This window comes from Mesorhizobium maamorense, from assembly GCF_044998965.1.
Taxonomy (GTDB): Bacteria; Pseudomonadota; Alphaproteobacteria; order Rhizobiales; family Rhizobiaceae; genus Mesorhizobium.
In genome coordinates this window covers 3,170,565-3,226,213 of record NZ_CP173356.1, presented here as the reverse complement: position 1 = coordinate 3,226,213, position 55,649 = coordinate 3,170,565, and the positions used below count along the sequence as shown (strand labels likewise).

Below are 55,649 nucleotides of genomic sequence, written 5' to 3'. Positions count from 1 at the left end.
ACGCCATGCTGAGTTCTATCGGCTTTGCCAACAGCAAGCGGATCGCGGCAGCCGAGAGGGCGAATGACAAAGCCGCGGACCGCGCCGCCAAGGCCGGACACAAGCGCGTGCCGAAGGGTGAAGGTGCGGAACGCCTCGCAGCGCGCGAGGCCGGCGTGCTGATCGCGGACGGGCAAGCCTACCGCCTCGAGGTACCGGTGCCGCACCGAAGCCCGATCGGCCGCCAGCCGCATGGCGTGGCAATGCGCTTCGTCGACTGCCTGTTCGGCCGCTGCCGCGCTCCGCTCGACCTGGCGCTGGAGCAAAATCCGGAAAACGACGCGCCCGGCGGCCGGCCGGGCGTCCACATGCTGTGCTGCGGCATGCGCACAAGGGCGATGAAAAGCTACTGCACCTATCACCAGGCGCGCTTCCGCCGGCGTGTCTGCGAGGCGGGGTGAGCTTCCTCCCGTTCTGGAGAGAAGCTAACGGCAGGCGGGCGGCGCCGGGTGCAGGATTGGGAACGGCATGAATTCGGGAGGGAGATTGGGTCAGATGCAAGGTATCGAAACGGTGGCGCCGCCCTTCATTGCCCTGCCGGGCATTTCTCCCCGTAAAACGGGGAGAAAGAGACTAGCTGCAACGCTGGCTTTTCTTCTGCAATGGTGGCGATCTGGCGGGAACGGCGGCCACGCAACCCCTTTATTTTGGCAGATCGTGGCCCTGCTTTGGCATCCGCACGCTTATTGCATCAGGCATCGCTGGCCGGCCGTCGTCGCCGGCCAATATACGGGTAACCCGGGCGAAGCCGGTGAACGCTTTCATCGCGTCGGCGTGCGAAATCTGCGCCGCAATGGCCGCGCTGCACGCGTTGAGCGCACTGCGGTAGACATGACCACGCCGTTCAACCGGCCAGCGCTGCAGGAAGTCGGCTGCCTCAGCGACGCCGTCGATCACCTCGACATGCCCGTCCAGGCATACTTTGAGCGGAGATCCTGTTTTCATGGTACCCACGGCGGTTACCTTGGCGTTGCGTGCGGCCCGAAAGCCAGCCACCGTCAACGTGCAAGGCAGCGGCGCGGTTGCATCACGTTTTCAGCCGCCTCACGGGCCCGCGGCGGCGTCGAGCCATTCATGGGCGCGGCTACGCGGCTTCGCCACCAGCAGCCCCTGCTGTCCGGCCGCCTTGGTGAAAGCCTCGAAGGCGACGCGCTGGCGGCAGCTGCCATCGATGGCGAGCCTGACCAGCCTTGTCGCATCCTGATAGGCGGTGGCCGTCTTGTCAGGCCATTGCCGGCGAAGCGCGGTCGCCGCCTGGGCGATAGAGCCCACCAGCATGGTCTTGTTGTCGCAGAAGCGCAAGGTCACCGGCATGAAGGCGGTCATGGGCATACCTCCTGTTGGTTTGGTGCGGCACAACGCCCAGCCTCGCCGCTGGTTCCGGCGCACGCAGCCAATTTCGCCAAGGATCGCTGCCCCGCCAGCCAGCACCTCAATCCACTCCCCACAAGGAAGCAGCCATGAGCAAGAAAGCCGCCAGATCAGCTAAACCGCAGACGCCGAAGCTGCCGAAGGGCGAGGCCGAGCAGGTGCGCATCCGCCGCGAGGTCGGCCATGATTTCGCGTTGCGGGACGATGAGTTCGGCCGCAAGCGGCTCGCAACCGGCACGTCGGAGGCGCGGCGCGTCTATGAGGTGTCCAATGACGGCCATACCTCCACCGGTGGTATCGTGCGGGTGCGCAGCATCGATCCGCTGCTGGGTATCACCTCGCTGTCGCACCAGCAGCGCGAGGCCGGTCTGCGCTATCGCGAGGATTTCCGCGCCAGCCAGCAGGCTGATATCAAGCCGATGCGCTGGAGCGAACGCGTCGACGGCGACAGGATAAGCGGCGGCATCACTGACAGCGTGCTCAATGCCGGACGGTCGCACGCCGCCGCGACCCGCGCGCTCGGCCATTGGGAGGTGGTCGACGTGGTCCGGAAGATCGTGTGCCTGGAGCAGTCGGTCAGAGGCGTGGCGGGAGAGATGAGCGAGGGCAGGGACGTGGCGGCAAAGCTGTTGAGAATCGGGCTCGATCTGCTGGCGATGCACTACGGGATGATGGTGCGAAAATAGTAGCCGGATGACAGCGTAGCGCGCACGGCAGTGGCGCCATTCCTGGGCATGGGCTGTGCACGACAATCCGGCCGGCGCGATGCCGGCCGGATTGGTTGTCAGGTCAACGCCTGCAGACGCGGACTCTCTCGATGACCCGATGGTGATGACGCCAATGTTTGATCACCTCGGTGTGGCAGCGACGATGACCGTAATAACGCGGACGGTAGCTCTCGTCATACATGCTGTAGCGGCGATAGTAGCCGTCATCGTCGGAATAATCGCGATAGTGGTGACGATATCTGGGAACATAATAATCGTCGTCATAGCCGTTGCCGATGCCAAGCGTGATGCTGGCGGCATTTGCCGGGGCGATCACGGCCACCGCCGAAGCGACGGCAATCACGGATGCGAGCAAGAGTTTCTTCATGGCAACCTCCTCTTTAAGGCTCATCTAATAAACGCTGCCCTCGCGGCCCTGTTCCCATAAAGCCGGTAAACCAATGTTTCGTGCCCGCGCGCGCTGTGAGGGGGCGGCGCCTTGGCAGCGCGCCTTTGAAGAAGGGACGCTACCCCTTCTAAAACAGCGCCTTTTCCAGCGGCTTCTCCAGCGTCTCGGCGAAAGCGGTCGCCAGATGGTGGCGGTCGCGGAAGGCGATCTTGCCGCCGATGAAGACATGGCAGGTGGTCTGGTTGCAGAACTGGTTGGTCATATCGACATAGCGGGCGTTCGGAATGCTGCGCACGACGTCGCGCTCCACCGCGGCCATGGCGTCGTTGGCGGCATAGGCGCGCGTCTGATCGCAGAGCGAGGGCGTGTCGCCGCGCCACAGCGCACGCGCCACGCAGGTGTCGACCTGCTCGTCGTTGAAGGGCACGTCGCGGATGAAGGCGACTTTCAGCCCGGCCTTGCTGAACGTCTCCAGCGTCGAACGCAGGCCCGCTTTCCACTCCGCGTCCTGACTGTCGGGCTCATCCTTGCCGGCGGCCATCTTGCGCGAACTGGTCAGGGCTATTTCCGAGATCACCACCAGGGCCGGCCTCAGCGCCAGGATCTCCTTGATCGACTGCTCGCGCCACTGGTCGCATTCGGCGTAGTCGCGCTTCAGCTTGCTCGACCATGTCGACAGCCGGGACGCCCGGCACGAGGATTTGAGCCAGGTAATCACCCGGTAATCGCGCTTTTCGGCCGCCTCGATCAGCGGCGTCGACCAGTGGTCGGCATGTGAATCGCCAAACAGCGCGATCGTGCCTTTCGCATCCTTGGCGCCAAACACGCAGGGCTTCGGGGTGACGGTCTCGTAGTCGAGCACGCAGCCGCCCCTGGCACGCGCGGTGGATGGACGCGCCGCACTTTGGGCGATGACGCGCTGCTCCGGATCGAGTTCGTGAACGGCAAACTTGGCATTGGCGTAGGCCGCGACCACGCCGGCGCCGGTCAGCAGCGCCGCGGGCACGAGCGCGCGGGCGGCGCTTGCCATCAGCCAGCCGTTGCGGCGCACGGGGTTTTCGATGACGTGATAGGTGAAGATGGAGAGCATCAGCGTCAGTGCCAGGCAGGCAAACCTGTCCAGCACGGAAAGCTCCGCGGTGACCATTCCCGCATAGACGATGACCGGCCAGTGCCAGAGATAGAGCGAATAGGAGAGCCTGCCGATCCATTGCATGGGCTGCAGCGACAGGACAGCCGTGGGGCCGCCGGCCAGCTTGCCACCCGTTTGGCGCTCGCCTGCCCCGCCGACCAGCAGCAGCACCGTGCCGACGACCGGCAGCAGCGCCAGCAGGCCGGGGAAGGGCAGCGCCTCGTCCAGCAGCAGATAGGCGGGCACGATCAGCGCCAGGCCGAGCCAGCCTTGCGCGGCGCGCAGCCGCGGGTGGTGCTGGAGGAAATTTGCCGGCACCGTCGTGGCAAGCCCGCCGGCGGCGAACTCCCAGGCCCTCAGCGGCGAGAAATAGAAAGCCCAGGGCGGCGAAACGCTGGTCAGCCAGGCGCAGGCCACGAACGACACCAGGCCGGTGACGCCGATGACCACGATCGCCGCGCGCCGTCCCGGCCGCAGCCATGCGGCGAGAACAAGCAGCGCCGGCCATGCGAGGTAGAACTGCTCCTCCACCGACAGCGACCAGAAATGGATGAACGGGTTGTTGGCGGCATCGGAGGCGAAATAGTCGAACGACCAGCGGATCAGCCACAGATTGATCATATAGGCCGAGGCAAACATCGCGCCCTTCGAATAGAGCGCCTGTTCCTCCGGCGACAGGATGAAGGCGCCGGCGAGCAGCGTGGCGAGGATGACGAACAGCGAGGCCGGCAGCAACCGCCGGGCGCGGCGGGCATAGAAGCGCCACAGGTTCAGCCGGCCGCTCTCGCCGATCTCCTGCAAAAGGTGTCTTGTGATGAGATAGCCGGAGATGACGAAGAAGATGTCGACCCCGGCAAAGCCGCCGGGCAGGGCTGTGAGGCCGAAATGATAGGCGACGACACCTGCTACCGCCAGTGCGCGCATTCCCTCGATATCGGGTCGGAACGATGCTGCCACGACAAATCCTTCGTGCAAGCCCAACCCGCGGCCATTGTCGGCCGGGGTGGATCGTATCGCAATGCAACAAATCTTTCGCAACGCAACATGGCAGGAAAAAGGAAAAACGGCACAAACGGCCTGACGGCGAGGCGGGCATGGATAGCGCCTGCACCGGAAGCATTACAACTTGTGTTTCCGTAAATGGCATCCGCCCTATTTACGACTAACATGTTAGCGTGATAGCACTACCTGCGAACTGCTCTTTTGGAGGCTCGCTGGTGACATCGCGTTTTGGTCTTTCGGTTGCTCTGGCCACGCCTTTCGATGCGTCGGGGCAAATCCTCATTCCACCCATGGTGACGTGGGCCCGAAGCTGCCTGGCGCAGGGCTGCACCAGTGTGACGCTTTTCGGCACCACCGGGGAGGGCGCTTCGGTCGGCACCGAGGAGCGGCGGGCTGTCACCGAGGCGATGCTGGCGGCCGGCATCGCGCCGGATCAGCTTGTCGCAGGCGTGCTGGTCGATGCGGCCGAGGATGCAGCCGAGCAGGCTCGGCATGCCTTGCAGCGCGGCGCCCGCAACATCCTCCTTGCCCCTCCCAGCTATTTCAAGAATATCGGCGACGATGGGCTTTTCGGCTGGTTTTCCGCTGTCTTTGCCGCTCTCGGTCCGCTGGCCCGCGGCGTGCTGCTCTACAACATTCCCTCGGTCACCACGGTGCAGCTTTCGCTGGGGCTGATCGGCCGGCTGCGCCAGGCGTTTCCGGACGTGGTCGCCGGCGTCAAGGATTCCGGCGGCGACTGGACCTATAGCGAGGCGCTGCTCGGCGCCCATGGCGATCTGGTGATCCTGATCGGTGACGAGCGGCATCTGGCGCGGGCGGTCAGGATCGGTGGCCAGGGCGCGATTTCGGGCATGGCCAATTTCGCCGCAGGCGAGGTCCTCGCCATGGCGCAGACGGGGCATGACGATGCGCGGGTCGAGCGTTTCGTGCTCGAGCTGCTCAAGCACCCGGTCATTCCTGCGGTCAAGGTGATGGTGGCGCGCAAAACCGGCGACGAGCGCTGGCTGGCGGTGCGGCCGCCGCTCGAGCCGATCGCGGCGCCGGGGCGCCAGCAGCTTGGCGCTGCCTACGACACTCTTTTCGCGGCCGCGGCGGCCTGACGGGGAAGGGAAGCGCTGAAATGGCCAATGGCGGCGACCAGACAAATCTGCGGGAGCAGGCCTATGCCAGCTTCACGCGGCATTTGCTGGCACGCGACCTCAAGCCGGGCCAGTTCGTGTCGCAGCGCGAACTCGTCGCCTTCACCGGCCTGCCGCTCGGCGCCATCCGCGAGATCGTGCCGCGCCTGGAAGCCGAGGGGCTGCTGACGACGATCCCGCAGCGCGGCATGCAGATTGCGCATATCGACATCAGCCTGATCCGCGAGGCCTTCCAGTTCCGCCTGTTCATGGAGCGCGAGGCGGTGGCGCTGTTCACCGTCAGCGCCTCCGACGACGAACTCGCGCGCTTGCGCCGCGAGCATGAGGACATGCTTGCGCAGGCGCTGGCGCAGATCCCGACGCCGGAGATGGAGGCCAGGGCTCAGACCATCGACTGGGCCATGCACGATACTTTCATCGATGCGCTCGGCAACGAGATCATTGCCAAGGCCTATCTGGTCAATTCGGTGAAGATCCGCCTGATCCACCAGGAACGGTTCCGCATCGACGGGCGCGTGGTGCCGGTGATGCGCGAGCATCTGAGCGTGATCGAAGCCCTCGAAAGCCGCAATCCACAAAAGGCGGTCGAGGCGATCAGCCAGCATATCGACAATGCGCGCCGGCTGGCGCTCCATATCTGAGGAAGCAGGCCGCGCCGTGCCTGTCGCGGCGCAATCGACAACGACAGCAACCGGGAGGAAGAAATGCCGTCCAATCCATTCAACCCAACCAGAAGGCAGCTCCTTGCGGGCGCCGCCATGCTCGCCGGCGCCGGCTTTGCCGGTATCCGCCCGAGCCTTGCCGCCGGCGTCGACTGGAAGCGCTTCGCGGGCACGACGCTCGATGTCAATCTGGTGAAAAGCCCGCGCAGCGACACGCTGATCAAATATCTCGCCGAGTTCGAAGATCTGACGGGCATCAAGGTCAATGCCGAGGCGACGCCCGAGCAGCAGCAGCGCCAGAAGACGGTGATCGAGCTCAGCTCCGGCAAACCCAGCTTCGACGTCGTGCATCTGAGCTACCATGTGCAGAAGCGGCAGTTCGAGAAGGGCGGCTGGCTTGCCGACATATCGGGCTACCTTGCCGACCCGACGCTGACCGATCCGAGCCTGGTCGAAAAGGACTTTGCCGATGCCGGCATGCTGTTCGCCAAGGATGGCCAGGGCGTGCTGCGCTCGCTGCCGTTCTCGGTCGACTACTGGATAATCTACTGGAACAAGGAGCTGTTCGAGGCCAAGGGCCTCAAATACCCCGAAAGCTTCGATCAGCTCGTTACAGCCGCGGAGGCGCTGACCGACCCGTCGACCAACACCTACGGTTTCGTCGCGCGCGGCCTCAAGAATGCCAACACGCCGGTCTGGACCTCGCTGATGCTCGGCTACGACATGACGCCGCTCGACGACAAGGGCAAGCTGCGCACCACCGCGCCCGAGGCGGTAGAGGCCGCCGCCCTCTACCAGCGGCTGATGACCAAATCCGCGCCGCCCGGCGTCACCGGCTTCAACTGGGCCGAAGCGCAATCCGCCTTCCTGCAAGGCAAGATAGGCATGTGGTTCGACGGCGTCGGTTTCGCGCCGCCGATGGAAAATCCGGAGAAGTCGAGGGTGGTCGGCAAGGTCGGCTACGGCGTCATGCCCAAGGGCCCCAAGGCGCATGCCTCGGGTACGTTCGGCGACGGGCTCGGCGTGACAACGGCCAGCGAGAAGAAGGAAGCCGCCTACCTCTTCTGCCAATGGGCGGTGTCGGCCGGCATGGGCGCGCGGCTGCTGCAGGCGGGTGCCGGTGTGCCGTTCCGCAAATCGGTGCTGGAAGACCCAAAGGTGCGCGAAGGCGTGACCATGCCGGCGAGCTGGCTCGACGCCGTGGTCGGCTCCGGCAATGTCAGCCGGCTGGCGCTGCCGGTCATCATCCCGGTCACCGAGTTCCGCGATATCTATGGCGTGGCGCTCAGCAACCTGCTCGCCGGGGCCGACCCGGCGGAGGAACTGAAGAAGGCGACGGAACAGTTCCAGCCGGTCCTCGACAGGAGCGAGCAAGGCTGATGTCCGCAACTGCCCCAGAGCGCGCCGAGGCGACGACGAGTCGCGCCGGGGCGACGACGGATCGCGCCGGGGCGACGACCGATCGTACCGGGGTGACGAAACAGGCAAGCGAAGGGGGCCGGCCCGTCAAGCTGGCTCCCAGCTACTGGCCCTTCGTCGTCCCCGCGCTGGTCGTCGTCGGCGCCGTCATCGTCTTTCCCTGGGCCTTCACGCTGTGGATGAGCGTCAACCGCTGGACGCTTGGCCAGTCGCGAAGCTTCGCGGGAATGGAGAACTATCTGCGACTGGTCGGCGATGGGCGGTTCTGGGAATCGCTCGCGCACACTTTGTCCTACACTTTCCTCTCGGTGGCCGCGCCGATGCTGCTCGGCACGGTCGCGGCGCTGATCTTCGATGCCCGGTTCCCGCTGCGCGGCGTGCTGCGCGGCATTTTCGTGATGCCGATGATGGCCACGCCCGTCGCCGTGGCGCTGGTCTGGACGATGATGTTCCATCCGCAACTCGGCGTGCTCAACTACCTTCTGTCGCTGGTCGGCATTCCGGCGCAGGAATGGATATTCAATGCCAGGACGGTCATCCCCTCGCTGGTTGCGGTCGAGACCTGGCAGTGGACGCCGCTGGTGATGCTGATCGTGCTGGGCGGGCTGGCCTCGGTGCCGCGCGAACCCTTCGAGAGCGCCGAGATCGACGGCGCCAATGCCTGGCAGCAGTTCCGTTACCTGACCTTGCCGATGATCGCGCCGTTCCTGATGATCGCGGTGATCATCCGCACGATCGACGCACTGAAGAGCTTCGACATCATCTATGCGATGACGCAGGGTGGGCCGGGCACGGCCTCCGAGACCATCAACATCTATCTCTACAACATCGCCTTCTCTTATTACGACGTCGGCTACGGCTCGGCCATGGCGGTGGTGTTCTTCGTTCTTATCGTAGCGCTGTCCTTCGTCCTGCTGATGCTGCGCCAGCGCAGCCGCTGGACCGACGCGGAGGGCAAATAGATGCGTTCGCGACTGCTCAACCGGATAGGCCTGTTCTTCGCCGCCCTGGTTTTCGTCTCGCCGGCGATCCTGTTCTTCCTCTGGATGATCTCGCTGTCCCTGAAATTCGAGATCGACAACGGCGCCTCGCCGCCGGTCTTCATCCCCGAGCACGTGGCCTGGTCGAACTATGCCAAGGTGTTCGAGGAGAACAATTTCCTGCTCTACTTCTGGAACTCGGTGCTGGTGACCGGCACGGCGACGCTCTTGGCGCTGCTGATCGGCGTGCCTGCCGGCTACGGCATAGCGCGGCTCAAGGCCGAACGGTCGGCGGTCGTCATCATGATCGCGCGCATGACGCCGGGGCTGTCCTATCTCATCCCGCTGTTCCTGCTGTTCCAGTGGGCCGGCATATTGGGCACGCTGTGGCCGCAGATCATCATCCATCTCGTGGTCACGGTGCCGATCGTGGTCTGGGTGATGATCGGCTATTTCGAAACCACGCCGATGGAGCTGGAGGAGGCCGCCAGCATGGACGGCGCCTCCTCATGGCAGGTGTTCCGGCTGGTCGCGCTGCCCATCGCCAGGCCAGGCATCGTGGTGGCCTTCATCCTGTCCATCATCTTCTCCTGGAACAATTTCGTCTTTGGCGTGGTGCTGGCCAGCCGCGAGACGCGGACCTTGCCGGTCGCGGTCTACAACATGCTCTCCTACGAGCAGGTGAGCTGGGGGCCGCTGGCCGCCGCCGCACTGGTGGTGACGCTGCCGGTGCTGGTGCTGACCATGTTCGCGCAAAGGCAGATCGTCGCCGGGCTGACCGCCGGCGCGGTCAAGGGCGGCTGACGCCGACGACACTCTTTCCAGGTGAGGACATGAAATGGGCGGCGAGGAGATAGACTGCCTTTTCCGCGAGCGGCTGGCGCTCAAGCAGGGCCAGCCGGTGCGCATCGAGGTCGACCGCGCCTGCGCGCATCTGTTCGACGCCGAAACCGGCCGGCGCGTCGGCGAATGACAACAGCCCCGCGAGACGGGGCTGTCTTCAGGGTGCGGGCTACAAAAGCCTGCTCTTGGCCGGTCTATTTGCTGCCGCCATTCGCCTTGACGCTGCTGCAGAACTCCGGATGGCTGTTGGCGGCGTTGGCGTCCTTGGCCTCATCGTCGCAGGCCGTCATCATCATCTTCTGGTCTTCCGGAGTGAGCGCTTTCCACGCTTTCGTGAACTCGTCGCTGCTGCGCATCTTCTTCATGCTGGAGTCGGTGTAGAAGGGCTGCATCTTGGCCGGGTCGTCGAGTGCCGACGTGCCCTTGTTCGCGGCGGCGAGGGCCGAGCCCGCGAGCATCGAAAGCGTCATCGCGCCGACGCAGATCATCTTGATGTTCATGATAGGATCCTTCCCTGTTGCTCTTCGACCGTCGAAGCAACGATCTTCAAAGAAACGGAACGTTTGGAGGAAAGTTCCGGTTCGCCATGCCAGCTGAGGCCCGGTCTGAACAAATATATTGTTCAACGGCGGCGAAACTTTCCGCTTTTTTCTTCGTTTGGCTGCATCGTTAGATTTGCAGCCGGGGCGCGTCGCGCGGGATAGCGCCTTCCTCTTCACTCTAGCGCGGCTGGACCAGAGTCCGCGCCGCCTCCGCTCCCGCCGTCAGCATGCGATCGGACAATTCGGTTCCCCCCACCGCGCGGGACAGTTGAAGGGCGCCGATGAGCGCCGCGAAAACGCCCAATGCAACGCCCTCCGGATCAGGGATTCCAGGCGGCAACTGCGCCGATAGCTGGCGCACCAGAGTCATTAATCGTTCGGTGTAGAGCGCGCGGGTCTCGGATGGCTGACGCGCGATTTCGGGCAACAGCGCCGCCGAAGCACAGCCGGTCTCCGGATGATCCCGGTGCTCGGGCGACAGATACATGGCGAGGGCCAACTCCAGCCCTCCCGAGGCCAACGCCTCCTGCAATTGCTGCGACTGAGCCTCCAGTGCCGCGACCATGCTTTCGCGGACGAGTTCGGCCTTGGATTGAAAGTGTGGATAGAAGGCGCCGTTCGTCATGCCGGCGTCGCTCATGATGCTTGCCAGTCCGGACGCGGCGATGCCGTCACTGCGAAACCGTTCGGCGGCGACCTCCATGATCCGGCTGCGTGATGCGTCCTTCCGGCCTTTTTCGTAGCGCATGGCGCTCCTTCCGCTTCCCTATTGCATTACACTCGTAATGTGATATTATGATTATAATTCAATCATCGCCGAGAGGCAAGACCTCTCGAGTTCGGAGTTACCAGATGAACCGGAATTCAGGAAAGACAGCGATCGTGACCGGCGCCTCCTCGGGCATCGGCCGCGCCAGCGCGGAGGCTTTGGCGCGGGCGGGTTTCACCGTCTTCGGCACCAGCCGTAAAATATCGGGTCAAGGCTCGGACGGGATATCGATGCTGGTTTGTGACGTGACCGATGACGCGTCGGTCGCAACTCTGGTTTCAGATGTCCTCGCCAGGACCGGCCGGATAGACCTGCTGGTCAACAATGCCGGCATCGGGCTGCTGGGAGGCGCGGAGGAATCCTCGGTTTCCCAGTCCAAGGCCCTGTTCGATGTCAATCTGTTCGGCGTCATGCGGATGATCAACGCGGTACTGCCGTCGATGCGGCGGCGCGGCGAGGGGCGCATCGTCAATATCGGCTCGATCCTGGGATTGGTCCCCGCGCCGTACTCGGCTCACTATTCCGCCGTCAAGCACGCGCTCGAAGGCTATTCGGAATCGCTCGACCACGAGGTTCGCGCTTTCAACATCCGGGTTTCGGTCATCGAACCTGCCTTCGTGCGCACCGTGTTCGACCAGAACGGGCTCGAGCCCGATTCAGTCATGAAGGAATACGATCAGGCCCGCGCCGGTATCGACGCATTGCTTCGCGACGTGATGCCGAAAGCAGACCCTCCGGAAGCGGTGGCGAATGTGGTACTCAGGGCCGCCACCGACAAGCGTCAGCGCCGACGCTACACCGCCGGCAAGACAGCCCGGCTGGTCAGCACGCTGCGGCGGTTCGCGCCCGCCGCGACGTTCGACAAGACCTTGCGCAAGCAGTTCCGCCTGCCTGCCTGAACGGAGCGTGCCAAGTCGGTGCCCGCACAAGCAGTTTCGCTGCCCCGAAAGCCCGGCCTGTCCGATATCGGGATTCATTTCAAGAAAGCGAATATGATGAAAGCCTTTGTCGTCGACAAATATCAGAAGAAGGGCGCCCTGCGGCTTGCAGAGATGCCTGAGCCGGAACCGCGCGACAACGACGTCTTGATCGAGGTCCACGCCGCTGGCGTAAACCTTCTCGATTCCAAGCTCCGGGACGGCGAGTTCAAACTCATATTGCCTTACCGCCCGCCCTTCATCCTTGGCCACGACGTGGCCGGCATCGTCGTTAGCGTCGGGTCGAAAGTACGCAAATTCAAGATCGGCGACGAAGTCTATGCGCGGGCGCGCGACGGCCGGATCGGGACTTTCGCCGAGTTCATCGCCGTCGAAGAAGCCGACGTGGCCCTGAAGCCCGACAGTCTCAGCATGGAGGAGGCGGCCTCCATTCCGCTGGTCGGCCTGACGGCCTGGCAAGTGCTCGTCGACAGGGCAGGGCTGAAGAAAGGGCAGAGGGTGTTCATCCAGGCCGGCTCGGGCGGTGTGGGGACATTCGCCATCCAACTGGCAAAACATCTCGGCGCCACCGTGGCGACGACGGCCAGTGCCGCGAGCGCCGATCTGGTGAGACGTCTCGGAGCCGATGTCGTCATTGACTACAAGAAGGAGGACTTCGAGAAGGTCCTGCACGGCTACGACGTCGTCCTGAACAGCCAGGACGCCAAGACGCTCGAGAAATCCCTGCATGTGCTGAAGCCGGGTGGAAAGCTCATCTCCATCTCCGGTCCACCGGATCCCGAATTCGCCAGGGACAAAGGCCTCAACATTGTCCTGAAACTGGTCCTGCGCCTGCTGAGCCGCGGCATACGCGGCAGGGCCAGACGCGCCGGGGTCGGATATTCGTTCCTGTTCATGTGGGCGCAGGGCGATCAGCTGAACAGGATCACGTCACTTATCCAATCCGGCGTCATACACCCTGTCATGGATCAGGTATTCCCATTCGAAAAGACCAACGAGGCGCTGGCCTATGTCGAGACGGGGCGCGCCAAGGGCAAGGTGGTCGTGAAGGTGAGATAGAAGGCGCCGGCGCCGCTCGGCCTGTTATCAGTCTTGCGCCTTTTAGCCAGGGCGGTCTCAGCCGCTCTCGATCTCCTGGAGATAGAACGCCTTGCTGGGCTGCAAATGGTCGACGCAGAGCTGCGCCAGCACCCAATTGTCCCGGCGCTTCAGCGCCTCGATCATCATCGCGTGGTGCTGGCGCGAGATGTCGAGCTTTTCCCTGTCGGCCAGCGAGTTAGCCCGCACCGGCAGGCTGAGGCGCATGTAATGCTCGATCGAGGCCACCAGATAGGCATTGCCGCAGGCCGAGAACATGGTGAGATGGAAACGATCATTGGCCTCGTGGATGCCGCGCAGGTAGCCGCTCTCGACATGGTCGTTATAGATGCGGAGGATCTGCGTCAGCTCTTCGATCAGCGCATCGCTCGCCGGCAGGCGGATCATCAGCGCCGCCTGGCGCTGCAGCATCTCGCGCACCTCGTAGATCTGCCGTACCTCGTCGGGCGACAGCCGCCGCACCATGGCGCCCTTGTTGCGCTCGCGCGTGACGACGCCTAGCCTTTCGAGCTGATAGAGCGCCTGTCGAATGGCATGGCGCGACACCGGGAAGCGGGCGAGCAGCACGTCCTCGACCAGGCGCGCGCCGGGCGCCAGCCTGCCGAAGATGATGTCTTCCTCCAGCGCGTGGACGATATCGGCTTCCTTGCCGCCATAATCGATCGTGTTGAGCATCGCGCTCCGTCGCGTTTTCGACAGCCTCATGGCGAGGGCCGCTCTTGCCGCCTTGCCATGGCGAAAAAAAGAGAACCGGACCGCTTGGCCGGCCGGACCGATTGGCCTTGAGCCCGCCAGCTGCGCCATTACCGCCGACGGTCCCTGCCGCTTGCCGAGCCCCAGATGGGCCGGGCGAGGGTCGTCGCTGGCCATGCTTTTGTCAAGCGACGCGAGGGACGTCGCCGCCCTGTCAGTTCCTGTCCACCGGCTTTGAGCGCATGCGCGAGACCGTTTCGCGCTCGGCGCGCTTGGAGCGCAGCGGCGGCAGGCCGCGGTCGATCAGGTCCATGTCCTCCAGCACCATGTCGCCCATGCGCTTGAAGGCGATGTCGAGCGCGCCGGCGCGGTGGGCCGAGCGCAGGAAGCCAGGCAAGGCGCGCACCGGGTGGTCCCGCGCCAGCGGCTCCTCGGGGAAGACGTCGCTGGCGGCGAGGATGTGGCCGCCCTTCACCGCCGCCATCAAAGCGGGGAAGTCCACCACGCCGGCGCGACTGAGCAGGATGAAGGCCGCGCCTTTGCGCATCCTGGCAAAGGCGTCGGCGCCGAGGAAGCCCTGGTTCTCGCTGGTCACCGAGGCGACGACGAAGACGAAGTCGCTGGCGGATAGCACCTCGTCCATCGAGGCCGGCTCGACGCCATTGTCGATCAGGATCGACGGCGGCAGCCAGGGATCGAAGACTTTTGTCCTGGTGCGGAAACCCGACAGCAGCCGGTTCAGCGCGCGGCCGAGATCGCCGAAGCCGATGATGCCGACATCGGCGCCTGACAACAGCCGCGCCGTCCGGTTGCCGTCGCCGCCCCACAATTCCTCGCCCTTGCGGAAGGCAAGGTCGGCATCGACGATGCCGCGGGCGAGGTTGAGCGCCATGCCAAGGCCGAGCTCGGCCACCGGCTCGGCGAAGACCAGGCCCGTTGTGACGACATGGATGCCGCGCGCGAACAGCGTTTCATAGGGCATGTTGTCGATGAGGTTACTCTCGACATTGAAGACGCAGCGCAGCGCCTTCATCTTCTCCAGCGTCTCGGCCGCGATCGGCGGCTGGCCGACGATGTAGCGGGCCTCGGCCAGCACATCGGCCGGCAGTTTCGCCACGCCGTCCGGCGTCGTCTCGACGATGCGATATTTCGCCTTGAAGCGCGCCAGCTGCGGCGGCGTGAAGATGAGGTCGAGCGTGCGCGGTTCGGGCGCGCTGATGACCAGCGGCAGGGCGCTGTCGGACATGGCGAATTCCTCCCGGCGCGATCGTTTTGGCGCCCTTCTGGATGCAATCTATCCCGGATTAAACGACTTACAACATGCATACGGAGGAGGAAAATTTCGCGACAAGAAAGGCGGGATTGCGGCTGGGGCGAGGGGCCGTTCTTGCACAAGGGCCCAAAAAAGGGAAAGGGAATGCGCTTCTGGCGCCGCAACCAACCACCGCTCCATACGTTGATCCATGCCGGACCGATTCCGGCTTACTCCAGAGCCTCACCCCGCCGGCCATGACTGGCGGGGGCTTTTTGCCAGAGGGCCGTATCGACCTTATGCGCAGGCCGTCGTCAGCGCCCGCCGCTCGTTTGCTTCCAGCGCGGCGCGATCGCGGAACCGTCGATGAATTCAAGGCCGCCCGCCTCGTTGAGCGTGTGCAGCTTGCGCCCGCTCCATAACGCGCCAGGCGTCAAGATGGTCTCGACAACCTGGCTCATGCCGTCCAAGTCCAGGTGAACAATGCGTGCGATGCCGAGCGCCGCGCCATAGCTCCTGCGGCAGTCCTGCACGGGGCGCAGCAATTGGCCCTCCCGTTCTACCATGCGGCCCGCCGGTCGCGCCGAGGCGATGTCGATCAGGACGGGGTTTTTGGGGTGCGGCGTCCACGGTCCGCGAAAGTCCCGCGCCGACCACAGATGCAGCGCGTCGGAAAAGGCGCCGCCGCCGTCCCTGACGGTGGCGAACAGCCACCATCGTCCGCCATGCTCGACCAGGGTGGCGTCGCTGGCGACGATGTCTGACAGCAGCGTCGCTTCCTTGACCCAGCCGCCAGGGAAGGCGGTGGCGCGGTAGAGGTCGACCGTGCGGTTGGCGCAGCTCTCCGGCACCATCCAGACTTCGCCGTCGCGCTCGAAGACGAACGGATAGGACAGGTGATAGGGCAGGTCGAGCACCGGTTCCAGGCGGCCGATCGGCCCCGACGGGCCGAACGGCACGGCGGAGATGATGGCCCGGCCCAAACGGTGGATATAGTCCTCGACGAACAGGGTCACCTTGCCCTGATGCAGGATCGGGAACGGGTCGGCGTAGAAGCGGCTGCCGTCGTCGGGAAGCACCTGCCAGCCGGTTGCCGGATGCGCCCGCAGGTCGAGCAGGTCCTGCCCCTGCGTTTGCCGCCAGCCGACCTTCCAGTGCGGGGCGTTGTAGCAGAGATGGTAGATCTTCTGGACGACGCGCCGCGCCAGCGCCTTGCCGGCCCTGACGCCAAGCTTGGCGGAGGACGGCAGGGCGGGCGCGGCATTGCCGTGCGCCGGCTCCGGCAGGACGGAGAGGGCGTGCCGCGCGGCGCCGGTCATCGCCGCCAGGATCAGGCTCGCGGTGCGCGCCAGCATATCCTGGAACGAGGCAAGCGCGATGCCGCCATATTCGGTGCCCAAGCGGCCTTCGGCGAGGTACGCACCGTTTTCCTCTATACGGGCGATCGGCGTTCGCCCATCGAGGATCAGCGCCAGCAGGGCTGCTTCGCCCGCCGCGCCGTCATAGGTCACGCGCCAGACGCGCGTTTCTTCGCGCTGCACGTCGCCGCAGAGGTCGATCACCAGATCGGGCGCTGTCGGCGGCCGCGCTTGATAGGGCGCCAGCGCCGAAAGCGGCAGGCGTTTCGCCAGCCCGTTCGCGGACAGGCCATGGATGGCCGTTTCCAGCTGAAACAGCGCCGCGGCGCTGGGTGGTACGCCGCCCTCGGCCGGCCTGAGATCGACAGAGACCTCGACATGCGCCAGCGCCGCCAGGCGCTCCAGCAGCGTCAGGTGAAAGGCACGCGGGCATTCGCTGTCCAGGCGCAGGCTCACCTGCATGTCGCATCCTCATCGTTGTGATGTTCGGTATTGGGCCGGTGTTTGGACGCGGGAAACGGCCGGACGGATGAAGTGTTGCCCCATTCCATGTCATTCCCCCGTTGCCCGCGCCGTATCAACACTCGCGCCTCTTCTAGGCAAACTCCGTGCCAAAATTCACAAGAGCTCTCAATATAATTAACAGTGTTTTAACAGTTGGAAGCATAGCTAAGACAAAGCCGCAATTTGATCTTTGCAGGCGCATGGAGTGTTGTCGGAGCGACCCTTGCAATCATCCCTGCTCTCGTTGCCGCAACAATACGCTCCGGAGGCGATGCAATACGCGCCCGAAGCGGTGCCGTTGGCGCCATCCTACCCGGCCTCGACCGTCGAGCTGGGCGACGTGAAGCGCATATTGGTGCGCCGCCGTTCCCTCATCTTTGCCATCACCGCGCTGCTGACCCTCGGCGCCCTGCTCTATGGGCTTTTGACGCCGGCGCTCTACAGCTCGGCGGCGGAAATCATCATCGATCCGCAAGACCTGCAGGTGGTCAGCAACGACGTCAATCCGAGCCAGGTGCCGCCCGACGGCGGCATAACCCGTGTGGAAAGCCAGGTCAGCGTCGTCCAGTCGACGGGGGTGCTGCTCAGGGCCATCAAGGCGACCAACCTGACTGAGGATCCTGAATTCAACGGGCAGGGCATGCTGGGACGCTTACTCGGCGGATTGCTGGGTTCGGGGTCGGGCGAAGCCGACAAGACGGCCAAGACACTCGATGCGTTGCGCGCACGCCTGGCGGTGCGGCGAGCGGACAAAGTGCTGGTCATCGAGGTGATCATCACCACCAAGAACGCCGAGAAGTCGGCGATGCTGGCCAATGCGATCGCGCAGGCCTATCTGGCGGATCAGGCGAGCTCACGCGCGCGGATGGCCAAGGACGCTTCGGACGCCATCGCCGCGCGGCTGGATGAGCAACGCAAGCGCGTCCAGCAGGCCGAGAATGCCGTCGAGGCCTACAGGTCCGCCAACAACATGGTGATGGCGGCGGGCAATCTGGTCAGCGACCAGGAACTGACCGAGCTGAATACGCAGCTTTCGGCGGCGCAAAGCCGCACTGCGGCGCTGAAGGCGCAGGTCGACCAGTTGCGCAGGTCGGGCGGGGCGCCGGACGCGACCTCGGAAGCGATGCGCTCCTCGGTGATTTCGAGCCTCAGGGCGCAGGAGGCGACGCTTGTCGACAAGGTATCGCAGTTCGGCACGGAACTTGGGCCACGCCATCCCTCGATGATCGCGGCGCAGCAGCAGCTGCGCGACACGCGTGCGTTGATCGGGCGAGAGCTCGGCCGCATCGGAGCGGCTGCCGAGACCGACTACGAGCGAGCGCTGGCCAACCAGCAGGCGCTGGAGGCCAAGGTCGCCGGCATGAAGACCAAGTCGCTCGATACGGACCAGGCTTCGGTCAAGCTGCGCGAGTTGCAGCGCGATCTCGAGGCCGTTCGCTCCGTCTATGCCAACTATCTGCAGCGTGTGCAGGAGACGCGCGAGCAGATCAACGTCGACAGCACCAATGCGCGGATCATCTCCAGCGCCATGCCGGCCCTGAAGAAGAGCTGGCCGCCGCTGTCGCTGCTTGTCCTGGGCGCGCTCTTCGGCGGCCTGGGGCTCGGCACCGGCCTGGCGCTGATCGCGGAATATTCCTCGCCCACGGTGCTTTCCAGCGCGCAGATGCAATCGGCCATCGACGCGCCGGTGCTTGGCGTGGTGCCGGCAAAATCGGGCAACACCCGTCGCTGGTGGCCTTTCGGCGGCACGGCCGCCGCGGCGAGCCAGAAGACGGACGCGGTTGTGGGGCTGGCGCTGAGGCGCATGTTCTCGTCGGGCCGGCGCCCGCCGGACTGGCCGCTGGTGCCGTCCATACTGGTGACGTCGCCGCCCGAGGACGCCGCGCATCGCGGCAGGGTGGCGCGCTTGCTGGCCAATGCCGCGGCCGCCCGGGGCGGCCGTATCCTGTTCATCGATACCAATGCCGGCGGCGGCCAGAAAGATCAGCAGCCGGGCGTACTCGACGTGCTGCGCGGCGAATACGGCATCGAGGCGTTGAGCCAGTATACGCCCGGCAGCAATGTCGCGCTTTTGGGCAGGGGCCGGTCAAAGGCCGTCTTCCAGGAAGCGCAGGGCGTCTATTTTGCCCAGCAGATGTTGGCCCAGGCGGGCCGCAACTTCGAACTCGTCGTCATCGATGGCGGCGCGCTGGCCGACAACCTCAATGCCTCGCCGCTGGTAGCGATGGCCGACGAAATCCTGCTCGTCGCCACGCTGAACTCGACGCCGATGCGCGATGTCACGGCGGCCTCGCAGGCCATTTCCGTCATGGGGCGGTTGCCGACCGGCGCCTTGCTGGTCGACGAGGCGGCCTGACATGGCCGCCGTCCGGCCCGCCAGCTCGGCAGCCGGCTGGGCCGCGCCGGGTCAAGCCGCCGCCGCATCCCGCGCCGGCAATTCCATCGACTGGGTGACCCGCTTCGGCCTGGTCGTCACGGTGGCGGTGCTGTTCGCCGTTTCCGGCGGCATGCTATGGCTGGTGGGCTACAATTACGACGGCCTGCTCGGCAGTCCGGCCACCAAGATCCATCCGTCGACCTATCTCCTGGTGCTGGTGTTTGCCTGGCGTTCATGCACGTTCGGCAATCCGGTCGGCTATATGGCTGCCGTTACCGACCGGCGGCCGGCCAGCGCGCTGATGGCGGTCATCTCGGTCGTGCTCCTGGTGGTGGTCGTCGTCAGGCATCGCCCGGGCATGGCGGGCATGGTCGATACGTTCGTGACGGCGGCGCTGCTGGTGCTGATGCTGGCCGAGGACGACGACCGGACCTTCGCGCGGCTGCAGACGGTCGTTCATGCGGTGATGTCGGCGAATGCGGTGCTGGCGCTGTTCGAGTTCGCGACCAAGACGCTGGTGTTTCCCTACCGGCTCGACGGCGAGGTGTTCACGGACCTGCGCTCGACCGCGCTTCAGGGCCATCCGCTGGCCAATGCCACGATCACCGCGGTGTATGTGCTGGCGCTGCTCTCCGGCTCACGGTCGCTGTCGATGCCGCTGCGGCTTTCGCTGATCGGCCTGCAAACCGCGGCGCTGGTCGCCTTCGGCGGACGTTCGGCGATGGTGATCACGCTCGCGCTCGGCGGCATCTATCTGCTTTTCAGCGGCGTTGCCTATCTGCGGCATGGACGCGTCAGCCTGCTGGGCGCGGCCCTTGCGGTCCTGCTCGCCACGCTGCTGCCGGTGGCGGTCGCCCTTCTCTTTTCCTACGGCTTCTTCGACGCGCTGCTGGAACGCTTCGTGTCCGACAGCGGCAGCGCCAATGCCCGCGTCGAAATGTTCGACCTCTTCAAGAATCTGGGGCTGGGCGACCTGATCGTGGGGCCTGATATCGATCTGATCGAAAGCATGCGCCGCATCAACGGCCTGGAACAAGGCATCGAGAACCCGATCATACGCATGGTGCTCTATCAGGGCGCCTTCTTTACCCTGCTGATGCTGTTCGGCTTCGTGCTGTTCATGCACGAGGTGGCACGCCGCTGCCATCCCGGCATCTGGCTGCCCATGCTGGGCTGGCTGATCCTGCTCAACACCTCCGAGACCCTCGCCTCCAAGACGACGCTGTTGACCAAATTCGTGGTGCTGGCGCTGGTGCTGTACCGGCCAGCGCGGGCGGTGGCGCGGCAAAAGACGCAAGCAGCGCGCGTAACTGGAGACGACCCGCGAAGAGGGCTGCCTCTCCACCGCTAGCGGCAGGTTCCCCCGCGTTTCGCCAAGACGCCGGCATGTGACATGGGGCTCAGCCAGGACGCCGGGAAAGCGCTTCTTAAGGCTTTCTACGCCCGAAAGCGGGTGCGGTCGTCACCTGCCAATATAGGCGGCCAGTTCGTCGGGCGTCCCGTTCGGGAAGGCCTGTTTTAGAAAGTCCATGAACGCCGACACTCGCGCGCTGAGTAGCCGTCGAGAGGGGTAGAGCGTCCATAGAGCGATCTCGGGGCCGTCGATCTCCCCCCAACTTACCAGTGTCCCGTCAGCCAGGTCGTGGCTCACCAACGAAATGGGAAGATGTGCCGCACCGACGCCGGCCCGCACCGCGTCCCGGACCATGATGAGCGTCGACAAGGCGAGGACCGGCTCGATCCTGATCGTTGACCGGCCACCTTGTGTCTTCACGTGCAATGTCTGCTGATCTCCTGCCCCGCGCGCAACGCCAGGAGCGGCGAGTCCACCGGTCGGGCGAGGAAGGTCGGGGCGAGCCACCACGACCAGGCGATCGCGCAGAAACGCCCGTCCGACCAGGCTTTCGTCGGGATCCGGATTGACCCGGATCACCAGGTCGTAGCCTTCCTCGATCATGTCCACGGCCCGGTCCTCGGTCGTGACCTCCAGCCTCACCTCCGGATATTTGAGGGCAAACCCCGCAGCGATCCTTCCCATTGCGGTCTGAGAAAAATGCAAAGGCGCGCTGATCCGTAGTCTCCCTTTGGGTCTCTGACCGCCCGAGGCAATCGCCGAAGCGGTCTCGTCGAGTTCGGCGAGCAACGCTCCCGTCCGCTCGAAGAGCGCCCGTCCTTCTTCGGTGAGCTTGAGGTTACGCGCACCCCGTTCAAACAGGCGCAGATCAAGACTGCTTTCCAGTTCTCCAACGCGCCGGGACAGGGTTGCCTTGGGCCGGCCGGTCGCCCTTGCCGCTTTGCCGAAACCGCCATGACGGGCAACGAGATTGAAATCGGCGAGGGCAAGGAGGTCCATGTGTGTTCCACCAGTGAGACGACGTGTCTAAAATTTCCGCCTGTTGGGCTGTTAGTGAGCCACACATATTGGAGCTGTCAAGCAATCCAACAGGAGAAATTTCATGACCATTCTCGTTACCGGCGCCACGGGCAACATTGGCCGCCAAGTCGTCGAACATCTCGTCAAGCGCGACGCAGATGTGCGTGCTCTCGTCCGCGATCCGTCGAAAGCCAACTTCCCGGCAGGCGTCTCCGTCGTGCAAGGCGACTTTCTCGATGTCGATTCGCTGCGGAAAGCCATGTCCGGAGTCTCTACTCTGTTCCTTTTGAACGCCGTGGTACCGGACGAATTCACCCAAGCTTTGGTCGCGCTCAACGTCGCCCGATCTGCCGGCATCGAGCGGATCGTCTATCTGTCGGTGGTCCACGCTGACGTCTATGTGAACGTACCCCATTTCGCGGGCAAGTTCGGCGTCGAGCGCATGATCGAGGAGATGGACTTCAAGGCTACGATCTTGCGCCCGGCCTACTTCATCCAGAACGATCTGATGATCGAAGACGTCATCACCGGCCACGGCACCTACCCAATGCCGATCGGCGCCAAGGGGCTCGCCATGATCGACGTGCGTGATATCGCCGAGATCGCCGCCCTCGAGTTGCTGCGCCGCGAACAGTCTTCCGAGCCGCTTGCGCTCGACCGAATCAACCTCGTCGGCCCGGAGACACTGACCGGGACGGATATCGCCGCAATCTGGTCAGAGGTGCTTGGCCGCCCGATCAACTACGGCGGCGACAATACCGAAGGCTTCGAGCAAAATCTCAAGCAACTCTTGCCCGCCTGGATGGCCTACGACATGCGCCTGATGGGCGAGCGGTTCTTGACCGACGGGATGCTGCCTGAGGCCGGCGACGTCGAGCGCCTGACTGCCTTGCTCGGACGCCCACTGCGCCCATATCGCGACTTCGCCTCGGCAATCGCTGCCTCCGCTTGACGGAAGCAAGGACAAGCAACGGGGATACGCAGACTAGCCCGGCATCTCCAGCCCAAGCGCCTCGATCATCGCCGGGTCCAGAGCGCGCGTGGTGTCGTCCATCATGCCCATGCCGTCGAAGAGGGCCCAAAAGGCCCAGGCAAAGCCGAACGACTCGGCGCTTTGCCTGACGTCGGCGATGTAGCGGGCGCGGTCGGGATCGGGCGCGGCGACATAGCGGGCGTCGGTGCGCAGCGCGCCGAACTCACCCATGACAATGCGTTCGGGCGCGATGCCGTGGCTATCGGCCCAATCGCGCGCCTGGCTAAGGTATTTGTCGATGAACCAGCGGCCGGGCTGGGCGTCAAAATAGACCTTCAGCACGCGCTCGGTTTCCGCGTAGGCGGCTTTCTTGTCCGCTTCGGAGATTTCGGCGTCCTCGGCCATGCGCGCCCGCACCGAAGCCAGCGTCGCCTCGAGCGAACCGGCCGAGGCGGGCCACGGCACGTTGTTGAGCGAACGGTAGACGGGTTCGCTCATCCACGGCGCGCCCTGGTGGCTGAACAGGTAGGGCTCGTAGAAGTGGAAGGTGAACAGGATCGGTTCGAAGGGCGAGAGCGGCGCCGGATCGAGCGCGGTCAGCCCGCTCACCATGGAGCCGCAGCCACCGGTCACGACCAGCGGCAGGGTAACGGACGATGCCCTGGCTTCGGTCAGGAGCGCGAACTGGACCTGCGACCAGACGTTGGACTCGCAGGATTGCTGCGGCTCGTTGACCGGCTCCAGCGCGACCTTGCCCGATGGAAACCGCGCCAGCCGGCCGGCAAGCTCGCCGATCAGCGTCCGATAGAGATCGAAGGCGGGCGCGGCAGTGCTGGAGACCATGCGGTCCGGATTCCAATAGTGGGTCGCGCTATTGGCCTGCACGTTGACGATGATGCCGAGGTCGGCGTCGAGAGCGGCGGTGACGGCCCGATCGAGCATCGCCAGCAAACGGCCGCGCGTGCCGGCATCGCCGGCCAGGAACGGGCCGGGATCGACCGGCAGGCGGATGAAATCGAGACCCGTCGCGCGCAGCCTGCGCAGATCGGCCGCCGTCGGCACCGGCCGCTGCTGGAATGGAGGCCAGTCGTAGTCGGTACGGGGTGCGGGGAATTCGCGCGTCAGCGAAAACCAGGGGAAGGCGTTGACGCCGCGCCGGAAGCGCCATTCGCCGGTGGCGGCCAGGCTGGACGACACGGGAGAAAGCGGCGCGAACAACGCCGCCGTGGACAGCGCCGCTCCGAGAACCCGCCGGCGCGACCACGTCGTCATGCGTGCGAGGGATGGTCGACCGGGATGGCCTCGCCGGCGACGACGCCGAGCAGCCGGAAGGCTTCATTCTCATAGGCCAGCAGCACGTCTTCCCAGCGGAAGGCTTCGCGGGCGCGCGCCCTGGCGGCCTCACCGCAACTCTCGACCAGGGCGTCGTCTTCGATGGCCCGATCGATCCGGCCGGCGCAAGTGCCGGTATCGGTGAAATAGAGGGCGGCGGCGCCCGCGGTCCATCTGTTGTAGGGATTGTCGTGGGCGATCACCATGTTGCCGGCCGCCAGCGCCTCGACCAATGACGGGTTAGTGCCGCCGACCGTGTGGCCATGCATATAGGCGCGCGCGTGGTACCGCAGCGCCTTCACGGTCGCCTGGTCATAGATGGCCCCGGGCAGAACCACCGAGCCGTTCGCGGCCTTGCGAATGGCGGCGTGATAGGGGATTTCATCCGAGAGCGTCCCAAGCACCACCAGCTTCATGTCGCGCTTTTTGCTGCAAAAGGCCTCGACGATCGGCAGGATGTTGTTGTCGGGCTCGATGCGCGCGATCGAGATCAGGTACTTTCCAGGTTCGAGCCCGAGCGCCCTGACCGGTGCCTCCGGCGCCGTCGTCACCGGATCGCCGCCATAGGGGATGGTGACGATCGCGCTGCGCGGCCGGCGTGTCGCCAAATGATCGGCGATGACAGGATGATCGGCGACGAGGCGATGCGAGGTCCAGGCGCCGATCCATTCGTTGAGCCAGAACCAGCTTCGCGCCGCCAGGCCCCATTTGGGGCGGCGCCATTCGATGCCGTCCATGTTGGTCATGATCTTGCGCCGCATCAGCCTGAGCCAGGTCAGGAAAAGCGCGCCATTGTAACCCAGCACGAGGCACATGCCGGGCCGCCGCACGGCATCGCGCACGCATTGCCAGTCGAATTCCAGCGTCGCGCGCGGACCTTTCGAGGCGACCTGGATGTGGATGAGTTCGATGCCGCGCCAGGTTTCGCTGCGCGCCCTGTGCTCGACACGCTCGACTTCGTCCTGGCAGTAAACGCCGACCCTCCAGCCGCGTCCGGCGAGGAAAAGCGCCAGCTTCTCGGCGAAGGTTTCAAAACCGCCATGGGCCGCGGGTATGCCGCGCGTTCCCAGGATCAGGATGGAGGGCTTTGATGTCATGGCCGACGGGACTTTCCGGAATGTTCATTGCACCAGAACCCACCCTGCGACTTCCAGCCGGGCAAGAGTGGGAGCAACTGTCGCAGAACGTCGTAAAAAATTCTTACCAAACGCCGGAGTTGTTTCATTATCGGTCAACTTTCCGGGCGTATCTGTATCGAAACGAGGCGTTGCCGGGGTTCCTCGGCCTAACCGCCTGGGAAAGCGGACCGGGCATGATCCTTGCTCCTGGACTTCGGCAGCCATCCGCCTCGCGCGATGCTGGATGGGGTATGAACCTGGCGGGATATTAAGATGCGGATTGCCTGCGTTCATCAGGGCTACGAACTCTATGGCTCCGACCGAAGCTTCGCGGAAAGCGTCGCAGCCCTGCGCGCCGCGTTTCCGTCCGCCGACATCGAAGTCGTGCTGCCGCGCAGCGGGCCGATCGTGCAGATCCTCGAACCGCATGCCAGCCGGATCGTCTTCGAGCCGCTCTGGGTGTTGCGGCGCCAAGCCATCCTGCGCCTCGCGACCGTCGAGATGGCGCGCCTGCCGCTGGCCCTATGGCGGGCATGGCGACGCCTGAGGCAATGCGATCTGGTCTATGTCAACACCTCGATCGTGGCCGACTATGCGCTGGCCGCCCGCCTGCTGCCTCACAAGGCTGTCCTGCATATCCACGAGATCCCCGAAGGTTTCATGCGCACGATCCTGGTCGCCTTGATGCGCTGGAGCCATGCCGACCTGATCTTCAATTCACGCGCCACGCGCGCCGCTTTCGGCATTGTCGGACGTTCACGCACGCATGTGGTCTATAATGGCGTTGCGGGCCCGCCGGCGGCCGAGCCGATGCGCTATGACGGCAGCCGGCCGTTGCGGGTGCTGCTGCTCGGCCGCATCAACAGGATCAAGGGCCAGGAAGTGCTGCTCGAGGCGGTCGCCTCGATGCCGCCGGAATTGCGCTCGCGCATCGAAGTGCGGCTGGTGGGCGGCGCTTTCGAAAGCACCGAGCGCGAACTGGCCTTGGCCGAGCTGGTGAACACCATGGGATTGGCCGATCGCGTCAGCGTGCTGCCGTTCATACCGGACCCCTCGCAACACTACCGCTGGGCCGACATCGTCACCGTTCCGTCGCGGCGCCCGGAATCGCTGGGCCGCGTCGCCATCGAGGCGATGGCCTATGGTCGGCCGCCACTGGTATCGGCGATCGGCGGGCTGGTCGAGGTGGTCAGCGACGGGGAGACCGGCTGGCATGTTCCGCCGAACAACGCCGCCGCCCTTGCCGCGAAATTGCAGGCCATCATCCTGCGGCCCGAGGCCTGGCGCGGTTTTGTTGCTGCCGGCCGCGCACGCTACGAGACAGTCTTCAGCGAACCGGTCGCAGCGGCCGCGATCGCGGCGATCGCCGCCGACAAGCTGAAAGTGACGATGGCGAGGCCGGGCAGGCCGGCAACCGCCCGCCAGGCCGAGACCCGGCCGTGAAATTCCCGGTCCATCTGGTGCGACGCCTCGTGCTGATGGTCGGCGGCGAGGCGATGCAGAGCGGCTTTCACTTTGCCCTCAACATCGCGCTGCTGCACATGCTGTCGGCGCAAGGTTACGGTCTCTTCGCCATCGGCATGGTGATGGGCGGCGTCGGCCTGTCGTACATCCGATCGCTCACCGCCGTCCCCGCCTCGATATGGATGGGCAAGAGCACCAACAGCGCCGGCGTCGATGCCCATGACGTGGCCTTCGGAACAGCGGCGCTTGTGGTGTCGCTGCTGATGGCGGGCAGCACGGCGATCCTGATGCATCTGCTGGGCGATCCGAGCGGCATCGCCGCCGGCTGCTTCGTCGGCGCATGGTCGCTGCGCAGCCACATGCGCACGGCACTGTTCGCTCGGCGCCAGCAGGTGATCGTCTCCATCAGCGACGCCGCTTTCACGATTACCGGCATCATCCTGACCGGACTGACCATGTGGTTGGCGAAGGACGCGCTGCAAACCGTGTTTTATGCGCTTGCGGCCGCAAATCTGCTCGGCATCGTCGTCCTGGTTCGGCTGGCGCGCCGCACACCTCGCATCAGCTTCCGCATGCCGACGCGCCGCCGCTATACAAGGCTCTGGCCGCAGCTGCGCTGGTCGGCGTTCAGCGCGACCACCACGAACATCCAGGGTCAATGCCTGGCCCTGCTGGTCGCGGGCATTGCCGGACCCGCCGCTTACGCGCCGCTGGCGGCGGTCCTCGTGCTGTTTGCCCCACTGCGCATCATCAGCCTTGCTCTCTTCAACATGACGCAGCCGGAGCTGGCGAAGCTGATGCGCAATAACGAAACAAGCCGTGTCTGGGCGCAAGCGAAGATCTGGTCGCTGGTCATGGGGATCGGTGGCCTCGTCTATGGATGTGCCATCCTATTCGTCCTGCCGATGATAAAATCCCAGGCCCTCCAGGATGCCTCGGTCGGATTCATCGGACTTTTCGTGATCGCGAATTTCATCCCGGTCATGCTTTATGTCATGCCTCGCATCATCCTTGAGATCCTCGGCGATTTCCGGACCGTCGCGTTCATCACGACCGGTGGCGCAATAATCGGGCTGACGCTGATCGCAATCCTGCTGGCAATCGCGCCTCCGCCGTGGTCGCTGTTGGGTTCCGCGGTCTCCGAAATCTTCGTCCTTGCGGCGTCATGGTATTTCGCGAGTCACCGCATATGGAACATCGAGCACCCGGACCAGCAGCGCGACAGCTGGTTGGGGGGGTGGCGGCGGTCGGTCCCGTTCGCCCCGGTAAAACGGTAGCAGAGACCGGTGGCAGGCGAGGCAGTGAGGGTGTAACGGACGCACGCGGCGGGAAGGCCCCGTTTGTCGTCGGCGTGGTCTCACGAATGGCCCCGACGTGGCACGACCGATCGGTGCAATTTCTGAGTGTCCATCAACGCACCGTTCATGCTTTGATGCTAGCGATCGACCTGAGCGCAAGTGCCCAACGTCTCACCGGGCCTCATGGCAGGTCGACGAGCTGGGCACGCGGGCAAAGGTTCGACTAGTTCGGCCATCGGCCGGTAGGCGAAAGCAACGAACATAATGGCGCCAAAGGTCTGGTCCTGACCGAACTTTGCCGTGGTTTACGATGCGGGGGTATCGCAAGCGCTGCCATTGGTCCGCAACCATGGCTTTCGTGCGCTCCAACGCACGGCTGCCCGGGGCGGTCCTGAGTTGGCGGGGTTTACACTGCTTGCGTGGACGATGTTTATGGCCGGCCGGGAGGACAGGAGAAGCATGTGGCAAGCCACGGGAACGGCTCCCAAGACGGATCTATCCGACGGGTTATTGTCCCCGACTGCCGCCAGCGCCGGTACAGCCGCGCGCTTCAAAGCCCGGCTGCACACCAGCCTCGACACTGTAAAGCCGCTCTGGCTGCGATTTCAGGCCGATGGCGTGTGCACCGCGCATCAGCATTATGCGTGGGTCGAGGGGATCGCCAAACGGCTGATGCCCAAAGGCGCGGAACTGCTTGTCGTCGAGGTCAACGACGCCGCCACGGGCGCGCCGGTCATGCTTTTGCCGCTGATGCGGCGCCGGGCGCTGGGCCACTCCGTGATCGAATGGTTGAGCTGCGGCGTCTGCGATTATTCGGCACCGCTGCTGGCGGATGACAGGGCATGGACCAGGCAAGGCGCCGACGCCGCATGGGCGGCAGTCCGCGCCGTGCTGCCACCGGCGGATCGCATCCATATCTTGGGAATCCCGCAACAGATCCAACGAGTCGCCAATCCTTTGGCGCTGCTTTCGGCGGCGCACGATTCCCTCCAGATCACCTCCGGCCTTGTCCTGCACGGCGAACCGGAAACGCTCATCAAGCGCATCTGCAGGCCCTCCTTCGCCAAGAGCTTTCACAAGCATTGCCGCCGCCTCGAAAAGCTCGGTGGCCTGAGCCTGGTCGAGGCCGACACGCCGGCGCTTACGGAAACGCTCTTTGACACGCTCCTTGAACTGCGACTGAAGCGGTTTCGCGAGCTCGGCCGTTTCGACCTCTTGACGCAGGAACCCGTCGTCGACTTCTACCGAGTTGCCGCGCTGCATGGCCTTTCCGACGGCTCGGTGCGCATCTTCGGATTGCGCGGAGGGGAAGCCTGGCTCGCCGTCATCTATGTGCTGGTCAGGAAAGGCACGCTGCATACCCTGTTGCTCGGGATCGACCAGAATGCCGTTGCCCCGCCGGGACTGACGACATTTGGCAAGCTGATGATGTGGGGGCGCGGGCACGGGTTCGACTATTTCGACCTTTCGGTCGGCAGCCAGGGCTATAAGGAGCATATCGGCGCCGCCAGTTCGGTGCTGGCCGAACTGTGCCAGTCGATGACGCTGCGGGGATGGGGCGCCACCGCCTATATTTCGCTGCGCTGCCGGATCGAGCTTTTCATTCGCTCCAAACCGCGGCTGCTCAAGGCCGGCCAAGGCCTGGTACGCGGCCTGCGCCGCTTGCGCTGACAGGCAACCGAGCCGATCCGCAATGAACCGTGAAACGCACAGCATCAATTTGCAGGACAGATCGAGGGGACGCATCGCAAGGGCGCTGCGGTTCGTCCGGCAGCAAGGAATCCTCGAACCGCTCCGGCTCGTGCGGCGGCATGGCCTTGGTGACAGCGGCCGCTTCGTCGCACGCAACATCCGCCATCTCGTTGCCGACCGGCTGGCGCGCCGGTGGGATCGCGACAATGGCGTCGATACGGCGGGTTCGATCCGGCTCGACGCGCTCGATGTCGTCGGACCGCACCGGGACCAGGGCAATGAATGCGTCTGCACGTCGCCTAGATCCTTCGCCTTCATCATGGACAGGCTGACGGACGATCTCGCAGACTACACCTTCATCGATATCGGTTCGGGCAAGTCGCGCACGCTCCTGTTGGCGTCGCACTACCCGTTCGCCGCGATTGTCGGTGTGGAGTTCGCGCGGGAGCTCGTCGCAATCGCCCGGCGCAACATCGAGCGATACAAGAGCCCGGCCCAGAAATGCCGCCAGATTGCAGTTATCGAAGCGGATGCCGCGACGTATGAGTTCCCGCCGACGCCGCTGCTGGTCTATTTCTACAATCCCTTTTCCAGGGACGTGTTCGAAATCGTGCTGGGCAATCTCATGTCGTCGCTGGAACGGCACCCGCGGCCCTGCCTCGTCGTTTACGGCAGTTCGAGCCACAGGGCCATCGAATGGGCGAAGCCCGCCATCCACGATGCCGGGTCTTTCCAGCAACGCGTGACGCCGCCCATGCCGCGTTTCCTCGACGCGGTGCGGACCATCGATTACGCGATCTTCGACTACCGGCCGTCATAAAGAGCGATTTTGTCAGCGCCGGCGGCCGGCCGGGTTCAGCAGCCGTCTCGTCAGCACCCGCCATGCCGTCAGCGGCAGCTCGATCAGCCCCGGCAGCAGATCGTTTGAGGCGAACGCCGCCCAGGATCGAACCGTCGCGAACGAGTTGAGATAGGCCGCGATGCCGAGGCTGCCGCGCCACATCAGCGTCACGGATGAAACAACGTCGCGGGCCAGATACATCCATGCCGTTCCCGGGCGAGCGGTAGCGGCTGCGGTGGCCCGGCCGTTCACTGTTTCCCACAGCATCGCGCCCAGGTCGACGCCGGCAGGCGCGCAAAGTCCGAACCAGGACCAGGGGCGCGGATTGACGTCGAGAAGCTTGAGCGTGCCGTCGCGACAATCGTGCTTGAATTCGACCTCGACCAGGCCGCTATGGCCGATCGACGACAGCAATGTGCGCGCGGCAGCGACGGCGCGGGGCTCGTCGACGATCTCGACCAAGGTGCTGGTATAGCCGAAGTCGACCGGATACTGCCGCGATCGGCGCGCGGTGAACTCCGCGATCGGCTTGCCCTCGTTCCAGAGCGCGGCGTAAGAGAATTGGCTTTCTCCCCCGCCCGGCACGCGCTCCTGCACGACGACGTTTTGGCCGCCGATCTGTTCGGCCGCGCCGCGATAGGCGGCGAGAAACGAGGCCCTGTCGTCGGCCTGGACGACCTTGGCCCTGGCGATGCGGGTGTTGCCGCCACCCATGTGAGGCTTGAGAACGACCGGAAAAACCATGTCCAGGGATAAGGCCTGCGTCATGGATGCGATGTCATAGGTCTTTGGAATGGACAGTCGCAACTCGGTTGCCCGCCTGTAGAGGAACGGCTTGTCGCAGACCCACTGCAACGCATCCCAGGAAGGCAGCAAGATCTTATAGATCGCCGACAGGGCGACGAGGTTTTCCGAGACCAGGCGAACCTCTGGATCGGCGGCCGGGATCAGGAGGCATCCCTCCAGCCGGTGTTTACGCGCCGCTTCCAGCAGAAACGGCAGCGCCCGCTCATCGTTTGGGCCGGGCCAGCGGATGGTGGCTCCGACAAATCGCGACCAGCCCGGCAGCGGCGAATCATTGGTGACGTAGGTGAGGGGCACTTTTTGCGCGCCGAGGCTGCGCGCCAGGGCAAGCGTGCCGTGCGCGCCCCCCAGAAACACTGCGCCTGACGTCGCCAAGCCTACATCCTCACATGCTGTCCGGCACGGCCGGTTGCCCAGCTCTTCCGCTTTGACAGGCGAGAGCCCCGCCTGATCGCGCTGATACATGGCGGGGCCGGCGACGCTCAACGCGGCTTCGGGCCGGCGGGAACCGAGGCTTCGCCCAGTCTCATGGTGGAGCGCCGTGCGTTCTGCCCCTTGCTTCTGGCAGTGCGTATGAAACGGGTGACGGCCTGCGCCGCATACGGGGTGGCGGCGGTGAAACGCATCAACGGGCCAAAACTCGCGACCGCGCTGGCGCCGACAAAATGCAGGCCGGGAATGTTCGATTCCAGTCCCGTGGAAAGGACAGGCGATCCGTCGCGGCAGGCGATCGCATCGAGGAAATCGGGGGCGAAGAGCCCAAGCTTGCCGATGTCTATGCGATAGCCGGTCGCGAGCAGGACGTGATCGTAAGCGGTCGAGCCGTTCTCGAACCGCAAGTCTAGTCCGGAGTTGCTGGCGGAGGCGCCGACGATCACGCGGCCGGCCTTGACCTTGATGCCGCCGAAGTCCGGCAGCAGCCAGCCCGACGCGCCGGCCCTGAGGCCACGCGCATTGACCCAGCGTCGCGCCGCCGCCGGCAAACCATGCACGAGACCCGGCGCCTCGATCAGCCAGGACAACGGGAAGGGGCCGACGCGCGAGGGCGACGCCAGGAGTTCCTCGGCGGCGCCTAGCACATTGCGGCCCCGGCTGCTGGACGGCGCGCCCAGCCAATGGATGTCGCCTCGGCAGACGAGTTCGACGTCGGCTCCCGCCTTTCTCAGCAGGACGGCGGATTCGCAGGCGCTTTGTCCGCGCCCGACGACGGCGACATGCTTGCCGGCAAAGGCTTCGAATCCGGTGTGCGCGCTGGTATGGCTGACCAATTCGGAGGGCAGGCCGGTGAAGGCGGCGGGCACCAGTTCCTGGTTCTTCAGGCCCATGGCGACGACGACGCGGCCGGCGCGCACCACATCGCCATCGGCAAGGATCAAGCGGAATCCCGCATTGGTCCGTTCGACACGGCTCACCATGCGCGTGTCGAGATCCGGAATCGCCTGAGCCTGAACCCACATTCCATAGTCGACGAAATCTTGCCGTAGCAATGGCTCGCGCAATTCGACGCGCTGGCCGCTGGCGTAGGAATCGAGGGACAGCGAGCCGTTCGGGTTGCCGATAAAGGTTGCGCGCCAGGGCGAGCGAAGCCGCATGCCCCGAGGCATGTTCTCGCGCCAAAACCCCATCGGGCTGCCAAAGGCAAGCACGTCTACATCAGCTGCCCTGAGCGCCGTGGCGACGCCAAGTCCGAAAGGCCCGGCGCCGACAACAGCCACTTCACAGTCATTGCTTCGCACGGAAGCGGTCATGAACCTTGTTCTCCTGGATGGCCGCGCCATCCCCGCGCCGCTCTGACGCATTGGCGCCGCGGCCGGAGCCCGCCTATTCCTAGGCGCGCCGAGGTTAACAATGCGGAAAGCAGAAGCGCCGAGCCGCCTCGGCGCATATGCCAAACAAGATGTCATACTGTTCCAGCCCACAGGTTCGCGGACATAATCGAGCCGATGCCGTCGGCTATGCTTGCGTCTTGCAGGGAAGCCGCCGCGGCGAGGAAATTGACACCCGCGCCGCTCTCCGCCATCCTTGACGCCAGTCGCCGGACCGCGAAGCGCGGTCGAGTTCCGTGTCAGGGCGACCGAGGGCGAAGCGCATGTCCAGTGCCGTGAACAGCCAGAACTCCAAGCGTGCCGCGGTGCGCAAGGCGCTCGACCGCCACAAGGTCTACATCACCGCGCAGAGTTTTTCAGGCGGCACCTATAGGGCGCGCGTGCTGGTCGATGGCGAGGCCTACTGGGTCGACGAATTCCGCTTGAGCCAGCTGCGGCAGGGCCTGTCGCCCGCTGAGCTCGAACTGACGCCGGCGGCCGACGATTGAGCGTGGTGACTGGTTGGCAGCGACGTTTCGGCTAGTCACCCTGATACATGCCGCATCGGACCGTTCGAGCAGGCATGGCGCTCTGTTGTTGCAATTGGCTGGCTTGCGACGGTCGATGCCATGACGACGCCCTCCAAGCTCAAACCTTACCGCGCCAAGCGCGAATTCTCGAAGACGCCGGAACCGGCGGGTGGGTTGATCGCCGAGGAGGGCAACCGCTTCGTCGTCCACAAGCACCATGCCACGGCGGACCACTACGATCTGCGCCTGGAGGTCGGCGGCGTGCTGAAGAGCTGGGCGGTGCCGCGCGGACCCTCGCTCAATCCGGCCGACAAAAGGCTGGCGGTCGAGACCGAGGACCATCCGCTCGAATATATCGACTTCGAGGGCGTCATTCCCGAAGGCGAGTATGGCGGCGGGCCGATGATCGTCTGGGACACGGGCAGCTGGGCGCCGATGGAGGATGTCGAGAAGAGCTTGCGCACCGGCGCCTTCAAGTTCCGGCTGGCCGGGAAAAAGCTCAATGGCGGCTGGATGTTGACCAGGCTGAAGCCGAAGCCCGGCGAAGAGGAGGGCAAGAAGAATTGGCTTCTGTTCAAGGAGCGCGATCTCGCTTCCAATCCCACGCGCGACATCCTCGAAGAGCGGCCGGAGAGCGTGAAATCCGGCCGCCGTATCGAGGAGCTGGTGGCGCCGCCGCCGGCCAAGGCTGCGCCAAGGCCCGGTACGCTGAAGCCCGGCGCCTTGCCCGGCGCGGTCAAGACCTCGCCCGCCGCCCGCATAGAGCCGCAACTGGCGACACAGGTGCCGAAACCGCCGGGCGGTGACGATCCTGGCGACCGCACCGGCGAGTCCTGGCTGCACGAGATCAAGTTCGACGGCTACCGCACCATGGCGCATCTGACAGGTGGCGAGGTCAGGCTGATCACCCGCGGCGGCATCGACTGGACCAAGCGTTATGGCGATCTGCCGCATGCCTTCGCCAAGCTGCCGTGCCGGGAGGCCATCATCGACGGCGAGATCGTCGTGCTCGACGGCAAGGGCATTTCCCGCTTCGCGCTTCTGCAGGACGCGCTGGCGGAGGGCGCCGGCAGCAAGCTGCATTTCTACGCCTTCGATCTCCTGCATCTCGACGGCTGGGATTTGCGCAAGGCGCCGCTGGAAAGGCGCAAGGCGCTGCTGGCCGAACTGCTCGCCGGCCTGCGCGCCAACTCCGCGATCCAGTACAGCGATCACGTGGGCGGCGACGGGCAGGGGCTTTACGACCAGGCCTCGGAGCTTGGCCTGGAAGGCGTCGTCTCCAAGCGCGCAACCGCGGCCTACCAGAGCGGCCGCACGAAGAGCTGGACCAAGACCAAGGCGCTGCAAACCGGCGATTTCGTCATCGCCGGCTACACGGTTTCGGATGCAGCCGAGGGGCTGGCGGCGCTTGGCCTTGCCGAATTCGAGGACGGCGAGCTTCACTATCGCGGCAAGGTCGGCACCGGCTTCGACGCCGAGACCGCGGCCGATCTTCTGGCCCGGCTGGAGCCGCTCACATCAGGCGCCATGGCGCCCGAAGGCGCGCCGCGCGAAATCATGCGCGAGATGCATTGGGTGAAGCCGCTGTTTTCAGCCCATATCCATTACGCCAACCGCACGGCGGACAATGCTCTGCGCCATGCGGTGTTTCGCGGCCTCAGGGATGTCGGCCTCTCGACGCCGGTTTCGGCCAAGCGCAAGCGGCTGATCGCGGAGGCTGACCTCGCCACGATCTGGGTAACCAACCCGACCAGGCGCCTGTTCGGCAAGACCGGGCCCACCAAGCTCGACATCGCCGTCTACTACGCGCTGGTCGGGGATTTCATGCTGCCGCATATTCTAGGGCGTCCAGTGTCGCTGGTGCGCTGCCCGACCGGCCTGCCGAAGGACTGCTTCTTCCAGCGCCATGCCTTCACCGGCATGCCGCCTTCGGTTGCCACCTTCGAGGCGACCAACTCCGACGGCGAGACCAAATCCTACCTCTCGGTCGAGGGCGCGAAAGGTTATCTGGCGCTGGCGCAGTTCGGCGTGGTCGAGTTCCATACCTGGGGCACGCATCGCACCAGCCTCGACAGGCCCGACCAGATCGTCTTCGATCTCGATCCGGGCGAAGGAATCTCCTGGCGCGAAGTGGTGGAGGCCGCGGTGCACATCAAGGGCGAACTGGAGAGGCTGGGGCTGGTCCCCTTCGCCAAAACCTCGGGCGGCAAGGGCATCCATATCACCGTGCCGGTGACCGCCAGGCAGAACTGGAAGACGCTGCACCAGGCGACCAGCGCTATTTCCACGCATCTGGCGGCAAGCGCGCCTGACACCTTCACCACCACAATGGGCAAGGACAACCGCAAGAAGCGCATCTTCATCGACTATCACCGCAACGCGCGCGGCCACACCTCCGCCGCACCCTATTCGCTGCGCGCCCGCACCAACCTGCCGGCCTCGACACCAGTGAGCTGGGCGGATCTGGAGACGATCGACGCGCCGCAGGACCTGAACTATGCGTCGCTGCCGGGACTCTTGGAAACGTCGGGCGATCCGTGGGCTGAGATCGACGAGTTTGCTCGGGATTTGCCTGCGTTCAAATAGATTGGTTTCCTCTCTCTGCTTCGCGGAGCGAGGAACCCAAGTCCATCGACGCTTTTGACAATTTGAATTATTCTCTACTCGCAGCCTTTCCGGCGTCCTAAAACATTTCGTCAGGATTTGCTGGTAAGGTGCGAGGTCGGTGTAGGATATGGGCAGCCTTGTTCGTCCTTCGGACGAAAGCGCTGCGAAAGTTTCAGTGCATGGCCGCGTAGGAGTTCATCATGGCGCCCAGGGCAAGTTGGAAAGGTTACCTCAAACTCAGTCTTGTGAGCTGTCCGGTGCGGCTATACCCCGCCACCAGTGCCAGCGAGCGCATCTCGTTCAACCAGTTGCACAAGAAGACCCACAACCGCATCAACATGAAGCCGGTCGATCCGGAACTCGGACTGGTCGAGCGTTCGGACCTGGTCAAGGGCTACGAGTACGAGGACAAGCAGTACATCATCATCGACGATAGCGACCTCGACGCGGTGCGCATCGAATCCAACCACACGATGAACATCGAGGCCTTCGTCGACGAGGACGAGGTCGACGTCATCTACCAGGACGCGCCCTATTACATGGCGCCGGACGGCGCGATGGCGGAGGAGACTTTCGCCGTGCTGCGCGAAGCCATGCGCAAATCCGGCAAGCTGGCGATCGCGCGGCTAGTCCTGTCCAGCCGCGAGCGCGTGGTGACGATCGGCGCGCGCGAAAACGGCATGTTCGTGTGCACGTTGAGGAACCCGAACGAAGTGCGCGGCACGGCTGAATATTTCGGCAATATCCCTGCCGGCAACCCGGATCCTGAAATGCTGCAACTCGCCGAAGCGCTGATCAAGCAGAAGGAAACCACCTTCGATCCGAAGAACTACGAGGATCGCTACGAGATCGCGCTGATGGCGATGATCCGCGAGAAGCTGAAGGGCCACAAGCCCATCATCGCGGCGGCACCCGAGCGCGGCAACGTCATCAATTTGATGGATGCGCTGAAGGCGAGCCTGTCGCAGTCGAAGCCGCCGGCCAAGTCGAAGAGCAAGGCCGACGAGACGCCCGCCAAGCCCGCCAAAAAGACGGCCGCGGGCGGCGCTGCTGAAAATCCGCTGAAAGCCAACCTGCTGAAGGCGGTCGGCAAGAGCAAGAAGTGACGGCACCAGCCGGCGCCATATTCGGCACGATCGGCGCGCTGGCGGCGTTTCCGCTCAGGCTGGCGGCGCGCGAGGTCGCGCGCCAGCATGGCGAACTCAGGCGCGGTGTCATCCGGCGCACCACGCATGTCGTGTTCGGTCGCGGTCTGCTGGTCAAGGCCGGGCTGGTCAAAGCCGGGCTCACGAAGACCGGCGATGTCGAGGTCGAACGCCGGGTCGCCGCCGAGCGCGGCGCCGGGCGCACATTGCTCAGCGAGAACGGTTTTCTGCGCCTGCTCGGACTGATGAAGGCGCCTGAGGCCTCCTCGCTGTCGCGGCAATCGCTGATCGATCAGTCGCAGCTATCCGGCGCCGACCTCGATCTCTTGTCGCTGTTCGATGCCTTCGAACATGACTCGGAACCCTATTCCTTCCGCGACCTGATCCTGGCGCGCAAATATGCCGGGCTGGTCGCCGGCGGCGCGACATGGCGCGCGATCGCGCGCTCGGTGCATCGTTCCGGCCCGGTGGCTTCGCTCACCGCCAAGTCGCTCGCGGTCGGCTCGGCATCCGGGCGGCCCGATGCGATCTATCTGGATGGCGGCGAGAGCGAGCTCGACGGGCAATTGCTGTTCGATCTCGGCGCCTCCGACGACGATCCGCTGGAAGAGCTGTTCGCCGAGGCCGAAGCGGCGGAGGAGGGCGGCGACCATGATGGTGCCGCCGCGCTCTACCAGCGCTGCCTTGCAATCGATCCAGGCGACGCGATCGCCGCCTTCAACCGCGCCAACTGCCTGCGCGCCGGCGGCCACCCGGCGGAAGCGGCCCATGACTATGCGCGCGCGATCAAGCTCGATCCGGCTTTCGTCGAGGCCTGGTTCAATCTCGCCGGGCTGATGAGCGAGGAGGGCAAGACGGCGTCGGCGCGAAGGCACTTGTGGAAGGCGATCTCGCTCGACGGCAGTTACGCCGATCCGGTTTTCAATCTCGCCCGGCTCGAATTCGACGCCGGCAATTTGCTGGAAGCGCGGCGGCTGTGGGCGCGGTATCTGGAGCTCGACGCGGAGTCGGAGTGGGCTGGAGTTGCGGCCAAGGGCGTGCAGTTCGTGGACATGCAGCTGGCGAAATCGGCGGGGTAAAGCTCTTTCCTTCTCCCGTTTTGGGAGAAGGTGGATCGGCGCGCAGCGCCGAGACGGTTGAGGGGTGCGTGTCGGAATGAGGCGTTTGCGTTTCCTGGAACACCCGTCATCCGGCCGAGCTTCGCGAGACCACCCCCGGGGCGAGCCAACGGTCTCGCCCGCCCTTCGGGTCCCACAAGGGGAGAAGGGGTCACCAACGCCGAGCCACGGGAGCCCTATTCCATGACCACCTTCCTCTTCGACGGCGACGACACAGCTCCCGTCACCATCCTGCTCGCGCATGGCGCCGGCGCGTCGATGGATTCTCCTTCGATGACCGCCACCGCCAAGGCGGTGGCGGCAGTAGGCTTTCAGGTCGCGCGGTTCGAGTTCCACTATATGGCGTCCCGCCGCTATGGCCACCGCAAGCCGCCGCCGCGCGCCGAGACAGTGAACCCGGAATACATCAAGGCGATCGCCGACCTCAGGGCGAGGGGCGTGACCGGGACGTTGATCATCGGTGGCAAATCGATGGGCGGTCGCGTCGCCTCGATGGTGGCGGACGAGATGTTTGCCAGGGGCGAAATCTCGGGCCTGCTTTGCCTCGGCTATCCCTTCCACCCGCCCGGCAAGCCCGAGCAGTTGCGGACCAAGCATCTGGCCGGGTTGACGATACCGACGCTGATCTTCCAGGGCACGCGCGACGAGTTCGGCACGCCCGACGAGATTGCCGGCTATGGGCTCTCCGACAGCATCGAGATCGTATGGTTGGAGGATGGCGATCACGATCTGAAGCCGCGCAAGAGCATCTCGGGGTTTTCGACCGCCGATCATCTGAAGACGCTGGCCGAAACGGTGAAGGCTTGGACGGGCAAGCTCGTCTCTTGACCCGCCGATGAAAATCGCCTCCTTCAACATCAATAACGTCAACAGCCGACTGAAGAATCTGCTGACCTGGCTGGCGGCGGCAAGACCCGATGTCGTCTGCCTGCAGGAGTTGAAGGCGCGCGATATGCAGTTTCCGCGCACTGCCCTGGCCGATGCCGGCTACGGCGCGGTGTGGAAGGGGGAGCCGACCTGGAACGGCGTCGCCATACTGGCGCGGGGCGCCGAGCCGGTGCTGACGCGCGATGTGCTGCCCGGCGACGATGCCGACAGGCAGAGCCGCTACATCGAGGCGGCGGTGAACGGAATCGTCATCGGCTGCCTGTACGCGCCGAACGGCAACCCGCAGCCGGGGCCGAAATTTCAGTACAAACTCGCCTGGCACGCACGGTTGGCGGCGCATGCCGAACAGTTGCTCGACACCGGTCTGCCGGTGGTGCTGGCGGGCGACTACAACATCGTGCCCGAGCCGCGCGATATCTATGCCACGCGCTCCTACGACGATAACGCGCTGGTACAGCCGGAAAGCCGGGCAGCCTTTGCGGCGCTCATCGAGCAAGGCTGGACGGACGCACTGCGCAAGGTGTACCCCAAAGAGACGCTCTACACCTTCTGGGATTACCGGCGGAACCGCTGGCCGCGCGATGCGGGCTTGCGGCTCGACCATATCCTCCTGTCGAAGAAGCTCGCCCGCAAGCTCAAGGCTGCCGGCATCGACCGCGACGTGCGCGGTGAGGACGGCGCCAGCGACCACGCGCCGGTGTGGGTGGAGTTGCGGTGAGGGGCGGCGTTTGGCGAAGCAGAATGCCCGCTCTCTTTTTCTCCGCACTTCGGCGACAGCGACCATACAGTATACGGCGCAGAGTAAAATACGGCTCCCTAGCAGTAGACAGTCATTCTGATGGAATTGCCGTGCTTTTGCGTCCGCAAAAGCTCCACTTTCGATTGGGCGAAACTCGTTGAAGAATCCGGAGCTTACCGCTAGCCTCGATCCGGGTGGTCGGAAGAGTGTACGTGGGGTGGAATGTTCGGGTCACTGGAAAAGCTCAAGCAACGGCTGTTGCGGCCGCCGCATGCCTATAGGCCGACGACAGAGTCATTCCCCGACATTGACGTCCAGCGCATTGCAACGGATATGCGGCTTGCGGAGAAAGGCGAGAAGCGGGGCAGGGAGAATCTGCCTCAAAGCGATGACCTACCTTACGATGCCGTTGAAAACGATATCATCGAATTGGTCGGAGCCGCCCAGAAACAATCCCACGATCATCTGGAGAACCAACTTGCGGGGTTCAGGCAGCGTCTCATCGACCTCGACTTTGAATCGCGCTTTGCCAATATAAAAGCGGCATCCACGGCTGGTCTCTCCGACTTGAAAGCCGAATTGCAGATGGGAATCGATGATCTGCATGGGCTGCGTCGCGATCTGAAGGAGGCAGAGTCCTGGCATCGTGATTTCAAGGATCAGAACGGGCTTCGCCGGCCCTGCAAGAAGACCACCGCCATCGGTACGACGTTGAAATGGCTCTTTGTGGTGGCGCTGGTGATGGCAGAGCTCGTCATCAATGGCGAACTGCTTGCAAAGCGAAACGAGCTCGGGCTGGTCGGCGGCATCGTCGAGGCGCTGATCTTCGCGATTCTCAATGTCGGCGTCGCGCTGATGTTCGCCCTCTATGGCGTGCGCGAGATCGCGCATCGCTCGATTTTCCGTAAGTTTGTCGGCATTCTCGCCATCGCGGCCTATATCGGCGCAGCGATTGCCATCAATCTTGGTCTGGCGCATTACCGCGAGGTTGCCGGAACGATCGCGACCAATGGCGACGAGGTGATGCGACGCTTGCTAAGCGCGCCATTCGCGCTGAACGAATTTCGCTCCTGGATACTCTTCTTCCTCGGTGTGATGTTTTCACTCTTTGCCCTGATCGATGGGCTCAGCATGCGTGACACTTATCCAGGCTACGCCACGGTTGATCACCGGCTTGACGAGGCGCGGGCAAATTATCGAAACAAGCGGCAAGGCCTGATCGGCGAGCTTTCCGATGTTCGCAGTGGTTATGAGGACGAACTCGCCGATGCGCGCGCCGACCTCAGCAAGCAGCGGACAGAACACGATGCGATCGTGGCCCATCGCTCTCGGTTGGTTGGGCTGTTCGACGCCCACCAAGCTCAGCTTGAACGTGCGGCAAACAGCCTGTTCCGAATCTACAGGGACGCCAATATCGCTGTACGCACGACACCCGCGCCGGAGCGCTTTTCGCGGCGATACCAACTCGGCCGCATCGGCGTCCAGTATTTCCGCGACGGGGAATGGAACAGCGACGAATTGCAAGCTTCCATCAAGGATGCGCAAGGCGACCTCGACAAGATGCTGGTCGCCCTGGTTGAACAGTTCGAGGCTGCGTTGAAGCAGTATCGCGAACTGGATGTGCTGGTGCCTGAAGCCCAATGAGCGGTCGACGGTCCCGGCGCTCGCCTTCCAACCTTGTCAACTGGGGCTGGATTATTCTATTCGCGCTCGGCCTCATTGCCGCCGCGATAGGCTTTACCTACGTCTATGTCTCGGCGCGCTCGCAACTCGTCGAACTTGACGATCGGCTTTGCCCGGTCGTCGGAGCTGCGTCGCAAACCATCATCCTGATCGATACCACGGATGCAATCGCTGACGTCACCAAACTGAACATCCAGACCCTGCTGCGCGATACCGCCTCCGGCATCCAGCGCGGTGGCTTGCTCGAGATCAGGGCCCTTACATCAGCGGTACCCTATACGAAAGAACTCTTCTCGCTGTGCAACCCCGGCAATGGCGGCGACCTCAGTGCTTTCACCGGCAATGCGGCGCTGGCGCGAGAGCGTTGGCAAGCGGGATTCGGCCAGCCGCTGCTGGTTGCGCTTGAAAAAGCGGTCGAGGCAAACAAGGCCGACAGCTCGCCGATCATGGCCGGCATTCAGTCGATAGCCGTCAGCCATCTGGTCGCCCAGAAAACGCGTGCGGTCCCCTCGCGGCTGATTGTCGTTTCGGACATGTTCGAGAATACCGAATTCTTCTCTCACTACCGCGGCGCCACAGATTTCGATGCCTTCAAAAAGTCGCCCGCGGCAAACCGCTTCGCTACGGATCTCGCTGGCAGCGATGTGTCGATCTGGCTCATACGCCGGGCGAAGTCGCCCGTCGACAGCGTCGCGTTGATAGCATTCTGGCAGCAGTGGATTGATTACAATCACGGCGTTTTCAGCTCTGCCAAGTCGTTGCAAGGAGTTGAAGGGTGAGGCGGCCGCGCGTGGCCAGCCGGCAGTTGGACGCTGCGGCGCCACTGGTCTTTATCGTTTTTACCGGCCTGGGCGCCGCCTACATAGTCGTGGCCAAATCGCTTTCCGTGTCGGCATTCGTCGTTACCTTCGTGCCGATCGCGCTGATGATGGGCTACGCGGCGATGATCATGATCGCGCGCGGGCTCCGGCTGCGCGACGACCAAACCGGGGACAACTTCTACTATATGGGCTTCATCTTCACGCTCACCAGCCTCGCCGTTTCGCTTTACCAGTATGGAGGCGGTGGCGCAGTCGACGAGATCGTGCGCAATTTCGGCATCGCGGTTGCCTCCACCATCGCCGGCATTGCATTTCGCATCGTCTTCAATCAGCTCCGACGCGACCCCATGGAAGTGGAACGCGTGTCACGTCTCGAGCTCGCAGAAGCATCCCGCAAGGTGCGCCGGGAACTCGATGGCATCCTGAGCGAGATGAACCATTTTCAACGCTCCAACCAGCAGATGCTGCAAGAGGGCTATCACGAGATACGAACGCAAGTGGAAACCTCGGCGAAATCCCTGGTCCAGTCTCTGGACCTGCTCGCCAAGGAAGCTTCCGAGCACATCAGGGCATCCTCGCTGGCGATGCAGAGCGGAATAGACACCAAGGAGCTGCGGGGCGGCATCGACCAGACAGCCAAGGCAGTTCACGATATCAACGCCATCCTGACCAGCGCCAGCACGCAGATTGCGACCGCGACACAGATGATGGCCGACAAGCTCGCTGGCATGTCGACACCCGACAAGGTCATCGAGGTTCGGCTGGAGCCGGTCGTGGCCGGTTTGCAGCGGGCGATCGAAACCGCCATGAGCGATTTCTCTTCCCGTCTTGGCGATGTGGCGGAGCTTCGGCGCGGGCTGGAACAGTCCACGGCGGAAGCGCTTCGGGCCAGCGATGTGCTCGACAAACTTGCGGCGACATTTGAGGGTTATGATCGAGCGCCGACGCGGCAGGGTCTATTCAGACGGCTCTGGCGTGGCGGCTAAAGCGCGTTGCATGGTCAGTGTGGGACGATGTCGATGAAGATGCCTTCCTCGCTTATCGCCGAAGGGGAACGCGGCCATCGCCGAGGCGTGGTGCTTGGGCTCACAATGGCCGAGCTTCTCCTCCTTCTGCTTTTCTGCCTCCTTCTGGTCTCGGCCAGCATCGCACAGCGAAAAGATGAGAGGATCGCCGAGCTGCAGGCCTCCGCGAACCTGGACATCACGGTGGGCCAGCTTGCCGACATGCGTGCCGAACTGGCGCGCCTGCAGGCGCTGTTTCCAAAAGCGGCGCTTCCTTTGCCGCCAGCCAACTGGACCGAGCTCGTTGCGGCCAAAGCGGTGATCGACGGGCTTACGGAAAAGGGCATCGATGCCGCGCCGACGTCAGACCCGACGCTGCGGAAATTGCTGCTCGAAATCAGCGAAGCCAAGGCCGCCGACCCCCGTCTGCTGGACCGACTTGAAAAGACGCTCTCGGCCTCCAACGACAGGAGCGCGGACGCTGAATCGTCGATGCAGTGGCCGCCGATGATAACGTTGAGCGACGACGGCTATACATTTGAACGTGGCAGCGCTGCTCTCACCGACGCGTTCCGGGCTCGTTTGCAGACCAAGGTCACGGACGACGTTCTGTCTTTGCTGACACGCTACAAAGTCGATGTCGTCGAGATCGTCGGTCACACGGATGAGCAGAAAATCAATCCGGCCAAGCCGTCCAACCTCGATGCGGTTGCGATCTCGGCGATGAACGGAGCCAGCGCTATCAGCGATTTGACCCCGGCCGACAATGCGGGGCTGGGGCTCTCGCGCGCTATCGCGGTAGCGAACGCGCTGATCCAGACGGGACGGCTGGGCAGTGTGAAGATCATTCCGTTGTCAGCGGCACAGCTCGTAATGCCGGGAGACATTATCGCCGACGGCAGCCACGTTGGCGATGTTCGGGAACGCCGGCGTATCGAGATTCGGGTACGACGGTCCTCGGACGGCGGCACCAATTAACGCGGTGATCGCGCGATTCAGCCTGCTTGGCGGTATCGACAACGACGCCCTTGTTTTGACCGCAGCGCTTTTTCGCAATCGCGTGGCCTGGATCGCAAAGCCTTCGTCGCTTCGCTCCCGCTGCACCGAGGGATCGACGAACGGCGCCCAACTACCCCAGCCACCACCATAGCGCCGCGATCACCGCGATAACGGCCGCCACGCTTAGCGCCAGCATGATGTAGGAGCCCTTGATGATGTCGGCGATGATCTTCTTGATGGCCTCGCGGTCGTTGAGATTGGGGAAGGGCTCGTTCGGTTGCGCCACGTCGAGGAAGTGGCAGAGCGGGGCCCAGCCTTCGCTGACCTTGAACACCAGCAGCTTTTCCGGCGGCACCGCCGCCTTCACTTCCTCGACATATGCGTTGTAGCGCTCCACGGCCTTGGCGCGGTTGCCCATGACGCCGGCTAGCGTGCGGCCCCAGATCAGCCTGCGTGACATGTCGCCGAATTTCCGGCCGAACGGCGTCAGCCATTCCAGGATCTTGAACTGCCAGACATTCTCGGTGAAGTAGATCGTGTCGATGGTGCTCTCGTACCAGGCTTCCGCGCCGCGCGGGTGCAAGGTGAGCAGCACCTTGGCGTCGGGATAGGCGGCCATCAGTTCGCGCCACACGCAGCAGCCTGGATTGTCGACCGTCGCCTTGTAATTGCCGAATACCCGGCTCCAGTCCTGCTGCGTGCCGGGCGGGCTGTTGGCCACCTTGCGCCAGAAATCGAGATGGCCCTTGTTGGCCTTGTTCAGGATCACTTCCTGCATGTGGTAGCAGGGCAGGCCGAGCCTGTTCAGCGCGACGAAGGTCGACCATGTACCGGTGCGCCCGAAGCCAGCCCCGATCAGCGTGAGCGTCATTTGTTCCCCCGACCAAACCAAGGCCGCGTGCTCGCGCCAAAAAAGGACGCCGCGGCAACCCTAGGCATGCCCTGCGCGACAAGGACGCCGCGCCGCAGGATCGATTTGCTCCCTTGCATCGATCTTCTGGCAACACGTTGCGCCCTGGCCGGCATTTGCGCAACAGATTTCTATGGGGCCTGTGTGAGAGGACCGCTGTTGACGTCGGACGATGATAGAAGAAGACGCATTGCCGTCTTGAACGGCGCGGAGCGGATCGGCGTGATGTCCACGCCTCTAGGTGAGACGTTGCCGTCATCGACGCTTTCGCAAAATCAAACGGAGGGCGGGCAGCGCCGCTGCCCGCCCTCGCAGCTCACTCAGCCGCGAGCTTGTCCTGCGTGTTCGTGTCGAAATCGCTGGCGTCGTGGCGTTCGTGCAGCTGCATCGCGGGTTCGCCGAAGGCGCGGTTGACCATGCGTCCGCGCTTGACCGCGGGGCGCTCGTCGATCGCCTTCGCCCACCGCTGCACGTTCTTGTAATCCTGCACCGAAAGGAACTCGCCGGAATCATTGTACATGCGGCCGAGCGCCAGTCCGCCATACCAGGGCCAGACCGCCATGTCGGCGATCGAGTAGCCGGCGCCGGAAAGATATTCGGTTTCGGCCAGGCGGCGGTCGAGCACGTCGAGCTGGCGCTTGGTTTCCATGGCAAAGCGGTCGATGGCGTATTCGATCTTGGTCGGCGCGTACGCATAGAAATGACCGAAGCCGCCGCCGAGATAAGGGGCAGAGCCCATCTGCCAGAACAGCCAGGACAGGGTCTCGGCGCGCGCCGGCTGGTCGGTCGGCAGGAACTCGCCGAGCTTTTCGGCGAGATAGGTGAGGATCGAACCGGACTCGAAGACGCGGATGGGCGTGGCGCCGCTGCGGTCCATCAGTGCGGGGATCTTGGAGTTCGGATTGACCTCGACGAAGCCGCTGCCGAACTGGTCGCCATCGTTGATCCTGATCAGCCAGGCGTCGTATTCGGCGCCCTTGTGGCCAAGCGCCAGCAGTTCCTCCAGCATGATCGTCACCTTGACGCCGTTCGGCGTCGCCAGCGAATAGAGCTGCAACGGGTGCTTGCCCACCGGCAGCACCTTGTCATGCGTCGGGCCGGCGATCGGGCGATTGATGCTGGCGAAGGCGCCGCCGCTCGGCTTGTTCCAGGTCCATACTTTCGGCGGAGTGTATTCGGTCATCGCGGGGCCTCGTATTGTGGGGAGAGACAGGTTGGAAGCGGGACTGGCAGTTGCACCTACAGCTAGGGCTGCAAACGGGAAAGTTCAACTTGCGTTGAACTATTGTCAATGACCATGCCTCTCATCTTCCCTTTGGGCTTCGAAAGGATGGAGGGGATGCCCCCCAACCCCTTGCGCCTTGGTTCGCGTGCCATACCTATAGGAACGTGACCCCCAAGCCCGTCCAGGACAAGAGCATGCCCATCAATCCCAACAGACGCTCCGTCGTGGCGGTGCGCGCCACCATTCCAGACGATGCCTTCACTGCCGGGGCATTGGGCACGCTGCGCGAAGGCAGCGGCGTCGTTATCCGCGAGAATGGGTTGGTGCTGACCATCGGCTATCTCATTACCGAGGCGGAAGAGGTGTGGCTTACGACCCATGACGGCCGCGTCGTGCCGGCGCATGCGCTGGCCTACGACCAGGAATCGGGCTTTGGCCTGGTTCAGGCGCTGGCGCCGCTTGGCCTGCCGGCGGTGGCGCTGGGCGACGCCGGCAGGGCCAGGATCGGGGATAGCGTGGTGCTCGCCGACGGCATCGGCCAGTCGGTTCAGGCCAGGATCGTCACCAAGCAGGAATTCGCCGGCTATTGGGAATATCTGCTCGAGGAAGCGATCTTCATCGCGCCGGCGCATCCTTCCTGGGGCGGCGCGGCGCTGTTCGATGCAAAGGGCGCGCTGCTCGGCGTCGGGTCGCTGCGCCTGCAGATGAGCCGCAACGGCGAGGTCGCCGATATCAACATGGTGGTGCCGATCGACCTGTTGCCGCCGATCCTCGACGATCTCCTGACGCGCGGCCAGGTGGCGCGGCCGCCACGGCCATGGCTCGGCGCCCTCTCGGCCGAAAGCGACGGCCGGGTGGTGGTGATGAGCGTGACCGAAGGCGGTCCGGCCGCCAAGGCGGGCCTGCGCGAGGGCGACGTCATCTCCGACATACGCGACGGCGCGGTCGACGGGCTGGCCGATTTCTATCGCAAGCTATGGGACAGCGGTTCGGCCGGCGCCGAGATCCCGATGCGGGTCCTGCGCGACGGCCGCGAAACCTGGCTGCGCGTCAAATCCGCCGACCGCGACAGTTTCCTGAAGAAGCCGCAATTGCAGTGAGCGCGTTACCTTCTCGACAGCAGAGAAGGAAAGCCTTCAGCCCAGTCCGAAAAGAAAAGCCGCCGTCGCTTGCGCGAGGGCGGCTTTTCCCTGGGACGACGTCAGGAAAAAACGATCAAGGGATTCAAGATACCGTTCTATCTCCTTGTTCGGGCTTGAGAAGATCAAGCCGCGGCCTTGTGCTTCCTGACGGCGTGCTTGTGGCTGTGCTTGCGTACAGGCTTCTTCACATGCCTGCTGGCGTGCTTGCGATGCTTGACATGCTTGTGCGCGGCCGCCTTGACCGGCTTCTTCACGGCAGCGGCAGCGAGGGGAGCCGCGGTCGAGGCTGCCGCGGTGGTGGCGGCCGCGTCGGCGGAGCTGGCGCCGACGACCGGCATTGCGAGACCGAGTGCAATGGCCAGGTCGAGCGCGGAGAGGAGAGGCTTGTTCATGATAGGCTTCCTTGTTTCAGAGATAGATGGTGGACGTCACTGGTTCAGATCGACCGGTGTCACGCCCAGAAGTTTCAAGGCGTTGGCGAAGGTACGGATGCCCTGCGCCTCCTTGCGTTCGGCACAAAAACGGCTGGCCTTGTTCTGGATCGCGGTTGCCTCGGCCAGATGGATCGCACTGGCACCGAGGTCGTCTTTCGTCTCGATGGCTCCGTCGAGTTGAAGACCGAGCCGGCTGCAGGACTCGCTGCGGGTAACCGCCGCTTCCGCACCCGACGGTGCGACCGCAGTGATGGCAAACGAAATGCCAAGCAGGGCACCCATCCATCCGGTCGAACGTGGTTTCATTTTCGGGACCATCCCTTTGCGTTGCGCCGCGACCGGTTCCGGCCGCCGCGGGGGTGGTTATCGCAGCACCGCTTTTCTCCAGTTTTCCCGGACGTTGAATCTTGTTTCTAAAGTGTGTCTGGAGGGCGCTTCTCCCTCCTCCGCTGTGGGAAGACGTAAGAGCGCTGCGCCCGCTGCGGCGCTTCTGCCTCTTTCCCCGCCGCTGTCATTCGCGTATGGGCCGGGGCAACTCCCGCACCCTCACATCAGCCTCCCGGACCACTCATGATCAGACTTGAAAACATCGGCAAGCAGAACGGCCGTCAGCTTGTCTTCATCGAGGCGTCGGCCGCCCTGCAGAAAGGCGAAAAGGTCGGGCTCGTCGGCCCCAACGGCGCCGGCAAGACAACACTGTTTCGCATGATCACCGGGCAGGAACAGCCCGACGAGGGCCAGGTGCAGGTCGATCGCGGCGTCACGATCGGCTATTTCAGCCAGGATGTCGGCGATATGGACGGCCGTAGCGCGGTGGCCGAAGTGATGAACGGCGCCGGGCCGGTGAGCGAAGTGGCGGCCGAGATGGCGGCGCTGGAGGCGGCTATGGCTGATCCCGACCAGGCGGACCGGATGGACGAGATCATCGAACGCTATGGCGAGGCGCAGCACCGCTTCGAGGAACTCGACGGCTATGCGCTCGACGGCCGGGCGCGGGAAGTGCTCGACGGTCTCGGTTTCTCGCAGGAGATGATGGACGGCGACGTCGGAAAACTCTCCGGCGGCTGGAAGATGCGCGTGGCGCTGGCACGCATTCTGCTGATGCGGCCCGACGCCATGCTGCTCGACGAGCCGAGCAACCATCTCGACCTGGAAAGCCTGATCTGGCTCGAGCAGTTCCTGAAGAATTATGACGGCGCGCTCCTGATGACCTCGCACGACCGCGAGTTCATGAACCGCATCGTCAACAAGGTGGTGGAGATCGACGGCGGGTCGCTCACCGCCTATTCCGGCAATTACGAATTCTATCAGCAGCAGCGCGCGATCGCGGACAAGCAGCAGCAGGCGCAGTTCGAGCGCCAGCAGGCGATGCTGGCCAAGGAGATCGCCTTTATCGAACGGTTCAAGGCGCGCGCGTCGCATGCGGCCCAGGTGCAGAGCCGGGTGAAGAAGCTCGACAAGATCGATCGCGTCGAGCCGCCGAAGCGCCGCCAGACGGTGAATTTCGAGTTCCAGCCGGCGCCGCGCTGCGGCGAGGACGTCGTGACGTTGAAGAACGTCCACAAGGCCTATGGCAGCCGTTCGATCTATGAAGGGCTCGACTTCCAGGTGCGCCGGCGCGAGCGCTGGTGCATCATGGGCGTCAATGGCGCGGGCAAGTCGACGCTGTTGAAATTGGTGGCCGGCGCGTCCGATCCCGACCAGGGCTCGGTGGCGCGCGGTCCGAGCGTCAAGATGGGCTATTTCGCCCAGCATGCCATGGAGCTGCTCGAAGGCGAGCGCACCGTGTTCCAGACGCTGGAGGACAATTTTCCGCAGGCCGGTCAGGCGCCGCTTCGGGCACTCGCCGGCTGCTTCGGTTTTTCCGGCGACGAGATCGAGAAGAAGTGCCGGGTGCTTTCGGGCGGCGAAAAGGCGCGGCTGGTGATGGCGCTGATGCTGTTCGACCCGCCCAACCTCCTGGTGCTGGACGAGCCGACCAACCATCTCGACATCGTCACCAAGCAGATGCTGATCGAGGCGCTGTCGCAATATGAGGGCACCATGCTGTTCGTCTCGCACGACCGCCATTTCCTGGCGGCGCTGTCCAATCGCGTGCTGGAACTGACGCCGGAAGGCATCCACACCTATGGTGGCGGCTACACCGAATATGTCGAGCGCACCGGGCAGGAGGCACCGGGACTGAGGAGCTAGCGCAGAGGCTATTCTCCGGAAACGGCCATGGCACGCTGCGCCGTCATTTCCGAAAAGAGCCAATCGCGAAAAGCCTTCACCTTGCGCCGGCGGACCGCGTCCGGAGGGTAGACCAGATAGAAGCTGGAAACCGATTTCAGCGCGTGGCCGAAAGGGCGGACAAGCCTTCCGGTGGCGAGGTCGGCCGCCACGAGCATGGTCCGGCCAAGTACCACGCCTTCCCCTTGCACGGCCGATTCGACCGCGAAAGTGGCGGAATCGAAGGTAATCCCGCTCCGCGGATCCACGCCTTCCACGCCCGCGCTGGACAGCCAGACCGCCCAGCCGATCGGGAAGCCATCATGGATCAGCGTGTGGTGCCTGAGATCGTCGGGCTTCTCCAGGGGCCAGGCGCCCTGCATGAGCCTCGGGCTACACACTGGAAACACCTCCTCGCCAGTGAGGAATTCCGATATAAGACCCGGATAGTTTCCGGCGCCATAGCGGATGGCGACGTCGATGCCGTCGCCAAAAAAATTGGTCAACTTGCCGGTCGTCGAAATCCTGACGTCGATGTCGCCATGCGCGCGATGAAAGCGATAGAGCCGCGGCACCAGCCATTTTCCCGCGAAGCCGTCGGAGGTGGAGACGTTCAATGTCGAGCCCGAATGGGCGGCCGTCGCCGATTGGGTGGCGGCCGCGAGCTGGTCGAGCATCTCGTGGACCGCCCTCGCATAGGGCTCGCCCACGGCGGTGAGGCGCACCGAGCGCGTCGCGCGCTCGAACAGAAGCACGCCGAGCTGTTCCTCAAGGTGCTTGATCGCCCGGCTGACGGCGCCGTGCGTGACGTTGAGCTCGTCGGCTGCCCTGGAGAAATTCAAATGCCGCGCGGCGGCCTCGAAGGCCGGCAGCGCATTGAGTGGGGAAGTCTGCGGATCATGGCCAATCTGTGAGATTTGATCACAAATCCTTGCCAAAGTTTGGATTGTCTGTCCAGCACATGCTGGACAGAATGCTCGCAGGATTTGTGATCAAACCTCACGAGAGCAGCATGGCTACCGTTCACCCCTTCCTCTGGTTCAATCTCAACGCCGAAGAGGCGCGCGACTTCTATCTGTCTGTATTCAAGAATGGCCGGGCGCTTGAAGCGATCGAGTTCACCGACTTCGTCGGCGGCACGAACAAAACGGTGCCGCACGCGATCTTCGACTTCGAGCTCGAGGGCCAGCGCTTCACCGCGCTCAATGCCGGCTCGATGCCGCCGTTCAACGAGCGGATCTCGCTCTACATCGAGACCAAGGACCAGGCCGAGACAGACTATTACTGGAACGCACTGACGGCGGGCGGCGGCGCTGAAAAGCCTTGCGGCTGGCTGAGGGACAAATTCGGCGTCTACTGGCAGGTGATCCCCGAAGCGGCACTGCGCCTGATGAACGACCCGGACCGCGATAAGGCGGGGCGGGCGCGGCAGGCGATGTACAAGATGAGCAAGATCATTGTCGCCGACATCGAGGCGGCCCACGCCGGCAAGGCGTAATCCAGCAGTCCATCCTGAAGACGGAGGTTCCCATGGCATCGCTCAAGGGCAAGAGAATTATTGTCGTCGGAGGCAGTTCCGGCATAGGGCTCGGCGTAGCGGCAGCCGCGCTGGAGCGCGGCGCGGAGCTGGTGATCGTCGGCCGCTCGGGCGAAAAGCTCAAGGCCGCGGAACGGACGCTCGGCCCGGGCGGTCGCGTGCGAAGCCTTTCCGCTGATATGACGAAAGAGGCGGACATTACCCGGATGTTCGACGAAACCGGTGCCTTCGACCACCTCGTCTCGACAGCCGGCACGCCGCCGCCCAACGACCCGATCGGCCAGACCGACATGGACTACGTGCGGCGCTTCGTCGACAACAAGCTGATCGGCGCCGTGAGGCTCGCCAAACATGGTGGGCGCACGCTGAAAGCCGGAGGGTCCATGACCTTCACATCAGGCATCAACAAGGACCGCCCGCCGGTTCCCGGAGGCTCGGTTGTTTCCGCGATCGCCGGTTCATTCAGCTATTTCGCCCGGGCGCTGGCGCTGGAGCTGGCCCCGACGCGCGTCAACATCGTGTCGCCGGGATGGGTCGACACGCCGATGTGGGACGAACTCGTCGGTGAGGCCAAATCCGGTTTTTTCGCCGGCATGGCCGCCCGCCTGCCCGCGAGGAAGGTCGCTACGCCCGCCGACGTCGCCCCTGCCTATCTCTACCTCATGGAAAGCGAATTCACGACCGGCGAGACGATCCGCATCGATGGCGGACAGAACCTGATCTAGTTGGCATCGCAGGGTCGTCAAACATCACGCTTCGATGCGGCGCCACCTGGGTTTGAACGATACCGTCCGCAGTCCGGCGTCGCGCATGCGATTGACGAATGTGTCGTTGACGAACACCGGGGACGCGCGCATCGGCAGCTTGAAAATTTCGGCGGTGCCGATCTTGTCCGCATCGAATTCGTATCGCTCGATCGCGAGAATGGCGCCGTCATCAAAATAGACGATTCCAGACCGCTCCTCGTCCAGCGCATCGATCACGGTGGTCGCGTTGAAAAGCCAGACCTCTTCCCCGCGCAACGGGATCAGCTGGCCATAGGGCAGCAGATATGCCTTCAGCGCGTCGACGGCAGGCTTGCGCAAAAGCGGCGCATGCTCGCCAAGCCAAGGGAAGTCTGAATAGAGGGGGTCGCCCTCCGACACGCGGCGCATGACCGGTGGGTCCCAGTTCTCGAGGGGTGTTCCGTCAAGGGAGAAGAAGACCTCGTAGTAGGCCTCGTCGACCGGAAGCACCCATTCCTGGCCCTCGACAACCGCGAATTCGTAAATGGTCGTCATGGGCGGCGTTCCCAAGTTCAGTCCTGCTTCCGCTTCTGCGATCCCATCAAACGCTGGCCTGCCTTCAGAAGCATCAAAGCATATCATCTATGGATATTTTGTCGTGGCCGGGGGGCCCGGCTCGCCCGCGAGTTCGTTCGGCAGCGGCAAACTCGAGCACTGCAAATGTATCCTGCGGCTGCCGCGAGACCCAATCCGTAAGGGCCAAGGAAGACACCGGTCCCCCAACCGGGATGCTCTTTTTCACGCGCATCATAGTTCGAGGCCTCGACCCGGGCCTGTTGGCATTCCGGCGATATCCATTTCGGGTCTTGCGTCTAAAGCGAGGCCCCATAATCCACCGGAGAGCTCACACATCCAGTTGCCAACGTGGCTAGCACCACCAACACCACAAGTCTCATCCCGGGTCTTCTCCGCGGCATTTTCGAGAGCACAGACCCTCCTTGCTACACGGGGAAGGCCGGCGCAAGGCGGTTGACCCGGCAGGCCATCCGGCCGATAGGTCCGCTAAAAACCTCGAGAACCCCATGACCACACAGCTCCACGATGAGACGACGGCCGCAGCTGAGCCCGTTTCCGATGCCGACGCCGCCTGGCAGGACGACATCCGCGCCGGCGTGCGCCATGTGCGCGACCTGGCCGTGCTGCCGCTGTCGCCAGGCGAACGCGCGGCGGCCCAGGAAGCAGCCTCCCGCCACAAGGTGCGTATCCCCAAATTCTATCTCGACCTGATCGACTGGGAAGACCCCGCCGATCCTATCCGGGCGCAAGTCATCCCGTCTCCCGACGAGCTGGTGACCGGCGAAGGCGAGCTCGACGACCCGATCGGCGACCACGCCTTCAGTCCGGTGCCCAGGCTGACGCATCGCCATGCCGACCGGGTGCTGCTGTTTCCCACCTATCAATGCGCGGTCTATTGCCGCTTCTGCTTCCGCAAGGAGTCCCTGACCTCGATCGGACGCGGCTATACGCGCGAAGCCCTGGAGCCGGCGCTCGCCTATATCGCTTCCCACCCCGAGATCCGCGAGGTGATCCTGACCGGCGGCGACCCGCTCTCGCTGCCCGACAAGGCGCTCAACGAAATCCGCGCCCGCATCGAGGCGATCGCGCATGTGCGGCTGATGCGCATCCACACCCGCGTGCCGGTCGCGCTGCCTTCACGCATCACGCCAGGGCTGATCGCTGCCTTGCAAGGCCGGCTGATGATCACGGTCGTCACCCATTTCAACCATCCGCGCGAGATCACCGATGCGACCGAGGCGGCCTGCCGCGGCTTGCGGCAGGCGGGATTCGTGCTGCTCAACCAGAGCGTCCTGCTCAAGGGCGTCAACGACACTGTCGAGGTGCAGGAGGAACTCTGCCGCGAGCTGATGTACCGCCTGGGGGTAAAGCCCTATTACCTTCACCACGGCGACCTTGCGCGCGGCATGGCGCACCGCCGCACCACGATCGCCGAAGGCCAGGCGCTGGTGGCCGCGCTGCGCGCGCGCCTGTCCGGCATCTGCAATCCGGTCTACGTGCTCGACCTGCCCGACGGTGGCGGCAAGGTGCCGATCGGGCCGGATTACGTGGAAGACCGCGACGGCGGCAACTGGCGCATTCGTGGGCAGGATGGAAAGGTGAGGGAATATACCGAAGTGGTGAGCCAGCTCTGAGTCCACATTCCCGGCGGCGTCCGTGCGATCAGGCGTTGTCGCGCCCCGGCATAAATGCATATTGTGAGCGGTTCGCGGTTGCGGAGCATGGGCGGTGGCAGCGGCAGGCAGCAGTCAAGGCGTTGTGTCCCAACGGCAATTCGTCGACATCGGGGTTCAGCGCTGCGTGCTGGACACGGCAGGCCTGGCGCCTCGGCAAGCCCTTGCGTTGTGGCAGGAGAATATCGGCCTGCTCTACGACGTTCGCCTGCGCAACGCCGGCGATGACCGGTTTCATTTCCACGCCGATGCCTTTCACTTCGGCGAGATCGTTCTCACCTCGTATGGGTGCATCGCGCAAAGCTTCGACCGCTCGCGCGCCCGGATCGGCCGCGACGGCCTCGATCACATCACTGTGCAGGTCTGCCTCCGCGGAAGCCATGGACGGCGCGATGGCGCATCGGATGAAAAGGCCTCATCCGGGGACCTGATCGTGGCCGACCTGGCACAGGCCCAGTCGACGGGCACGTCCGATTTCGACAGCCTCAACCTGACCGTGCCGCGCCGCCTGCTGGCGCCATTCCTAAAGGCGCCGGACGAGCACAATATGCGCGTCATTTCCGGCAACGCGCCGTTGGCGGCGCTGTTGCGTGGGCATCTTGTGGGCCTCTACGGGGCCGCGCCCGCAATGAGCCGTCAGGACGCCGAGGCGGTGATCGGGCCGACGCTGGAACTCGCCGCCGCAGCCGTGAATTCGGCCGTGGCGGAGGAAAACGCCGCCTCGGTCCACCTGGCGCTGACCAGCGA

General features: G+C 64.2%; 54 protein-coding genes (2 of these 54 cut by a window edge). 33 read left to right on the top strand and 21 right to left on the bottom strand.

Features of this window, described 5'->3' with window-relative positions; all coding sequences use genetic code 11:
- Nucleotides 1–440: the 3' portion of a GcrA cell cycle regulator gene (locus ACIU1A_RS16380; protein WP_140499116.1), read on the top strand. The gene continues 145 nt to the left of window position 1, outside the view; only the last 440 of its 585 coding nucleotides appear in the window; the start codon falls outside the window, past its left edge; it ends in the stop codon at nt 438–440.
- 241 nt (nt 441–681) lie between these two features.
- On the opposite strand, the gene ACIU1A_RS16375 is transcribed toward ACIU1A_RS16380, so the two are convergent.
- Both ACIU1A_RS16375 and ACIU1A_RS16370 read right to left on the bottom strand, forming a co-directional pair.
- Nucleotides 682–984: a DUF982 domain-containing protein gene (locus tag ACIU1A_RS16375; RefSeq protein ID WP_404927935.1), complete on the bottom strand. Its 303-nt coding sequence runs from the start codon at nt 982–984 to the stop codon at nt 682–684.
- Between the two features lie 99 nt (nt 985–1,083).
- Entirely contained in the window at nt 1,084–1,365 is a 282-nt protein-coding gene (locus tag ACIU1A_RS16370; RefSeq protein WP_404927769.1) for a DUF982 domain-containing protein, read from the bottom strand.
- A gap of 134 nt (nt 1,366–1,499) precedes the next feature.
- On the opposite strand from ACIU1A_RS16370, the gene ACIU1A_RS16365 reads away from it, so the two are divergent.
- Nucleotides 1,500–2,096, top strand: coding sequence for a DUF6456 domain-containing protein (locus ACIU1A_RS16365; RefSeq protein ID WP_404927768.1), 597 nt, complete (start codon nt 1,500–1,502; stop codon nt 2,094–2,096).
- 103 nt (nt 2,097–2,199) lie between these two features.
- On the opposite strand, the gene ACIU1A_RS16360 is transcribed toward ACIU1A_RS16365, so the two are convergent.
- On the bottom strand, nt 2,200–2,505 hold the full coding sequence (locus ACIU1A_RS16360; protein ID WP_140499110.1) for a hypothetical protein: 306 nt from the start codon (nt 2,503–2,505) through the stop codon (nt 2,200–2,202).
- 148 nt (nt 2,506–2,653) lie between these two features.
- Entirely contained in the window at nt 2,654–4,615 is a 1,962-nt protein-coding gene (locus tag ACIU1A_RS16355; protein ID WP_404927767.1) for an acyltransferase family protein, read from the bottom strand.
- A 260-nt stretch (nt 4,616–4,875) separates the two neighbouring features.
- On the opposite strand from ACIU1A_RS16355, the gene ACIU1A_RS16350 reads away from it, so the two are divergent.
- The 6 genes from ACIU1A_RS16350 (at nt 4,876) to ACIU1A_RS16325 (ending at nt 9,833) form a co-directional block, all read left to right on the top strand.
- Nucleotides 4,876–5,760 (top strand): dihydrodipicolinate synthase family protein, encoded by an 885-nt coding sequence (locus ACIU1A_RS16350; RefSeq protein WP_404927766.1) that lies wholly within the window; start codon nt 4,876–4,878, stop codon nt 5,758–5,760.
- A 20-nt stretch (nt 5,761–5,780) separates the two neighbouring features.
- The gene (locus tag ACIU1A_RS16345) at nt 5,781–6,440 is read left to right on the top strand and encodes a GntR family transcriptional regulator (protein ID WP_404927764.1); all 660 of its coding nucleotides are present in this window, start codon (nt 5,781–5,783) and stop codon (nt 6,438–6,440) included.
- 63 nt (nt 6,441–6,503) lie between these two features.
- Complete coding sequence (locus tag ACIU1A_RS16340) at nt 6,504–7,841, top strand: ABC transporter substrate-binding protein (protein WP_404927763.1); 1,338 nt, start codon at nt 6,504–6,506, stop codon at nt 7,839–7,841.
- Nucleotides 7,841–8,842, top strand: a complete 1,002-nt coding sequence (locus tag ACIU1A_RS16335) for a carbohydrate ABC transporter permease (protein ID WP_224519032.1) — start codon at nt 7,841–7,843, stop codon at nt 8,840–8,842. The genes ACIU1A_RS16340 and ACIU1A_RS16335 overlap by 1 nt, the downstream gene beginning before the upstream one ends.
- Nucleotides 8,843–9,664: a carbohydrate ABC transporter permease gene (locus ACIU1A_RS16330; RefSeq protein ID WP_140499101.1), complete on the top strand. Its 822-nt coding sequence runs from the start codon at nt 8,843–8,845 to the stop codon at nt 9,662–9,664.
- Nucleotides 9,665–9,698: 34 nt separating this feature from the next.
- On the top strand, nt 9,699–9,833 hold the full coding sequence (locus ACIU1A_RS16325; RefSeq protein WP_404927762.1) for a hypothetical protein: 135 nt from the start codon (nt 9,699–9,701) through the stop codon (nt 9,831–9,833).
- 64 nt (nt 9,834–9,897) lie between these two features.
- Here ACIU1A_RS16325 and ACIU1A_RS16320 read toward each other — a convergent pair whose 3' ends face one another.
- Together ACIU1A_RS16320 and ACIU1A_RS16315 are read right to left on the bottom strand one after the other, a co-directional pair.
- A complete protein-coding gene (locus ACIU1A_RS16320; protein ID WP_140499097.1) occupies nt 9,898–10,203 on the bottom strand; it encodes a hypothetical protein in 306 nt (101 codons plus the stop codon).
- A gap of 220 nt (nt 10,204–10,423) precedes the next feature.
- The gene (locus tag ACIU1A_RS16315; protein WP_404927761.1) at nt 10,424–10,993 is read right to left on the bottom strand and encodes a TetR/AcrR family transcriptional regulator; all 570 of its coding nucleotides are present in this window, start codon (nt 10,991–10,993) and stop codon (nt 10,424–10,426) included.
- Nucleotides 10,994–11,097: 104 nt separating this feature from the next.
- On the opposite strand from ACIU1A_RS16315, the gene ACIU1A_RS16310 reads away from it, so the two are divergent.
- Nucleotides 11,098–11,913 carry an oxidoreductase gene (locus ACIU1A_RS16310; protein WP_404927760.1) on the top strand — a complete coding sequence of 272 codons (816 nt, stop codon included), beginning with the start codon at nt 11,098–11,100 and terminating at the stop codon, nt 11,911–11,913.
- A gap of 96 nt (nt 11,914–12,009) precedes the next feature.
- Nucleotides 12,010–13,011, top strand: coding sequence for an NADP-dependent oxidoreductase (locus ACIU1A_RS16305; protein ID WP_404927934.1), 1,002 nt, complete (start codon nt 12,010–12,012; stop codon nt 13,009–13,011).
- A 57-nt stretch (nt 13,012–13,068) separates the two neighbouring features.
- Here the strand turns inward: ACIU1A_RS16305 and ACIU1A_RS16300 are convergent, their stop codons facing one another.
- From ACIU1A_RS16300 to ACIU1A_RS16290, 3 genes are all read right to left on the bottom strand, one after another.
- On the bottom strand, nt 13,069–13,725 hold the full coding sequence (locus tag ACIU1A_RS16300) for a GntR family transcriptional regulator (protein ID WP_404927759.1): 657 nt from the start codon (nt 13,723–13,725) through the stop codon (nt 13,069–13,071).
- Between the two features lie 232 nt (nt 13,726–13,957).
- Nucleotides 13,958–14,989, bottom strand: a complete 1,032-nt coding sequence (locus tag ACIU1A_RS16295; protein ID WP_404927758.1) for a hydroxyacid dehydrogenase — start codon at nt 14,987–14,989, stop codon at nt 13,958–13,960.
- 320 nt (nt 14,990–15,309) lie between these two features.
- Nucleotides 15,310–16,815 (bottom strand): formyl transferase, encoded by a 1,506-nt coding sequence (locus ACIU1A_RS16290; protein WP_404927757.1) that lies wholly within the window; start codon nt 16,813–16,815, stop codon nt 15,310–15,312.
- Between the two features lie 265 nt (nt 16,816–17,080).
- Between ACIU1A_RS16290 and ACIU1A_RS16285 the strand changes: the two genes are divergently transcribed.
- Together ACIU1A_RS16285 and ACIU1A_RS16280 are read left to right on the top strand one after the other, a co-directional pair.
- Entirely contained in the window at nt 17,081–19,213 is a 2,133-nt protein-coding gene (locus tag ACIU1A_RS16285) for a GumC family protein (RefSeq protein WP_404927756.1), read from the top strand.
- A 1-nt stretch (nt 19,214) separates the two neighbouring features.
- A complete protein-coding gene (locus ACIU1A_RS16280) occupies nt 19,215–20,585 on the top strand; it encodes a VpsF family polysaccharide biosynthesis protein (RefSeq protein ID WP_404927755.1) in 1,371 nt (456 codons plus the stop codon).
- Between the two features lie 111 nt (nt 20,586–20,696).
- Here ACIU1A_RS16280 and ACIU1A_RS16275 read toward each other — a convergent pair whose 3' ends face one another.
- The gene (locus ACIU1A_RS16275; protein WP_404927754.1) at nt 20,697–21,587 is read right to left on the bottom strand and encodes a LysR family transcriptional regulator; all 891 of its coding nucleotides are present in this window, start codon (nt 21,585–21,587) and stop codon (nt 20,697–20,699) included.
- 103 nt (nt 21,588–21,690) lie between these two features.
- Between ACIU1A_RS16275 and ACIU1A_RS16270 the strand changes: the two genes are divergently transcribed.
- Nucleotides 21,691–22,560: an NmrA/HSCARG family protein gene (locus ACIU1A_RS16270; protein WP_404927753.1), complete on the top strand. Its 870-nt coding sequence runs from the start codon at nt 21,691–21,693 to the stop codon at nt 22,558–22,560.
- A 33-nt stretch (nt 22,561–22,593) separates the two neighbouring features.
- Here ACIU1A_RS16270 and ACIU1A_RS16265 read toward each other — a convergent pair whose 3' ends face one another.
- Nucleotides 22,594–23,853 carry a glycoside hydrolase family 5 protein gene (locus ACIU1A_RS16265; RefSeq protein WP_404927752.1) on the bottom strand — a complete coding sequence of 420 codons (1,260 nt, stop codon included), beginning with the start codon at nt 23,851–23,853 and terminating at the stop codon, nt 22,594–22,596.
- A complete protein-coding gene (locus tag ACIU1A_RS16260; protein ID WP_404927751.1) occupies nt 23,850–25,010 on the bottom strand; it encodes a DUF1972 domain-containing protein in 1,161 nt (386 codons plus the stop codon). The genes ACIU1A_RS16265 and ACIU1A_RS16260 overlap by 4 nt, the downstream gene beginning before the upstream one ends.
- Before the next feature lie 294 nt (nt 25,011–25,304).
- On the opposite strand from ACIU1A_RS16260, the gene ACIU1A_RS16255 reads away from it, so the two are divergent.
- The 4 genes from ACIU1A_RS16255 (at nt 25,305) to ACIU1A_RS16240 (ending at nt 30,305) form a co-directional block, all read left to right on the top strand.
- Nucleotides 25,305–26,474 (top strand): glycosyltransferase, encoded by a 1,170-nt coding sequence (locus ACIU1A_RS16255; RefSeq protein ID WP_404927750.1) that lies wholly within the window; start codon nt 25,305–25,307, stop codon nt 26,472–26,474.
- Entirely contained in the window at nt 26,471–27,772 is a 1,302-nt protein-coding gene (locus ACIU1A_RS16250; protein WP_404927749.1) for a hypothetical protein, read from the top strand. The genes ACIU1A_RS16255 and ACIU1A_RS16250 overlap by 4 nt, the downstream gene beginning before the upstream one ends.
- Before the next feature lie 480 nt (nt 27,773–28,252).
- A complete protein-coding gene (locus ACIU1A_RS16245) occupies nt 28,253–29,464 on the top strand; it encodes a GNAT family N-acetyltransferase (protein ID WP_140630568.1) in 1,212 nt (403 codons plus the stop codon).
- A gap of 22 nt (nt 29,465–29,486) precedes the next feature.
- On the top strand, nt 29,487–30,305 hold the full coding sequence (locus ACIU1A_RS16240; RefSeq protein WP_404927748.1) for a class I SAM-dependent methyltransferase: 819 nt from the start codon (nt 29,487–29,489) through the stop codon (nt 30,303–30,305).
- Nucleotides 30,306–30,317: 12 nt separating this feature from the next.
- Here the strand turns inward: ACIU1A_RS16240 and ACIU1A_RS16235 are convergent, their stop codons facing one another.
- On the bottom strand, nt 30,318–31,505 hold the full coding sequence (locus ACIU1A_RS16235) for an ATP-grasp domain-containing protein (RefSeq protein ID WP_404927747.1): 1,188 nt from the start codon (nt 31,503–31,505) through the stop codon (nt 30,318–30,320).
- Nucleotides 31,506–31,612: 107 nt separating this feature from the next.
- Complete coding sequence (locus ACIU1A_RS16230; RefSeq protein WP_404927746.1) at nt 31,613–32,878, bottom strand: NAD(P)-binding domain-containing protein; 1,266 nt, start codon at nt 32,876–32,878, stop codon at nt 31,613–31,615.
- A 341-nt stretch (nt 32,879–33,219) separates the two neighbouring features.
- On the opposite strand from ACIU1A_RS16230, the gene ACIU1A_RS16225 reads away from it, so the two are divergent.
- The 10 genes from ACIU1A_RS16225 to ACIU1A_RS16180 all read left to right on the top strand — a co-directional run bounded on the left by ACIU1A_RS16225 (nt 33,220) and on the right by ACIU1A_RS16180 (nt 44,448).
- On the top strand, nt 33,220–33,444 hold the full coding sequence (locus tag ACIU1A_RS16225) for a hypothetical protein (protein WP_140499061.1): 225 nt from the start codon (nt 33,220–33,222) through the stop codon (nt 33,442–33,444).
- A gap of 120 nt (nt 33,445–33,564) precedes the next feature.
- Nucleotides 33,565–36,051: a DNA ligase D gene (ligD, locus tag ACIU1A_RS16220; RefSeq protein ID WP_404927745.1), complete on the top strand. Its 2,487-nt coding sequence runs from the start codon at nt 33,565–33,567 to the stop codon at nt 36,049–36,051.
- Between the two features lie 221 nt (nt 36,052–36,272).
- The gene (locus ACIU1A_RS16215; protein WP_404927744.1) at nt 36,273–37,178 is read left to right on the top strand and encodes a Ku protein; all 906 of its coding nucleotides are present in this window, start codon (nt 36,273–36,275) and stop codon (nt 37,176–37,178) included.
- Nucleotides 37,175–38,296 (top strand): tetratricopeptide repeat protein, encoded by a 1,122-nt coding sequence (locus ACIU1A_RS16210; RefSeq protein WP_404927743.1) that lies wholly within the window; start codon nt 37,175–37,177, stop codon nt 38,294–38,296. Before ACIU1A_RS16215 ends, ACIU1A_RS16210 begins: the two co-directional genes overlap by 4 nt.
- Nucleotides 38,297–38,518: 222 nt before the next feature.
- On the top strand, nt 38,519–39,163 hold the full coding sequence (locus ACIU1A_RS16205; protein ID WP_404927742.1) for an alpha/beta family hydrolase: 645 nt from the start codon (nt 38,519–38,521) through the stop codon (nt 39,161–39,163).
- 7 nt (nt 39,164–39,170) lie between these two features.
- On the top strand, nt 39,171–39,941 hold the full coding sequence (locus ACIU1A_RS16200) for an exodeoxyribonuclease III (protein ID WP_140499052.1): 771 nt from the start codon (nt 39,171–39,173) through the stop codon (nt 39,939–39,941).
- 243 nt (nt 39,942–40,184) lie between these two features.
- Entirely contained in the window at nt 40,185–41,606 is a 1,422-nt protein-coding gene (locus ACIU1A_RS16195; RefSeq protein WP_404927741.1) for a hypothetical protein, read from the top strand.
- Nucleotides 41,603–42,424: a hypothetical protein gene (locus tag ACIU1A_RS16190; RefSeq protein WP_404927740.1), complete on the top strand. Its 822-nt coding sequence runs from the start codon at nt 41,603–41,605 to the stop codon at nt 42,422–42,424. The genes ACIU1A_RS16195 and ACIU1A_RS16190 overlap by 4 nt, the downstream gene beginning before the upstream one ends.
- The gene (locus tag ACIU1A_RS16185; protein ID WP_140499046.1) at nt 42,421–43,452 is read left to right on the top strand and encodes a hypothetical protein; all 1,032 of its coding nucleotides are present in this window, start codon (nt 42,421–42,423) and stop codon (nt 43,450–43,452) included. The genes ACIU1A_RS16190 and ACIU1A_RS16185 overlap by 4 nt, the downstream gene beginning before the upstream one ends.
- A 33-nt stretch (nt 43,453–43,485) precedes the next feature.
- The gene (locus tag ACIU1A_RS16180) at nt 43,486–44,448 is read left to right on the top strand and encodes a hypothetical protein (RefSeq protein ID WP_181167220.1); all 963 of its coding nucleotides are present in this window, start codon (nt 43,486–43,488) and stop codon (nt 44,446–44,448) included.
- 151 nt (nt 44,449–44,599) lie between these two features.
- Here the strand turns inward: ACIU1A_RS16180 and ACIU1A_RS16175 are convergent, their stop codons facing one another.
- Nucleotides 44,600–45,340, bottom strand: a complete 741-nt coding sequence (locus ACIU1A_RS16175) for a sulfotransferase family protein (RefSeq protein WP_140499042.1) — start codon at nt 45,338–45,340, stop codon at nt 44,600–44,602.
- A gap of 355 nt (nt 45,341–45,695) precedes the next feature.
- On the bottom strand, nt 45,696–46,562 hold the full coding sequence (gene yghU, locus ACIU1A_RS16170; protein ID WP_404927739.1) for a glutathione-dependent disulfide-bond oxidoreductase: 867 nt from the start codon (nt 46,560–46,562) through the stop codon (nt 45,696–45,698).
- Between the two features lie 236 nt (nt 46,563–46,798).
- Between yghU and ACIU1A_RS16165 the strand changes: the two genes are divergently transcribed.
- Entirely contained in the window at nt 46,799–47,704 is a 906-nt protein-coding gene (locus tag ACIU1A_RS16165) for a S1C family serine protease (protein ID WP_140582497.1), read from the top strand.
- Nucleotides 47,705–47,868: 164 nt separating this feature from the next.
- Here ACIU1A_RS16165 and ACIU1A_RS16160 read toward each other — a convergent pair whose 3' ends face one another.
- Together ACIU1A_RS16160 and ACIU1A_RS16155 are read right to left on the bottom strand one after the other, a co-directional pair.
- Nucleotides 47,869–48,138 carry a hypothetical protein gene (locus ACIU1A_RS16160; RefSeq protein ID WP_404927738.1) on the bottom strand — a complete coding sequence of 90 codons (270 nt, stop codon included), beginning with the start codon at nt 48,136–48,138 and terminating at the stop codon, nt 47,869–47,871.
- Between the two features lie 36 nt (nt 48,139–48,174).
- Nucleotides 48,175–48,486 (bottom strand): hypothetical protein, encoded by a 312-nt coding sequence (locus tag ACIU1A_RS16155; RefSeq protein ID WP_404927737.1) that lies wholly within the window; start codon nt 48,484–48,486, stop codon nt 48,175–48,177.
- 264 nt (nt 48,487–48,750) lie between these two features.
- Here ACIU1A_RS16155 and ACIU1A_RS16150 point away from each other — a divergent pair, with 264 nt between their 5' ends.
- Complete coding sequence (locus ACIU1A_RS16150) at nt 48,751–50,373, top strand: ABC-F family ATP-binding cassette domain-containing protein (protein WP_404927736.1); 1,623 nt, start codon at nt 48,751–48,753, stop codon at nt 50,371–50,373.
- An 8-nt stretch (nt 50,374–50,381) separates the two neighbouring features.
- On the opposite strand, the gene gcvA is transcribed toward ACIU1A_RS16150, so the two are convergent.
- Nucleotides 50,382–51,299 (bottom strand): transcriptional regulator GcvA, encoded by a 918-nt coding sequence (gcvA, locus tag ACIU1A_RS16145; RefSeq protein WP_404927933.1) that lies wholly within the window; start codon nt 51,297–51,299, stop codon nt 50,382–50,384.
- A gap of 104 nt (nt 51,300–51,403) precedes the next feature.
- Here gcvA and ACIU1A_RS16140 point away from each other — a divergent pair, with 104 nt between their 5' ends.
- Both ACIU1A_RS16140 and ACIU1A_RS16135 read left to right on the top strand, forming a co-directional pair.
- The gene (locus ACIU1A_RS16140) at nt 51,404–51,889 is read left to right on the top strand and encodes a VOC family protein (protein ID WP_140499028.1); all 486 of its coding nucleotides are present in this window, start codon (nt 51,404–51,406) and stop codon (nt 51,887–51,889) included.
- A gap of 32 nt (nt 51,890–51,921) precedes the next feature.
- Entirely contained in the window at nt 51,922–52,653 is a 732-nt protein-coding gene (locus ACIU1A_RS16135) for an SDR family oxidoreductase (protein ID WP_404927735.1), read from the top strand.
- Nucleotides 52,654–52,677: 24 nt separating this feature from the next.
- On the opposite strand, the gene ACIU1A_RS16130 is transcribed toward ACIU1A_RS16135, so the two are convergent.
- Entirely contained in the window at nt 52,678–53,208 is a 531-nt protein-coding gene (locus ACIU1A_RS16130) for an imm11 family protein (RefSeq protein ID WP_404927734.1), read from the bottom strand.
- 527 nt (nt 53,209–53,735) lie between these two features.
- Between ACIU1A_RS16130 and ACIU1A_RS16125 the strand changes: the two genes are divergently transcribed.
- Nucleotides 53,736–54,863 carry a KamA family radical SAM protein gene (locus ACIU1A_RS16125; protein ID WP_404927733.1) on the top strand — a complete coding sequence of 376 codons (1,128 nt, stop codon included), beginning with the start codon at nt 53,736–53,738 and terminating at the stop codon, nt 54,861–54,863.
- A gap of 28 nt (nt 54,864–54,891) precedes the next feature.
- Here the strand turns inward: ACIU1A_RS16125 and ACIU1A_RS16120 are convergent, their stop codons facing one another.
- On the bottom strand, nt 54,892–55,284 hold the full coding sequence (locus ACIU1A_RS16120) for a hypothetical protein (RefSeq protein WP_404927732.1): 393 nt from the start codon (nt 55,282–55,284) through the stop codon (nt 54,892–54,894).
- 51 nt (nt 55,285–55,335) lie between these two features.
- Here ACIU1A_RS16120 and ACIU1A_RS16115 point away from each other — a divergent pair, with 51 nt between their 5' ends.
- Nucleotides 55,336–55,649, top strand: the start of a protein-coding gene (locus ACIU1A_RS16115; RefSeq protein ID WP_404927730.1) for a helix-turn-helix domain-containing protein. The gene runs 376 nt beyond the window's last position; 314 of the gene's 690 nt are visible here — the first part of the coding sequence; it begins with the start codon at nt 55,336–55,338; the stop codon falls past the right edge of the window.

Excerpts from the sequence above, each read along its gene's own strand:
- ACIU1A_RS16375 (WP_404927935.1), bottom strand. The coding sequence starts at position 984 with ATGAAAACAGGATCTCCGCTCAAAGTATGCCTGGACGGGCATGTCGAG.
- ACIU1A_RS16370 (WP_404927769.1), bottom strand. The coding sequence starts at position 1,365 with ATGACCGCCTTCATGCCGGTGACCTTGCGCTTCTGCGACAACAAGACC.
- ACIU1A_RS16365 (WP_404927768.1), top strand. The coding sequence starts at position 1,500 with ATGAGCAAGAAAGCCGCCAGATCAGCTAAACCGCAGACGCCGAAGCTG.
- ACIU1A_RS16360 (WP_140499110.1), bottom strand. The coding sequence starts at position 2,505 with ATGAAGAAACTCTTGCTCGCATCCGTGATTGCCGTCGCTTCGGCGGTG.
- ACIU1A_RS16345 (WP_404927764.1), top strand. The coding sequence starts at position 5,781 with ATGGCCAATGGCGGCGACCAGACAAATCTGCGGGAGCAGGCCTATGCC.
- ACIU1A_RS16340 (WP_404927763.1), top strand. The coding sequence starts at position 6,504 with ATGCCGTCCAATCCATTCAACCCAACCAGAAGGCAGCTCCTTGCGGGC.
- ACIU1A_RS16335 (WP_224519032.1), top strand. The coding sequence starts at position 7,841 with ATGTCCGCAACTGCCCCAGAGCGCGCCGAGGCGACGACGAGTCGCGCC.
- ACIU1A_RS16330 (WP_140499101.1), top strand. The coding sequence starts at position 8,843 with ATGCGTTCGCGACTGCTCAACCGGATAGGCCTGTTCTTCGCCGCCCTG.
- ACIU1A_RS16325 (WP_404927762.1), top strand. The coding sequence starts at position 9,699 with ATGGGCGGCGAGGAGATAGACTGCCTTTTCCGCGAGCGGCTGGCGCTC.
- ACIU1A_RS16320 (WP_140499097.1), bottom strand. The coding sequence starts at position 10,203 with ATGAACATCAAGATGATCTGCGTCGGCGCGATGACGCTTTCGATGCTC.
- ACIU1A_RS16315 (WP_404927761.1), bottom strand. The coding sequence starts at position 10,993 with ATGCGCTACGAAAAAGGCCGGAAGGACGCATCACGCAGCCGGATCATG.
- ACIU1A_RS16310 (WP_404927760.1), top strand. The coding sequence starts at position 11,098 with ATGAACCGGAATTCAGGAAAGACAGCGATCGTGACCGGCGCCTCCTCG.
- ACIU1A_RS16305 (WP_404927934.1), top strand. The coding sequence starts at position 12,010 with ATGAAAGCCTTTGTCGTCGACAAATATCAGAAGAAGGGCGCCCTGCGG.
- ACIU1A_RS16300 (WP_404927759.1), bottom strand. The coding sequence starts at position 13,725 with ATGCTCAACACGATCGATTATGGCGGCAAGGAAGCCGATATCGTCCAC.
- ACIU1A_RS16295 (WP_404927758.1), bottom strand. The coding sequence starts at position 14,989 with ATGTCCGACAGCGCCCTGCCGCTGGTCATCAGCGCGCCCGAACCGCGC.
- ACIU1A_RS16290 (WP_404927757.1), bottom strand. The coding sequence starts at position 16,815 with ATGCAGGTGAGCCTGCGCCTGGACAGCGAATGCCCGCGTGCCTTTCAC.
- ACIU1A_RS16280 (WP_404927755.1), top strand. The coding sequence starts at position 19,215 with ATGGCCGCCGTCCGGCCCGCCAGCTCGGCAGCCGGCTGGGCCGCGCCG.
- ACIU1A_RS16275 (WP_404927754.1), bottom strand. The coding sequence starts at position 21,587 with ATGGACCTCCTTGCCCTCGCCGATTTCAATCTCGTTGCCCGTCATGGC.
- ACIU1A_RS16270 (WP_404927753.1), top strand. The coding sequence starts at position 21,691 with ATGACCATTCTCGTTACCGGCGCCACGGGCAACATTGGCCGCCAAGTC.
- ACIU1A_RS16265 (WP_404927752.1), bottom strand. The coding sequence starts at position 23,853 with ATGACGACGTGGTCGCGCCGGCGGGTTCTCGGAGCGGCGCTGTCCACG.
- ACIU1A_RS16260 (WP_404927751.1), bottom strand. The coding sequence starts at position 25,010 with ATGACATCAAAGCCCTCCATCCTGATCCTGGGAACGCGCGGCATACCC.
- ACIU1A_RS16255 (WP_404927750.1), top strand. The coding sequence starts at position 25,305 with ATGCGGATTGCCTGCGTTCATCAGGGCTACGAACTCTATGGCTCCGAC.
- ACIU1A_RS16245 (WP_140630568.1), top strand. The coding sequence starts at position 28,253 with ATGTGGCAAGCCACGGGAACGGCTCCCAAGACGGATCTATCCGACGGG.
- ACIU1A_RS16240 (WP_404927748.1), top strand. The coding sequence starts at position 29,487 with ATGAACCGTGAAACGCACAGCATCAATTTGCAGGACAGATCGAGGGGA.
- ACIU1A_RS16230 (WP_404927746.1), bottom strand. The coding sequence starts at position 32,878 with ATGACCGCTTCCGTGCGAAGCAATGACTGTGAAGTGGCTGTTGTCGGC.
- ACIU1A_RS16225 (WP_140499061.1), top strand. The coding sequence starts at position 33,220 with ATGTCCAGTGCCGTGAACAGCCAGAACTCCAAGCGTGCCGCGGTGCGC.
- ligD (WP_404927745.1), top strand. The coding sequence starts at position 33,565 with ATGACGACGCCCTCCAAGCTCAAACCTTACCGCGCCAAGCGCGAATTC.
- ACIU1A_RS16215 (WP_404927744.1), top strand. The coding sequence starts at position 36,273 with ATGGCGCCCAGGGCAAGTTGGAAAGGTTACCTCAAACTCAGTCTTGTG.
- ACIU1A_RS16205 (WP_404927742.1), top strand. The coding sequence starts at position 38,519 with ATGACCACCTTCCTCTTCGACGGCGACGACACAGCTCCCGTCACCATC.
- ACIU1A_RS16200 (WP_140499052.1), top strand. The coding sequence starts at position 39,171 with ATGAAAATCGCCTCCTTCAACATCAATAACGTCAACAGCCGACTGAAG.
- ACIU1A_RS16195 (WP_404927741.1), top strand. The coding sequence starts at position 40,185 with ATGTTCGGGTCACTGGAAAAGCTCAAGCAACGGCTGTTGCGGCCGCCG.
- ACIU1A_RS16190 (WP_404927740.1), top strand. The coding sequence starts at position 41,603 with ATGAGCGGTCGACGGTCCCGGCGCTCGCCTTCCAACCTTGTCAACTGG.
- ACIU1A_RS16180 (WP_181167220.1), top strand. The coding sequence starts at position 43,486 with ATGAAGATGCCTTCCTCGCTTATCGCCGAAGGGGAACGCGGCCATCGC.
- ACIU1A_RS16175 (WP_140499042.1), bottom strand. The coding sequence starts at position 45,340 with ATGACGCTCACGCTGATCGGGGCTGGCTTCGGGCGCACCGGTACATGG.
- yghU (WP_404927739.1), bottom strand. The coding sequence starts at position 46,562 with ATGACCGAATACACTCCGCCGAAAGTATGGACCTGGAACAAGCCGAGC.
- ACIU1A_RS16165 (WP_140582497.1), top strand. The coding sequence starts at position 46,799 with ATGCCCATCAATCCCAACAGACGCTCCGTCGTGGCGGTGCGCGCCACC.
- ACIU1A_RS16160 (WP_404927738.1), bottom strand. The coding sequence starts at position 48,138 with ATGAACAAGCCTCTCCTCTCCGCGCTCGACCTGGCCATTGCACTCGGT.
- ACIU1A_RS16155 (WP_404927737.1), bottom strand. The coding sequence starts at position 48,486 with ATGAAACCACGTTCGACCGGATGGATGGGTGCCCTGCTTGGCATTTCG.
- ACIU1A_RS16150 (WP_404927736.1), top strand. The coding sequence starts at position 48,751 with ATGATCAGACTTGAAAACATCGGCAAGCAGAACGGCCGTCAGCTTGTC.
- ACIU1A_RS16140 (WP_140499028.1), top strand. The coding sequence starts at position 51,404 with ATGGCTACCGTTCACCCCTTCCTCTGGTTCAATCTCAACGCCGAAGAG.
- ACIU1A_RS16135 (WP_404927735.1), top strand. The coding sequence starts at position 51,922 with ATGGCATCGCTCAAGGGCAAGAGAATTATTGTCGTCGGAGGCAGTTCC.
- ACIU1A_RS16130 (WP_404927734.1), bottom strand. The coding sequence starts at position 53,208 with ATGACGACCATTTACGAATTCGCGGTTGTCGAGGGCCAGGAATGGGTG.
- ACIU1A_RS16125 (WP_404927733.1), top strand. The coding sequence starts at position 53,736 with ATGACCACACAGCTCCACGATGAGACGACGGCCGCAGCTGAGCCCGTT.
- ACIU1A_RS16120 (WP_404927732.1), bottom strand. The coding sequence starts at position 55,284 with ATGGCTTCCGCGGAGGCAGACCTGCACAGTGATGTGATCGAGGCCGTC.